At 64.1% G+C, this 56687-nt stretch carries 53 protein-coding genes (2 of these 53 running past the window's edge); 21 read left to right on the top strand and 32 right to left on the bottom strand.

Annotation, left to right across the window (positions count from 1 at the left end; genetic code table 11):
- Positions 1-63 carry the 5' portion of a LysR family transcriptional regulator gene (locus AC6LJW_RS00795; protein ID WP_498086193.1) on the bottom strand. The gene continues 858 nt to the left of window position 1, outside the view, so only the first 63 of its 921 coding nucleotides appear in the window; it begins with the start codon at positions 61-63; its stop codon lies off the left edge, out of view.
- Positions 64-235: 172 nt separating this feature from the next.
- Here AC6LJW_RS00795 and msuE point away from each other — a divergent pair, with 172 nt between their 5' ends.
- The 4 genes from msuE (at position 236) to AC6LJW_RS00775 (ending at position 4192) form a co-directional block, all read left to right on the top strand.
- Complete coding sequence (gene msuE / locus AC6LJW_RS00790; protein ID WP_056566962.1) at positions 236-817, top strand: FMN reductase; 582 nt, start codon at positions 236-238, stop codon at positions 815-817.
- A 38-nt stretch (positions 818-855) separates the two neighbouring features.
- Positions 856-1842: a DUF1852 domain-containing protein gene (locus AC6LJW_RS00785; RefSeq protein ID WP_498086192.1), complete on the top strand. Its 987-nt coding sequence runs from the start codon at positions 856-858 to the stop codon at positions 1840-1842.
- Positions 1843-1867: 25 nt separating this feature from the next.
- The gene (locus AC6LJW_RS00780) at positions 1868-2896 is read left to right on the top strand and encodes a methionine synthase (RefSeq protein WP_056565404.1); all 1029 of its coding nucleotides are present in this window, start codon (positions 1868-1870) and stop codon (positions 2894-2896) included.
- A 297-nt stretch (positions 2897-3193) separates the two neighbouring features.
- A complete protein-coding gene (locus AC6LJW_RS00775) occupies positions 3194-4192 on the top strand; it encodes a Bug family tripartite tricarboxylate transporter substrate binding protein (protein WP_498086191.1) in 999 nt (332 codons plus the stop codon).
- 83 nt (positions 4193-4275) lie between these two features.
- Here the strand turns inward: AC6LJW_RS00775 and AC6LJW_RS00770 are convergent, their stop codons facing one another.
- Positions 4276-5208 carry a LysR family transcriptional regulator gene (locus AC6LJW_RS00770; protein WP_427984323.1) on the bottom strand — a complete coding sequence of 311 codons (933 nt, stop codon included), beginning with the start codon at positions 5206-5208 and terminating at the stop codon, positions 4276-4278.
- Between the two features lie 115 nt (positions 5209-5323).
- On the opposite strand from AC6LJW_RS00770, the gene AC6LJW_RS00765 reads away from it, so the two are divergent.
- Genes AC6LJW_RS00765 through AC6LJW_RS00745 form a run of 5 tightly spaced genes read left to right on the top strand, consistent with a single transcriptional unit; the run spans position 5324 to position 10420 of the window.
- The gene (locus AC6LJW_RS00765) at positions 5324-6007 is read left to right on the top strand and encodes an RraA family protein (RefSeq protein ID WP_498086190.1); all 684 of its coding nucleotides are present in this window, start codon (positions 5324-5326) and stop codon (positions 6005-6007) included.
- Positions 6004-7386: an amidase gene (locus AC6LJW_RS00760; RefSeq protein ID WP_498086189.1), complete on the top strand. Its 1383-nt coding sequence runs from the start codon at positions 6004-6006 to the stop codon at positions 7384-7386. The genes AC6LJW_RS00765 and AC6LJW_RS00760 overlap by 4 nt, the downstream gene beginning before the upstream one ends.
- 57 nt (positions 7387-7443) lie before the next feature.
- A complete protein-coding gene (locus AC6LJW_RS00755; protein WP_056565419.1) occupies positions 7444-8502 on the top strand; it encodes a TRAP transporter substrate-binding protein in 1059 nt (352 codons plus the stop codon).
- A gap of 16 nt (positions 8503-8518) precedes the next feature.
- Entirely contained in the window at positions 8519-9127 is a 609-nt protein-coding gene (locus AC6LJW_RS00750; protein WP_056565422.1) for a TRAP transporter small permease subunit, read from the top strand.
- Between the two features lie 3 nt (positions 9128-9130).
- Positions 9131-10420, top strand: a complete 1290-nt coding sequence (locus AC6LJW_RS00745; protein ID WP_498086188.1) for a TRAP transporter large permease — start codon at positions 9131-9133, stop codon at positions 10418-10420.
- Positions 10421-10456: 36 nt separating this feature from the next.
- On the opposite strand, the gene AC6LJW_RS00740 is transcribed toward AC6LJW_RS00745, so the two are convergent.
- From AC6LJW_RS00740 to urtA, 7 genes are read right to left on the bottom strand one after another with little or no spacing between them, the layout of a single operon-like run.
- Positions 10457-10789: a zinc ribbon domain-containing protein gene (locus tag AC6LJW_RS00740; protein ID WP_082578904.1), complete on the bottom strand. Its 333-nt coding sequence runs from the start codon at positions 10787-10789 to the stop codon at positions 10457-10459.
- A gap of 10 nt (positions 10790-10799) precedes the next feature.
- Positions 10800-12029, bottom strand: coding sequence for a formamidase (gene fmdA, locus AC6LJW_RS00735; protein ID WP_056565426.1), 1230 nt, complete (start codon positions 12027-12029; stop codon positions 10800-10802).
- A 28-nt stretch (positions 12030-12057) separates the two neighbouring features.
- Positions 12058-12750, bottom strand: coding sequence for an urea ABC transporter ATP-binding subunit UrtE (gene urtE / locus AC6LJW_RS00730; RefSeq protein ID WP_056565429.1), 693 nt, complete (start codon positions 12748-12750; stop codon positions 12058-12060).
- Positions 12751-12764: 14 nt separating this feature from the next.
- Positions 12765-13508, bottom strand: coding sequence for an urea ABC transporter ATP-binding protein UrtD (urtD, locus tag AC6LJW_RS00725; protein WP_498086187.1), 744 nt, complete (start codon positions 13506-13508; stop codon positions 12765-12767).
- Complete coding sequence (urtC, locus tag AC6LJW_RS00720; RefSeq protein WP_498086186.1) at positions 13505-14626, bottom strand: urea ABC transporter permease subunit UrtC; 1122 nt, start codon at positions 14624-14626, stop codon at positions 13505-13507. The genes urtD and urtC overlap by 4 nt, the downstream gene beginning before the upstream one ends.
- A gap of 10 nt (positions 14627-14636) precedes the next feature.
- On the bottom strand, positions 14637-15554 hold the full coding sequence (gene urtB / locus AC6LJW_RS00715) for an urea ABC transporter permease subunit UrtB (protein ID WP_056565439.1): 918 nt from the start codon (positions 15552-15554) through the stop codon (positions 14637-14639).
- A gap of 53 nt (positions 15555-15607) precedes the next feature.
- Entirely contained in the window at positions 15608-16870 is a 1263-nt protein-coding gene (urtA, locus tag AC6LJW_RS00710) for an urea ABC transporter substrate-binding protein (protein ID WP_498086185.1), read from the bottom strand.
- 196 nt (positions 16871-17066) lie between these two features.
- Between urtA and AC6LJW_RS00705 the strand changes: the two genes are divergently transcribed.
- Both AC6LJW_RS00705 and AC6LJW_RS00700 read left to right on the top strand, forming a co-directional pair.
- Positions 17067-20459, top strand: coding sequence for a hybrid sensor histidine kinase/response regulator (locus tag AC6LJW_RS00705; RefSeq protein WP_427987331.1), 3393 nt, complete (start codon positions 17067-17069; stop codon positions 20457-20459).
- The gene (locus AC6LJW_RS00700; RefSeq protein ID WP_427987333.1) at positions 20443-21336 is read left to right on the top strand and encodes a response regulator; all 894 of its coding nucleotides are present in this window, start codon (positions 20443-20445) and stop codon (positions 21334-21336) included. The genes AC6LJW_RS00705 and AC6LJW_RS00700 overlap by 17 nt, the downstream gene beginning before the upstream one ends.
- A gap of 67 nt (positions 21337-21403) precedes the next feature.
- Here the strand turns inward: AC6LJW_RS00700 and AC6LJW_RS00695 are convergent, their stop codons facing one another.
- Positions 21404-22813 (bottom strand): aminotransferase-like domain-containing protein, encoded by a 1410-nt coding sequence (locus AC6LJW_RS00695; protein ID WP_498086184.1) that lies wholly within the window; start codon positions 22811-22813, stop codon positions 21404-21406.
- A gap of 38 nt (positions 22814-22851) precedes the next feature.
- Between AC6LJW_RS00695 and AC6LJW_RS00690 the strand changes: the two genes are divergently transcribed.
- Positions 22852-23178, top strand: a complete 327-nt coding sequence (locus AC6LJW_RS00690; protein ID WP_427987336.1) for a hypothetical protein — start codon at positions 22852-22854, stop codon at positions 23176-23178.
- A gap of 92 nt (positions 23179-23270) precedes the next feature.
- Here AC6LJW_RS00690 and AC6LJW_RS00685 read toward each other — a convergent pair whose 3' ends face one another.
- Both AC6LJW_RS00685 and AC6LJW_RS00680 read right to left on the bottom strand, forming a co-directional pair.
- Complete coding sequence (locus AC6LJW_RS00685) at positions 23271-24875, bottom strand: MFS transporter (RefSeq protein WP_498086183.1); 1605 nt, start codon at positions 24873-24875, stop codon at positions 23271-23273.
- Between the two features lie 67 nt (positions 24876-24942).
- The gene (locus AC6LJW_RS00680; protein WP_498086182.1) at positions 24943-25647 is read right to left on the bottom strand and encodes a hydrolase; all 705 of its coding nucleotides are present in this window, start codon (positions 25645-25647) and stop codon (positions 24943-24945) included.
- Positions 25648-26121: 474 nt separating this feature from the next.
- On the opposite strand from AC6LJW_RS00680, the gene AC6LJW_RS00675 reads away from it, so the two are divergent.
- The 3 genes from AC6LJW_RS00675 (at position 26122) to AC6LJW_RS00665 (ending at position 29629) form a co-directional block, all read left to right on the top strand.
- A complete protein-coding gene (locus AC6LJW_RS00675; RefSeq protein WP_498086181.1) occupies positions 26122-26733 on the top strand; it encodes a hypothetical protein in 612 nt (203 codons plus the stop codon).
- 266 nt (positions 26734-26999) lie between these two features.
- Complete coding sequence (locus tag AC6LJW_RS00670; protein ID WP_498086179.1) at positions 27000-28064, top strand: RDD family protein; 1065 nt, start codon at positions 27000-27002, stop codon at positions 28062-28064.
- Between the two features lie 29 nt (positions 28065-28093).
- On the top strand, positions 28094-29629 hold the full coding sequence (locus AC6LJW_RS00665; protein ID WP_498086178.1) for a tetratricopeptide repeat protein: 1536 nt from the start codon (positions 28094-28096) through the stop codon (positions 29627-29629).
- A gap of 412 nt (positions 29630-30041) precedes the next feature.
- Here AC6LJW_RS00665 and AC6LJW_RS00660 read toward each other — a convergent pair whose 3' ends face one another.
- Complete coding sequence (locus tag AC6LJW_RS00660; RefSeq protein ID WP_498086177.1) at positions 30042-31262, bottom strand: MFS transporter; 1221 nt, start codon at positions 31260-31262, stop codon at positions 30042-30044.
- A gap of 59 nt (positions 31263-31321) precedes the next feature.
- Between AC6LJW_RS00660 and AC6LJW_RS00655 the strand changes: the two genes are divergently transcribed.
- The gene (locus tag AC6LJW_RS00655; protein WP_427984270.1) at positions 31322-32320 is read left to right on the top strand and encodes an AraC family transcriptional regulator; all 999 of its coding nucleotides are present in this window, start codon (positions 31322-31324) and stop codon (positions 32318-32320) included.
- 190 nt (positions 32321-32510) lie between these two features.
- On the opposite strand, the gene glmS is transcribed toward AC6LJW_RS00655, so the two are convergent.
- Positions 32511-34343: a glutamine--fructose-6-phosphate transaminase (isomerizing) gene (gene glmS, locus AC6LJW_RS00650; RefSeq protein WP_427985275.1), complete on the bottom strand. Its 1833-nt coding sequence runs from the start codon at positions 34341-34343 to the stop codon at positions 32511-32513.
- Positions 34344-34493: 150 nt separating this feature from the next.
- Here glmS and AC6LJW_RS00645 point away from each other — a divergent pair, with 150 nt between their 5' ends.
- On the top strand, positions 34494-34982 hold the full coding sequence (locus AC6LJW_RS00645) for an Lrp/AsnC family transcriptional regulator (RefSeq protein WP_498086176.1): 489 nt from the start codon (positions 34494-34496) through the stop codon (positions 34980-34982).
- Between the two features lie 31 nt (positions 34983-35013).
- Here the strand turns inward: AC6LJW_RS00645 and AC6LJW_RS00640 are convergent, their stop codons facing one another.
- The 6 genes from AC6LJW_RS00640 to AC6LJW_RS00615 form a co-directional block, all read right to left on the bottom strand.
- The gene (locus AC6LJW_RS00640; RefSeq protein ID WP_498086175.1) at positions 35014-36072 is read right to left on the bottom strand and encodes a glycosyltransferase family 4 protein; all 1059 of its coding nucleotides are present in this window, start codon (positions 36070-36072) and stop codon (positions 35014-35016) included.
- Positions 36069-37391 carry a UDP-glucose dehydrogenase family protein gene (locus tag AC6LJW_RS00635; RefSeq protein ID WP_056565505.1) on the bottom strand — a complete coding sequence of 441 codons (1323 nt, stop codon included), beginning with the start codon at positions 37389-37391 and terminating at the stop codon, positions 36069-36071. The genes AC6LJW_RS00640 and AC6LJW_RS00635 overlap by 4 nt, the downstream gene beginning before the upstream one ends.
- Positions 37392-37512: 121 nt before the next feature.
- Positions 37513-38901 carry an MFS transporter gene (locus AC6LJW_RS00630; protein WP_235512147.1) on the bottom strand — a complete coding sequence of 463 codons (1389 nt, stop codon included), beginning with the start codon at positions 38899-38901 and terminating at the stop codon, positions 37513-37515.
- On the bottom strand, positions 38898-40271 hold the full coding sequence (gene glmU, locus AC6LJW_RS00625) for a bifunctional UDP-N-acetylglucosamine diphosphorylase/glucosamine-1-phosphate N-acetyltransferase GlmU (protein WP_498086174.1): 1374 nt from the start codon (positions 40269-40271) through the stop codon (positions 38898-38900). Before glmU ends, AC6LJW_RS00630 begins: the two co-directional genes overlap by 4 nt.
- Positions 40272-40340: 69 nt before the next feature.
- A complete protein-coding gene (locus tag AC6LJW_RS00620) occupies positions 40341-41174 on the bottom strand; it encodes a PhaM family polyhydroxyalkanoate granule multifunctional regulatory protein (protein ID WP_056565515.1) in 834 nt (277 codons plus the stop codon).
- Positions 41175-41218: 44 nt separating this feature from the next.
- Positions 41219-41914: an outer membrane lipoprotein gene (locus tag AC6LJW_RS00615; RefSeq protein ID WP_498086173.1), complete on the bottom strand. Its 696-nt coding sequence runs from the start codon at positions 41912-41914 to the stop codon at positions 41219-41221.
- Positions 41915-42046: 132 nt separating this feature from the next.
- Here AC6LJW_RS00615 and AC6LJW_RS00610 point away from each other — a divergent pair, with 132 nt between their 5' ends.
- Entirely contained in the window at positions 42047-42265 is a 219-nt protein-coding gene (locus AC6LJW_RS00610; RefSeq protein ID WP_105236951.1) for a DUF3717 domain-containing protein, read from the top strand.
- 47 nt (positions 42266-42312) lie between these two features.
- Here the strand turns inward: AC6LJW_RS00610 and AC6LJW_RS00605 are convergent, their stop codons facing one another.
- From AC6LJW_RS00605 to AC6LJW_RS00585, 5 genes are all read right to left on the bottom strand, one after another.
- Positions 42313-42918: an SCO family protein gene (locus tag AC6LJW_RS00605; RefSeq protein WP_498086172.1), complete on the bottom strand. Its 606-nt coding sequence runs from the start codon at positions 42916-42918 to the stop codon at positions 42313-42315.
- A 17-nt stretch (positions 42919-42935) separates the two neighbouring features.
- Positions 42936-43829, bottom strand: a complete 894-nt coding sequence (gene cyoE / locus AC6LJW_RS00600; protein WP_063954065.1) for a heme o synthase — start codon at positions 43827-43829, stop codon at positions 42936-42938.
- A 13-nt stretch (positions 43830-43842) separates the two neighbouring features.
- Positions 43843-44880, bottom strand: coding sequence for a COX15/CtaA family protein (locus AC6LJW_RS00595; RefSeq protein WP_056565528.1), 1038 nt, complete (start codon positions 44878-44880; stop codon positions 43843-43845).
- A 21-nt stretch (positions 44881-44901) separates the two neighbouring features.
- Positions 44902-45477 (bottom strand): SCO family protein, encoded by a 576-nt coding sequence (locus AC6LJW_RS00590; RefSeq protein ID WP_498086221.1) that lies wholly within the window; start codon positions 45475-45477, stop codon positions 44902-44904.
- A gap of 77 nt (positions 45478-45554) precedes the next feature.
- Positions 45555-46358, bottom strand: a complete 804-nt coding sequence (locus AC6LJW_RS00585) for an SURF1 family protein (RefSeq protein WP_498086171.1) — start codon at positions 46356-46358, stop codon at positions 45555-45557.
- A 36-nt stretch (positions 46359-46394) separates the two neighbouring features.
- Between AC6LJW_RS00585 and AC6LJW_RS00580 the strand changes: the two genes are divergently transcribed.
- Positions 46395-46595: a twin transmembrane helix small protein gene (locus tag AC6LJW_RS00580; protein WP_056320319.1), complete on the top strand. Its 201-nt coding sequence runs from the start codon at positions 46395-46397 to the stop codon at positions 46593-46595.
- A gap of 165 nt (positions 46596-46760) precedes the next feature.
- On the opposite strand, the gene AC6LJW_RS00575 is transcribed toward AC6LJW_RS00580, so the two are convergent.
- The 5 genes from AC6LJW_RS00575 to coxB form a co-directional block, all read right to left on the bottom strand.
- Positions 46761-47636: a cytochrome c oxidase subunit 3 gene (locus AC6LJW_RS00575; protein WP_056565536.1), complete on the bottom strand. Its 876-nt coding sequence runs from the start codon at positions 47634-47636 to the stop codon at positions 46761-46763.
- Between the two features lie 36 nt (positions 47637-47672).
- Positions 47673-47897: a DUF2970 domain-containing protein gene (locus AC6LJW_RS00570; protein WP_056565538.1), complete on the bottom strand. Its 225-nt coding sequence runs from the start codon at positions 47895-47897 to the stop codon at positions 47673-47675.
- A 10-nt stretch (positions 47898-47907) separates the two neighbouring features.
- Complete coding sequence (locus tag AC6LJW_RS00565; RefSeq protein ID WP_217467855.1) at positions 47908-48033, bottom strand: cytochrome oxidase small assembly protein; 126 nt, start codon at positions 48031-48033, stop codon at positions 47908-47910.
- A 30-nt stretch (positions 48034-48063) separates the two neighbouring features.
- Complete coding sequence (ctaD, locus tag AC6LJW_RS00560; RefSeq protein WP_056565541.1) at positions 48064-49671, bottom strand: cytochrome c oxidase subunit I; 1608 nt, start codon at positions 49669-49671, stop codon at positions 48064-48066.
- A 103-nt stretch (positions 49672-49774) separates the two neighbouring features.
- Positions 49775-50932: a cytochrome c oxidase subunit II gene (coxB, locus tag AC6LJW_RS00555; protein WP_056565543.1), complete on the bottom strand. Its 1158-nt coding sequence runs from the start codon at positions 50930-50932 to the stop codon at positions 49775-49777.
- Between the two features lie 288 nt (positions 50933-51220).
- On the opposite strand from coxB, the gene AC6LJW_RS00550 reads away from it, so the two are divergent.
- Positions 51221-52033 (top strand): NUDIX hydrolase, encoded by an 813-nt coding sequence (locus tag AC6LJW_RS00550; protein WP_056565546.1) that lies wholly within the window; start codon positions 51221-51223, stop codon positions 52031-52033.
- A gap of 93 nt (positions 52034-52126) precedes the next feature.
- Here AC6LJW_RS00550 and AC6LJW_RS00545 read toward each other — a convergent pair whose 3' ends face one another.
- Positions 52127-54868: a cation:proton antiporter gene (locus AC6LJW_RS00545; RefSeq protein ID WP_498086170.1), complete on the bottom strand. Its 2742-nt coding sequence runs from the start codon at positions 54866-54868 to the stop codon at positions 52127-52129.
- 197 nt (positions 54869-55065) lie between these two features.
- Between AC6LJW_RS00545 and cpdA the strand changes: the two genes are divergently transcribed.
- The gene (gene cpdA, locus AC6LJW_RS00540; RefSeq protein WP_056565547.1) at positions 55066-55905 is read left to right on the top strand and encodes a 3',5'-cyclic-AMP phosphodiesterase; all 840 of its coding nucleotides are present in this window, start codon (positions 55066-55068) and stop codon (positions 55903-55905) included.
- Between the two features lie 394 nt (positions 55906-56299).
- Here cpdA and rpoH read toward each other — a convergent pair whose 3' ends face one another.
- Positions 56300-56687 carry the 3' end of an RNA polymerase sigma factor RpoH gene (gene rpoH / locus AC6LJW_RS00535; protein WP_056565550.1) on the bottom strand. It continues 497 nt past the right edge of the window, so only the last 388 of its 885 coding nucleotides appear in the window; its start codon lies off the right edge, out of view; the stop codon is at positions 56300-56302.

Below are 56687 nucleotides of genomic sequence, written 5' to 3'. Positions count from 1 at the left end.
AGCCGTCAGGGAACCTTGTTTTTCGACCTGCTGGACGATGCTCAGATGGATACGTTCAAGCATTCTTATGATCTAGATTCATGGATTTGTGAAATAAAACCATTTTACGTCATGGATATTGATATTTAGCATTGCGTTCTTGTTTGCCGCTGTGTTCCGCACGTTGACCTGATCAACACGCATGTTCCATGGCAAGTCGACTCCCTCCGTGCCGATTGGCTCCATGGAAGCAAAGATGACACACCCCCTTCGCCTGGTCGCCGTTTCCGGCGGCATGCAACGCCCCTCCAGGACCACCGCCCTGGCAGAGGAACTGCTGGCGCTGATCGCCAACGAAATCCCCTGCGAACCCCGCTTGGTCGAGATGGGCCGGATCGCCCCGCAGCTTGCCGGCGCGACGTGGCGATCGAACTTGCCCGACACGGTCGAGCGCGAGTTGGCAGCGGTCGAGCAAGCCGATGTTCTGGTGGTGGCAACGCCCGTCTACCGCGGCTCCTACACCGGCCTGTTCAAGCACTTCTTCGACTTCATCCATCAGGACGCCTTGATCGACAAGCCCGTCCTCTTGGCCGCCACCGGCGGCAGCCAGCGCCACGCGCTGGTCATCGACCACCAGTTGCGGCCATTGTTCAGCTTCTTCCAGGCGCGCACCTTGCCGCTGGGCATCTACGCCACCGACGAGGACTTCGTCGACTACCGGCTTAAGAACGACGCGCTGATCGAGCGTGCCGGACTGGCCGTCCAACGCGCACTGCCGCTGGTCGAACTGACCCGTCAGATGCGAGCCGCCGCGGCCGCAGAAGCCATCGCGGCCTGAAATCCCCGTTTATCGCAGCACTTTCGCATCCGACCATCATGAACAAAGACTTCACCTTCAGCATCAAGAGCCTTCGCTTTGATGAAAACTATCAGCCGTCGGACAGCACGCGCATCACGACCAACTTCGCCAACCTGGCCCGAGGCGAAAGCCGCGAGCAGAATCTGCGCAACACGCTGAAGATGATCGACAGCCGTTTCAACGACCTGGCGCATTGGGACAACCCCACGGGCGATCGTTACGCCGTCGAGCTCGACATCATCACCGCCGAGATGACGCTGGGCGCAAACGGCAATGCCAATGCGTTTCCGCTGATCGAAGTGTTGAAGACCAACATCGTCGACAAGAAGACCGGCAACCGCATCGACGGCATCGTCGGCAACAACTTCTCGTCCTACGTGCGTGACTACGACTTCAGCGTGTTGCTGCCCGAATACAACGACAACAAATCCACGTTCAGCACGCCGGCCGATTTCGGCGACCTGCACGGAAAGCTGTTCAAGCACTTCGTTGAATCCGAGGCCTACAAGGCGAACTTCGAGAAGCCGCCGGTCATCTGCATCAGCGTCTCCAGCAGCAAAACCTATCACCGCACCGACAACCACCACCCGATCCTGGGCGTGGAGTATCAGCAAAGCGAGTTCTCCCCGACCGACCAGTACTTCGAGAAGATGGGACTGCAGGTGCGCTACTTCATGCCGCCGAACAGCGTTGCGCCGTTGGCGTTCTATTTCCAGGACGACCTGCTGGGCGCCTACACCAATCTGGAGCTCATCGGCACCATCAGCACGATGGAAGCGTTCCAGCGCATCTACCGGCCTGAAATCTACAACGCCAACTCCGCGGCCGGTAAGCGCTATCAACCGAGCCTGAAGAACCAGGACTACTCGCTGACGCAGATCGTCTACGACCGCGTCGAACGCAGCCAGCTCGCCGTCAAGCAAGGCAAATTTGCCGAGGCGCACTTCATCAAGCCGTACAAGCACGTGCTCGATCAATGGGCCGCCAGCCACTCCCACCCATAAACCGAACACAGACGGACACCCCGCAATGAAAAAACTTTTGCCCACCTCGACCGCCGGCAGCCTGCCCAAACCCTCCTGGCTCGCCCAGCCCGAAAAGCTCTGGTCGCCCTGGAGCCTGCAAGACGAACAACTGATCGAGGGTAAGCAGGACGCCTTGATCCTGGCCCTGAAAGAACAGGAACTGGCGGGCATCGATATCGTCAGCGATGGCGAACAAACGCGTCAGCACTTCGTCACCACGTTCATCGAGCATCTGGACGGCGTTGATTTCGAAAAGCGCGAAACCGTCCGCATCCGCGACCGCTATGACGCCAGCGTGCCCACCGTCGTCGGCGCCGTCAGCCGCCAGAAGCCCGTCTTCGTCGAAGACGCCAAGTTCCTGCGCCAGCAGACCAAGCAGCCGATCAAATGGGCGTTGCCCGGTCCCATGACCATGATCGACACGCTGTACGACGCCCACTACAAGAGCCGCGAAAAGCTGGCCTGGGAATTCGCCAAGATCCTGAATCAGGAAGCGCGCGAACTCGAAGCCGCCGGCGTCGACATCATCCAGTTCGACGAGCCCGCCTTCAACGTCTTCTTCGACGAAGTGAACGACTGGGGCGTCGCGACGCTGGAACGCGCCATCGAAGGCCTCAAGTGCGAAACCGCCGTGCACATCTGCTACGGCTACGGCATCAAGGCCAACACCGACTGGAAGAAGACGCTGGGTTCGGAATGGCGCCAGTACGAGGAATCGTTCCCCAAGCTGCAGAAGTCCAGCATCGACATCGTCTCGCTGGAATGCCATAACTCGCACGTGCCCATCGACCTGATCGAACTGATTCGCGGCAAGAAGGTCATGGTCGGCGCCATCGACGTGGCCAACCACACCGTCGAAACGCCGGAGGAAGTCGCCAACACGCTGCGCACGGCGCTCAAGTTCGTGGATGCCGACAAGCTGTATCCGTGCACCAACTGCGGCATGGCGCCGCTGCCGCGTGCGGTGGCCAAGGGCAAGCTGAACGCGCTGAGCGCGGGTGCGGAGATTATCCGCCGCGAACTGGCGCGTTGATGATGCAGGCAGCAAGCGGCGCGGCGGGATAGCGTCGCTGCGCACAATGAAAAAGGGGTTCGCTCATTGTTGAGCGAACCCCTTTTTTGCGCCGGGCGACCATGGATCCCAAGCCAACCCGCCAACCCACGCCGGGATTACCCGTAATAAGAAAAATCTCTCAAATCAGCGGCCAATTGTGATTACTTGCCGCCCAAACCCGCGTGCTAATTTTTCCCTGCGTTTCGAAGATCGATTCATAACACTCAAGGGAATCACACCATGCACGCCGTGGGAAAAGCAGGCCGCAAGGCAGGGATGGCATCGTCCGTTCGCAGCACGTTTCTGAAGTTGTTGGCGCCAGCGCTGATCGCCGGCATGGTCCTGACCGGAGCCGCCGCGCCCGCTCAGGCCGCGGACTTCCCGGGTGACAAGCCCATCAGCCTGGTCGTGCCTTTCCCCGCTGGCGGCGGCACCGACTTCATCGGGCGCCTGCTCGCCTCCGAGATGGGCAAGGCGCTCAAGACCACCATCGTGGTTGAGAACAAGGGCGGCGCCAACAGCAACATCGGAACCGCCTATGTGACCCAGGCGCGGCCCGACGGTCACACGCTGCTGGTGTCGGGCGTGGGCATCGCCACCAACCAGGGCCTTTACAGCAAGCTGCCCTACAAGCTCGATCAGCTCGACCAGATCGCGATCCTCGCCTTCGGCGCGGACGTACTTGTGACCGCGCCCGGCTTTCCGGCCAAGACGCTGGCCGAGTTCGTGGCACTGGTGCACAAGGAGCCCGGCAAGTACTCCTACGCCTCATCGGGCAACGGCACCACCGGCCATCTAGGCATGGAAATGCTTAAGCAGCGCGCCAAGCTCGACATCATGCATGTGCCGTACAACGGAGGCTCGGCCGCCATCAACGACGTGCTCGCGGGCCGCGTCGACGTGCTGTTCGTCAATCAGGACACGGCGCTGCCGCACGTGCGCGCCGGAAAGCTGCGCGCGCTTGCCATCGGCAGCGCCAAGCGCAATCCCACCTATCCCGACACGCCCACGGTGGCCGAAACCGGCTATCCGGGCTTTTCCTCCGAATACTGGTTTGGCCTGTCCGCCCCGGCCGGCGTGCCGGCGCCGGTGTTCCAGCAACTGTTCGAGGCCACCCGCACCGCCATGCAGTCGCCCGCCATTCAGGAAAAGCTTGGCGCCGTGGGTCTGGTGATTCCGCAACTCACGGATCGCAAGCAATTCGTGACGCTGGTGGATGCCGAAGTAGAGAAGTGGGGCGAGGTAGTACGGGTGTCGGGCGCACGTATCGATTGATATCTGACGCCACACGGTCCGGGCTAGCCGAGCCGCGTGCGAAGACCTGACGCCAGATCGGGGCCGCTTGCGCGGCCCCGTTGTCATTCCCTGCCGGCGTGCCCCGGCGCGGCGTCGATCGGCGCCAGGAAGTTAAGCCGCGTGAGCGTGTCGCGCGTGATGTCCACGATGGAATCGATATGCGCGCCGTGCGACGCGGTGAGATACGAGATATAGAAGCGTGCCGGCGGGATCGGCGGATCCGCGGGCAGGGCGCGCAACACGCCCATCGTGAGCATGTCCTGCAGCAACGGCACCGGCAGGATGCCGATGGCGTGGCCAGCCGCGATCAGGCGCGAGATCAGCGCCAGCGAATTGGTGGTGCTCGGCCCCGACATATCGACGCCGCCCGAGGCCAGCCAATTTTCAACCACGGTGTACAGCGTGGAAGGCGGCGAGTGCGTGGCGATGTGATGGCCGCGCGCATGCTCGGCGCGAAACGGATCGGCCGTGATGTGCAGCGTGGGCGAGGCCACCCAGTGAAACGTCATCCAGCCGATGAACACGTCGGTAATGGTGTCGCCAGTGGCCGGATTCGTCAGCAGCGCCATGTCCAGCTCGCCCGCGTTGAGCTTGCTGTTGAGCACCGATCCCACGTCCACCGTCATCTCCAGCGCGAGCGAGGGATAGTGTTCCTTGAGCTGCGCGATCACGGCGGTCAGGCCCACATTGGCCGAGCACTCGTCCGCGCCCAGCCGCAGCTTGCCGCCCAGGCTGCGGTCCTTGCCAAAATGTTCGAGCTGGCGCGTGCTGTGCAGCGCGCTCTCGGCGTGGCGCAGCGCCGATTGGCCCACGTCGGTCAGCGTCACCCGCTGGCGCGAGCGATCAAAGAGCTGCACCTCGAGCGCGCCTTCGAGTTCGCGGAGGCGTGCCGAGACGGCCGGCTGCGTCACGTGCAGATGGCGCGCGGCCGCGTGGATGCTGCCCAGCTTGGCGGTCCAGTAAAAGGCCTCAAGCTGGCTTAGGGTAATCCGCATGATAAGAACTCTTTTTCAAACTGCGCCGAAACTTTGATTATTGGCCCGGAAAGCCCGCGTGATACCTTTTTTTCACCGGCTTCCGAGCCTTTTTCATTGTAGTGAAGACGACACGATGTATCTGATTCATCCCATGCCCGCGCCGTTGCCGCCCGAGGATCTGGCACTGCTGCTGAAGGCGGAGCCGGCCACCATCGGCCACTTCCAGACCACCGGTTTCATGCGTGGCGACATCCGTGCGCATCAGCAGGACGTGCGCATCGCCGGGCCGGCCGTGACGGTGCGCATGCCCGGCAACGATGGCGGCATTCTGCACCATGCGATGGCCTGCGTGCGCCCCGGCGACGTGCTGGTGATCGACCGGGCCGGCGAGGCCGTGACGGCGGCCTTTGGCGGCGCGATGGCCTACGCCGCCAAGCAGGCCGGCGTGGCCGGCATCATCGTGGACGGCCTGGTGACCGACCTGGGCGAATTGCGCCAGCACGGCATGCCGGTGTGGTCGCGCGGACCTTCTCCCATCACCACGCGCCTCTTGGGTCACGAGGGCGAGTTCTGCGGCACGATTCATTGCGGCGGCGTGTCGGTATGGCCTGGCGCGGCCGTGCTGGCCGACGAGAACGGCGTGCTGGTGCTTGATCGCGCAGCGGTGCGCGCCGCCGCACAGCAAGCCATCGACTTTCAGACTCAGGAACAGACCACCCTGGCGCGCCTGCGCGCCGGCGAGAAATTCCCCGACATCGTGGGCTCGCGCGCGCTGATTGAACGCGCCATCGCAGCGGCCCAAGGAGCAAACACATGAGCATCGACCTCGACGTCACCGACCTCGCACAGCGCCTGCGCCGCCGCGAGCTGCGATCCGAAGCGCTGGTGAGCGACTACCTTGCACGCATCGCCGCGCTCGACGGCTGGCTGCACGCCTATGTGGCCGTGTTCGCCGACGAGGCGCTGGCCGCCGCGCGCGCAGCCGACCTGCAATTGGACCAGGGCATCTGGCTCGGCCCGCTGCACGGCGTGCCGATCGCGCTGAAGGACCTGATCGACATCGCAGGCCATCCGACCACCATCGGCTCGCCGATCCACGCCAATACCATCGCCTCGCGCACGGCCGACCTGGTGCAGCAGTTGCAGCGCGCCGGCGCCATCATCCTGGGCAAGACCCACATGGTGCAGTTCGCCATGGGCGCGTGGGGTCCGAATCAGCACATGGGCACGCCCCGCAATCCCTGGGATGACCGCGTGCACCGCATTCCCGGCGGATCGAGCAGTGGCTCGGCCGTCGCGGTGGCCGGACGCCTGGCTCCGGCCGCCATTGGCACCGACACCGGAGGCTCGGTGCGCGTGCCCGCCAGCTACTGCGGCATCACAGGCTTCAAGCCGACCGTGGGCCGCATTTCCGCACGCGGCGTGGTCACGCTGAGCCAGACCCTCGACAGCGTCGGCATTTTCGCGCACAGCGCCGCGGACGCGCGCGTGGTGTTCGACGCGCTGACGCCGGCCGCACCGGGCGAGTGGCGCGAGCCCCTCGACGCGTCGCGCTTCGGCATCGCCGGCGTCACGCTCGGCCGTCTGCCAGAGGCCTTCCTGACCGACGTCACGCCCGCCGTGCGACGCGCCTATGAAGAATCCATCGCGCTGTATCAGAGCCTTGGCGCGCAGATCGTGGAAATCACGCCGCCCGCCACGCTGTCCGAGTTCAAGGCCGTGACGGGCGACATCATGATGACCGAAGGCGTGGCCTCGTTCGAGCGCGAGATGACCGACCTCGACCTTCCCGTCGACGACTCAGTGCGGCCGCGCCTGCTTGCTGCCCTCGGCGTGCCGGCGCTGCGTTACCTCGCTGCGCTGCGCGAGCGCGACCGTCTGCAGGCGGCGATGGAAGCGCGGCTGCAGGGCGTGGCGGGGCTGCTCACGCCCACCACGCTTACCACCGCGCTGCCGCTCGACGAGGTCGATCACGGCAACGCGCCGGTGCACTACACACGCATCGGCAATCTGTTGCAGATGTGCGGCGTATCGGTGCCCAACGGCCGCGACGACGCGGATCTGCCCACCGGCCTGCAGATTCTCTGCCCGGGCGGCGAAGACCGGCTGGCGCTGTTCTTGGCCGAGGTGTTCCAGCGTCATTCCGATTGGCATCGCGTGCGCGCCGACACCCGCGCACCGGCGACCGCGGCATAACCCGATGCCGTGGCAGGGCGCGCGCGGCGCGCGCCCATACACAAACAGGGGGAAAACATGAAACGAAGCATTCTGGCGGCGCTGCTGGCGGCCGTCGCAACCTCGTTCGCCGCGGCCGGATCCGCCCGCGCCCAGACCGCTGCCTTGCCCGAGACCCACTTTGCGGTCGTCGGCGGCGGCAGCCACAACTACACCTTCGGCGCGGTTGAAAAGCCGTTCTGGGAAAAGACGCTACCCGAGGCCTCCGGCGGCCAGGTCACAGCCGAACTGATCGGCCTGTCCGAGAGCGGCCTGAAAGGCCCCGAGATCGTGCGCCTCATGCGCGCCGGCGCGCTCGACGTCGGCATGGGCGTGTTCGCCTTCGTCAGCGGCGACGACCCCACCTTCGAGGGGGTGGACCTGCCCGGCATGGCGACCGACTACGCCACGGCGCGCAAGATGGTGGCGGCCTACCGGCCGGTGCTGGAACAGCGCATGCTCAAGCGCCACGGCGTGCGGCTGCTGGCCACCGTGCCGTACACCGCGCAGGTGTTTTTCTGCCGCGCGCCGGTAAAGACCCTAGCCGATCTGAAGGGACGCAAGGTGCGCACCCGCGGCAGCAACATGGCCGAATACGTGCGCGCGTTGGGCGCCTCGCCGGTGACCATACCGTTTGCCGAGGTCATTCCCGCGCTGCAGACCGGTGTGGTCGATTGCGCGGTGACCGGCATCGGCTCGGGCAACGCCGCGAAGTGGTACGACGTCGCCAAGAATCTGTATCTGCTCCCCATCGACTGGTCTATCGGCTTCTACGCCATCGCCGAACGCCGCTGGCAGAAGCTGGATCCCGCCGTGCAGCAGTTCATGCTCAAGGAGGCGCAGGTGCTGGAAGAGCGCCTGTGGGACGAGACCGGCCGCGAGGGCGACTATGCGCTCGCCTGCAACACCGGACAGGGCGAATGCCGCATCCACACGCAGGCCGACATGCAAGCCACCGCGCCCTCCGAAGCCGAGCGCGACACATTGCGCGAGGTGGCCACCGAGATGGCGAGCCGCTGGGCGCGGCGCTGCGGCGAGGAATGCGCCGCCAACTGGAGCGCGTCCGTGGGCCAGGCCCTGGGCGTGACGCTGCGCTGAACTTCAAGGAACTCTCATGACGACAGAAACGCATGCTTCGTTACGCCTCATCGAGCGCGTGTCCCGCATAGGCGCATGGCTAGGCGGCCTCGGGCTGCTGCTGGTGTCCTGGCTCATCGTGGCCGACCTGATCGCACGCAAGGTCGCGGGCGTCTCGCTCGGCGGCGCCGACGAGCTGGCCGGCTACACGCTGGCGGTGGCCAGCGCCTGGGCCTTTCCCATCACCTTGCTACGCCGCTCGCACATCCGGGTCGACGTGGTCTACACGCATCTTCCCGCCAAGACGCGCGTCGTGCTCGACCTGTTCGCGCTGGCTTGCCTGGGCCTGTTCGTGGGCACGCTGACGTGGCACGCATGGTTCGTGCTGGCCGACTCCATCGCCTTCCAGTCGGTGTCCAACACGCCGCTGCAGGTGCCGCAATGGATCCCGCAATCGCTCTGGTTCGCCGGCTACGCGTTCTTCCTGCTCACCATCGTGGTGCTCGGCGCCAGCGCGCTGGGCCGCGTGATGCGCGGCCGCTGGCAGGCGGTCAATGCGCTGATCGGCATCCACTCGGTGGAAGAGGGCATCGAAGAAGAAACCGCCGACGCACCCGTACCCGCGCGCACGCAACCCCAGGAGTGAGCCATGCTGATAATGACGATTTCCATGCTGCTCGGCCTCCTGGCGCTGAGCGTGACCGCGGCCGCCACCGTGGGCCTCCTGGGCATGAGCCTGGCCGGCGTCTATTCCCCGCTGAAACTGACCAACGCCATCGGTGAACTGGCCTGGGGCACCAGCGCCGAATTCCTGCTGGTGGCGATTCCGCTTTATGTCCTGATGGGCGAGTTGCTGGTGCATTCCGGCGTGGCCGGCCGCATGTACGGCGCCGTGTCCAAGTGGGTGTCGTGGCTGCCGGGCGGACTGATGAACGCCAACATCGGCGCCTCGGCCCTGTTCTCGGCCACCAGCGGCTCAAGCGTCGCCACCGCCGCCACCATCGCTACGCTGGCGCTGCCCGAACAGCGCAAGTCGGGCTACAACGCGCCGCTGTTCCTGGGCTCGATCGCGGCCGGGGGCACGCTCGGCATCCTGATCCCGCCGTCGATCAACATGATCGTGTACGCGCTGATCGCCAACGTATCGGTGCCCAAGCTCTACCTGGCCGCCACACTGCCCGGCATCCTGCTCACCGCGCTCTTCATCGCACTGATCGTGGGCCTGTGCCTGTGGCGTCCGGGCCTCGCCGGCAAACGCCCCACGGTGAGCTGGGCCGAACGCATCGCCGCCCTGCCGCACCTGGTGCCGCCGCTCGCGATCTTCGCGCTGGTGATTGGCGTGATCTACGGCGGCATCGCCACCGCCAGCGAGTCGGCCGCGCTCGGCGTGGTGGCCGCCACCCTGCTGTGCGCCTACAAGCGCGTGCTGACGTGGGAAATGCTGGGCCGCGCATTCGAAGCCACACTGCGCACCACCGGCATGATCATCCTGATCACGCTGGCCGCGTTCTTCCTGAACTTCGTGCTGTCCTCAATCGGCCTGACCACCTTGCTGGTCAATGCCGTGACCAGCCTGGACCTGCCGCCGCTGGGCATGATGCTGGCCATCATCCTGTTCTACATCCTGCTCGGCTGCTTCATGGACACGCTTGCCATGCTGGTCACCACCGCGCCGCTCACCGTGCCCATCGTCATGGCGCTGGGCTACGACCCGGTGTGGTTCGGCGTGCTGCTGATCGTGCTGTGCGAAATGGGCCAGCTCACGCCGCCGTTCGGCATGAATCTGTTCGTCGTGCACAGCGTGCGCGGGCAGGGCAAATTCATGGATGTGGTGGTGGGCGTGCTGCCGTTCCTGGCGATGCTGTTGCTGATGATCGTGCTGTTGCTGGCAGTGCCGCAACTGGCGCTGTGGTTGCCGGGAAAGATGGCTACGCTTTGAGGGCGGGGCTTTGCCCCGCCCAGGGCATGCCCACCTTCAGTGACTGATCATCCATGGCCGCGCGCCAGCGAAGGTTTTTCCGCCGTCAGCGGTCTGGCGCGTTCGGCCCGCGGCATTCGCGCCTGAGCAACAACCGCACCCCATGCCGTGGCCCGCACGGGTGCTGCGGGGTTCGTGGGCCGCGCGTTCGTTGACGGCGCGGGCGCGGTTCATTGCTGACGACAGCGCCGAGACTGCTGGCGCCCCGCTGACACAACGCTCGCAGGCGACACCGCATTCGGGGCAGGACGCAAGGTCACGCCATTGCGACAAAGGCCTCAGCACAGAGAACTCGCCGCAGTCCTGGCAGCGATAGTCATAGAGCGGCATGCGGGGCTCCTCAAAGGTCTTTGGCGATGGGCATGTCCATGCCACGCTTGATCTGCGGCACGTCGCCCAGCGCATTGGGCTGGATGTCGATGTCGAAGATCTCGGTCGGCAGCCACAACGTCGCGCAGGCATTGGGAATGTCCACCACGCCGCTGATGTGGCCCTGCACGGGGGCCGTACCCAGGATCGAGTACGCCTGCGCGCCCGAATAGCCAAACTTCTTCAGGTATTCGATCGCGTTCAGGCAAGCCTGGCGATAGGCAATGTGCACGTCCAGATAATGCTGCTTGCCGCCTTCATCGACCGAAATGCCTTCGAAGATCAGGTAGTCCTTGTAGTTGGGCGTGATGGGGCTGGGCTTGAAGATGGGATTGCGAATGCCGTACTTGGCCATGCCGCCCTTGATGAGCGACACCCGCATATGGACCCAACCCGCCATTTCGATGGCGCCGCAGAAGGTGATCTCGCCATCGCCCTGCGAGAAGTGCAGGTCACCGACCGACAGACCGCCGCCTTTGACGTAGACCGGGAAGAACACCCGGGAACCGCGCGACAGATCCTTGATGTCGCAGTTGCCGCCGTGCTCGCGCGGCGGCACGGTACGTGCGCCGGTGGCGGCGGCGCGATCCCGCTCGGCGCCCTTGAGCTTGCCCATGTGCGCCGTCTTGGGCGCCGGCGGATTGGCCAGGGGCGGAACGCGCTCCGGATCGCTGTCTATCAGCTTCTGTTCACGCTCATTCCACTTATCCAGAAGTGCCTGGTCCGGCAGGCAACCGATCAAGCCCGGGTGGATCAGGCCAGCGAAGCGCACACCAGGGATATGGCGCGAGGTCGTGAACATGCCTTCGAAATCCCAGATCGATTTCTGCGCGGAGGGGAAGTGTTCGGTCAGAAAACCGCCGCCATTGTTCTTGCTGAAAAAGCCGTTGAAGCCCCACAGGCTTTCCTGCTTGGCGCCGATATCCAGCAAGTCCACCACCAGCAAGTCGCCGGGCTCGGCGCCTTCGACGCCGACCGGGCCGGACAGGAAGTGCACCGTGGACAGGTCCACGTCGCGCACATCGGAGGCATCGTCATCATTCTTGATCGCCCCGCCGGTCCAGTCGTAGGTTTCCAGCACGAAATCATCGCCTGGCCTGACCCACGTCGCCATGGGGATATCCGGATGCCAGCGATTGTGCACGCCTTCGTTTTCGTAGGGGGATTGGGCCAGGTCGACCTTGATCAGGGTTTCAGGCATGTCATGCTCCTTTGAGTGGAAAACGGCTTCAGACAGACAGGTATTTGCTGATCGTCTTCTCGTCAACGCGCTCGCGCGGGTCTTCGTGCACGAAGCGCCCCTTGTCGATCACGATGAGCCGATCGGCGATCTGCATGGTGAAACTCAATACTTGTTCGGACACCACAATGGCCAGATTGCGCAGTTTGCGGATTTCCAGCAGGCTGCGGGCGATGTCCTTGATGATGGACGGCTGTATGCCCTCGGTGGGCTCGTCCAGCAGCAGCACACGCGGGTTCGTGACCAAAGCGCGGGCGATGGCAAGCTGCTGCTGCTGCCCGCCCGACAGGTCGCCGCCACGCCGGGCACGCATGTCGTGCAACACCGGAAACAGGGCGTAGATGTCTTCCGGTATGGTGTTGCGCAGTGCCCGCCCGCGCATCCCGGTGCGGATGTTTTCCTCGACGGTCAACGTCGGAAAGATCATGCGGCCCTGCGGCACGTAAGCCACCCCGCTGCGCACGCGCTGGTGGCTCTCCAGGCGCTCCAGCGCCTTACCGTCCAGCGAGATCGAGCCATGCAGGGTGGGCAGCATGCCCATCATGGTCTTGAACAGCGTGGTCTTGCCCATGCCGTTTCGGCCCATCACGGCGACGATTTCACCGGAAGCCACGGCAAGGTCGACGCCGTGGATGACTTTGCTTTGGCCATAGCCTGAAACCAGGCCAGCGATATTGAACATATTGCCTCCTGGCCTCAATGGCCGAGATAGACTTCAATGACGCGTGGATCGGACTGCACCTTTTCCATGCTGCCCTCGGCCAGCACCTGGCCTTGATGCAGCACCGTGACCTTGTGCGCGATGTTCTTGACGAACTCCATGTCATGCTCGATCACGATGAGCGATCGGTTGCGGCTGATTCGATTGAGCAGTTCGGCGGTGCGCTCGCGCTCGGACACGCTCATGCCGGCCACCGGTTCGTCCAGCATCATCAGCTCGGGCTCCTGCATCAGCAGCATGCCGATTTCCAGCCATTGCTTCTGACCGTGCGAGAGCAACTCAGCCGAGCGGTCGAGCTGGTCGGCCAGAAAAATCTCCTCCGCCACCTGCTCGACCCGCTCAAGCACGGCCGGACTGCGCCTGAAGGTCAACGCGCCCAGCACGCTGCGGCCGGCCGGGAACGACACCTCCAGGTTCTCGCGCACGGAAAGGGTTTCGTAGATGGAAGGGGTCTGGAACTTGCGGCCCACGCCGGCGCGCACGATTTCATATTCGGCCAGGCCGGTCAGCTCCGTGTCCTTGAAGCGGATGGAGCCGGCGGTGGCCTTGGTGCGGCCGCAGATCAGATCCAGCAGCGTGGTCTTGCCGGCGCCATTGGGACCGATGATCACGCGCAGCTCTCCCTGATCGACATAAAGATTGAGGTCATTGACGGCGACGAAGCCGTTGAACGAGACGGTCAGGCCCTCGATGTACAACGCGAACGCTGATGGGTTCATGCTGCCTCCGCGGCGCCATCCGCCTGCCGGCGCGATGCTTTGCGCGCCAGCCGCTTCTGGGTGTATTGGTGATACAGACCGGCCAGTCCATTGGGGAAGGCCATCACGACGGCAATGAAAAGGCCGCCCATCAGGAATAGCCATAGCTGCGGGAAACTCTCGGAGAAATAGCTTTTGCCGAAGTTGACCAGCAGCGTGCCGTAGACCGCCCCCAGCAGCGACAGGCGGCCGCCGACCGCGGCGAAGATGACCATCTCAATGGAAGGCACGATCCCCACGAAGGAAGGCGACATGAAACCGACCTGCAGGGTGAACATGGCCCCGCCTATGGCCGAGAACACGGCCGCCACGCAGAAGACAAAGACCTTGAAGCTGGCGACGTCATAGCCCGAGAAGCGCACGCGTTCTTCCTTGTCGCGCATGGCCATCAAGAGCTTGCCCAGTTTGGACGAGAGCAGGTAGCGGCCAAACAGGATGCAGGCAAACAACAGCACGCCGCTGATGAAGTACAGCGTCAGCCGGGCGCTGTCCGTGCGGATATCCCAGCCCAGCAGCGTCTTCAGATCCGTGATGCCATTGACGCCGCCGGTCCAGCCTTGCTGGCCAATGATGAGGACAGACAGGATCAGCGCCACAGCCTGCGTCACAATGGCGAAATAGGTGTCGCCCACGCGGCGTTTGAACATGGCCACGCCCAGGATCAACGCCAGCAGGCAGGGCAGCACCGGCACCGCCATCAATGTGAACCAGAAGCTTTTGAACGGCACCCAGAACCAGGGAAGCGAGGTCAGCTGGTTCCAGTCCATGAAGTCAGGGATGCCGGGCGTGGACTGGATCTTGGTGGCCTCCGGCGTCGAGGCTTCCAGCTTCAGGAACATGGCCATGCAATAGCCGCCCAGACCGAAAAACACGCCCTGGCCCAGGCTCAGGATGCCGCCATAGCCCCAGCACAGCACCAGGCCCAGCGCGACAAAGGCATAGGACAGGTATTTGCCGATCAGGTTGAGCCGGAAGACGTCCAGACCCAGCGGAAACACCACAAAGAGCAGCAGCGCCAGAATCGCCAGCCCGGCCAGCCCTTCGCGCCCACCCACGACATTGCGGAAGAATTTCTTCATGATGCGCTCCCTACTTGCGTACCTTGATGCTGAACAGGCCTTGCGGACGCAGCATCAGAATGATCACGATGGCCGACAGGGTCAGCACCTTTGCCATCGAACCCGTCATGAAGAACTCCGAGATCGATTGCGTCTGCGCGATGACGAAGGCCGACGCGATGGTGCCAAAAAGGCTGGCCGCGCCGCCGAACACCACTGTCAGGAAGGTGTCGACGATGTAGAGCGAACCGCTCGTGGGGCCGGTGGAACCGATGGTCGTGAAGGCCGCGCCGGCAATGCCTGCGATACCGCAACCGAGCGAGAACGTCACGCGGTCCACGCGCTTCGTATCGATGCCGACCGCGCCGCTCATGGCGCGGTTCTGCACCGTGGCGCGCACATGCAGGCCCCAGGTCGAGCGGAACAACGCCAGGAGCAGCGCGCCCGTCAGCACGATGCTGATGGACATGACGAACAGGCCGTTGATCGGGATGTCCACGCCGTCCAGCGGTTGCCAGGAACCCATCAGCCATTCAGGCAGCGTGGGGCTGACTTCACGTGGACCGAACAGCGAGCGCAGCGTTTGCTGCAGCACCAGCGACAAGCCCCAGGTCGCAAGCAGCGTGTCCAGCGGCCGGCGGTAGAGATGACGGATCATCAGCCACTCGACCAGCCACCCCAGGCTGAAGGTCACGGCAAAGGCCAACAGGATGGCGACGAAGAAGTAGGCCGGCATCAGGCCGGGCGCGTACTGCTGGACCAGTTCGGAACAGAGATAGGTGCAATAGGCGCCCACCGCCAGGAACTCGCCATGGGCCATGTTGATGACGCCCATCTGGCCAAAGATGATCGCCAAGCCCAAGGCCATCAGCAAAAGCACACTGAAGACCGATAAACCGTTGAAGCCCTGCATCAGCAGGATGGCCCCGAGATCGGAGAAGGATTCCATGGATGGCTCCCGGCAGTGAAGAGGCGCCGAGCGGGGCGCCCGGATCGAGGTGATTACTGATAGCCCTTGGGGAAGGGATCGGGCTTGATCAGCTCCGGGGTCTCGAAGATCACGTCAAACTGGCCGTCCTTGCGGATCTGGGCGATCCGGGTCTTGCTCCACAGGTGGTGGTTGGGGTCGATCTTGACGTAGCCTTCGGGCGCCTCCTTGAATTCCAGGCCGGCCGAGGCGGCGACCACCTTGTCGACATCAAAGCTGCCGGCCTTTTCCACGGCCATCTTCCACAGCCAGGGTCCCAGATAGGCTGCCTGGGTCACATCGCCGATCACGGCGTTGGCGCCGTACCTGGCCTTGAAGGCTTCAACGAATTTCTTGTTGTTGGCATTGTCCAGGCTCTGGAAGTACTTCATGCACGACCAGAAACCCTCGGCGTTCTCACCGCCGATCCCCAGCAATTCATCTTCGGTCACCGAGATCGTCAGGAGCTTTTGTTTGCCGCTCGTGACGCCAGCCGCCTTGAGCTGTTTGTAGAAGGACACATTGCTGCCGCCTACCACCACGGCAAACACGACATCGGGCTTTTTCAGCTTGATCTTGTTGATCAGCGAGCCGAATTGCGTGTGACCCAGCGGGTAGTATTCCTCGCCGACCACTTCGCCCTTGAGCACGTTCTCGATATGCTTGCGCGCAATCTTGTTTGAGGTGCGCGGCCAGATGTAATCGGAGCCGATCAGGTAGAACGAGCGCGCCTTCTGCTCGCGCGCCAGCCAGTCCAGACTGGACAGAATCTGTTGCGTGGCCTCCTGGCCGGTATAAAAAACGTTCTTGGACTGCTCCAGGCCTTCATAGAAGGTCGGGTAGTAGAGCAGGCCATTTTCTTTCTCGAACACCGGCAGGACCGCCTTGCGCGAGGCCGAGGTCCAGCAGCCGAACACGGTGGCGACCTTGTCGCTGACCAGCAGTTTGCGGGCCTTCTCGGCAAAGGTCGGCCAGTCGGAGGCGCCGTCTTCCTGAACGATCTTGATCTTGCGGCCCAGGATGCCGCCCATGGCATTGATCTGCTCGATCGCCAGGCGTTCGGATTGAATCGACCCCGTTTCGCTGATGGCCATGGTGCCGGTCGCCGAGTGCAACTGGCCTACCGTGACCTCGGTGTCGGTAATGGCCAGCCCGGTGGTGTTGATGGCCGAGGTGGCCGGGGCCGCCGCGCGCGACAGCGCCGGTATGGTCAATAGCGGCAGGGAGGCAAGGGCCAGGGCCAGACGCCGGCGCGAAGGCAGCTCCGGAGCGTTATCAAAACGGGTTTTGCCAGACATCGATGACTCCTCAATGGATCACGACCAGGGAAACCGAGCATGCGCGGCACATGCCGCAGCCCGGAGGGTGAGGGCATACTAGGAGCCGATGACGCAGTGCAACATACGTTGATTGACGTAGAGGCAGGCGCGCCCCCGGGCGTTACAACGGCAACTACGTTCAATGACGTATCCCCAACGCCCCCCGGAGCCCGATTTGTCTGCCAGCGCGCCTCAACGCATCGTCAAGATCCGCCGCGACTACAACACCTGGGTCGCCAATGAGACGCTGGAAGACTATGCGCTGCGCTTCACCCCGGTGTCGTTTCGCAAATGGTCGGAGTTCCGCGTTGCCAATACCGCTCTGGGCGCCGTGTCTTTCCTGGCGCTGGAAGCCATCGGCGGTGCGCTGGCGCTGAACTATGGCTTCATCAATGCCTTCTGGGCCATCGTTGCCGTGGCCCTGGTCACCTTTCTGACCGGTTTGCCGATTGCCTATTACGCGGCGCGCCACGGCCTGGACATGGATCTGCTGACGCGAGGAGCTGGCTTCGGCTATATCGGCTCGACCATTACCTCGCTGATCTACGCCTCCTTTACCTTTATCTTTTTTGCGCTGGAGGCGGCCATCATGGCGCTGGCCATCGAACTGGCCACCGGCTTGCCGCTGTCGATCGGCTATCTCCTGTGCGCCGTGGTCATCCTGCCCATGGTGGCCTATGGCATTACCTTCATCAGCCGGCTGCAGTCCTGGACGCAGCCGATATGGCTGGTGCTGCTGCTCTTGCCCTATGCCTTCATCGCCTTCCGTGATCCTGGGGCGTTGCAGGAGTTCCTGCGATTTCCGGGCTATGACGGCCGGGGCGGCAGCTTCAATCTGCTGATGTTCGGCTCGGCGGTGGCGGTGGCCGCCTCGCTGGTGACGCAGATCGGCGAACAGGTCGACTTTCTGCGCTTTCTGCCCGAACGCACGGCGGCCAACCGCAGACGCTGGTGGCTCGCCCTGATCTGCGCGGGTCCGGGCTGGATCCTGCCGGGCGCGGCCAAGATTCTGGGCGGCGCCTTTCTGGCCTGGCTGGCCCTGTCCCTGGGCGCGCCCGCCGACAAGGCAGGGGACCCCACCCACATGTATCTGGCGGCCTATACCTATGTCGTCAGCGATCCCGGTCTGGCGCTGGTTCTGGTGACGGCCTTTGTGGTGGTCTCGCAGGTCAAGATCAATGTGACCAATGCGTATGCCGGCTCGCTGGCCTGGTCCAACTTCTTTGCGCGCATCACGCACAGCCATCCGGGCCGGGTGGTGTGGCTGGTATTCAACGTGCTGATCGCCGTGGTGCTGATGGAAATGGGCGTGTTTGGCGCGTTGGAACACGTGCTGGCGGTGTTCTCGCACGTTGCGCTGGCCTGGATCGGGGCGTTGGTGGCGGACCTGGTGATCAACAAGCCGCTGGGTCTGTCGCCGAACCGGATCGAGTTTCGCCGCGCCTATCTGTATGACATCAACCCGGTCGGCGTGGGCAGCATGCTGATCGCCATGACACTGGGCTTGCTGGCCTTTGCCGGCGTGTTTCCGGGCACAGCAGGTGCGCTGGCGCAGGCGTTGTCGCCCTTTGTGGCATTGCTGGCGGCCTTTGTCTGCGCGCCGGTCATCGCCTGGCGCACGCGCGGTCGCTACAACCTGGCGCGCACGCCCGTCGATGTCGCGGGTTCGGATCACGTCTGCGTGATCTGCGCCAACCGTTTCGAGCAGCCCGATATGGCGCATTGTCCGGCCTATAACGGCGCCATCTGTTCCTTGTGCTGCACGCTGGATGCCCGCTGCCAGGATCGCTGCAAACAGCAGGGGCGCTTGAAGGATCAGGTGCAGGCGGTCCTGGGCCGGCTGCTGCCGGCGCGGGTTACGCCGCTGGTGCATAGCCGCCTGGGCCACTACCTCTTGATCGTGGCGGGGATGGGGACGCTGCTGGCCGGCATTCTGGGCCTGATCTACTACCAGGAGGTCGCCAGTCACATGCGGGCCGGCCTGGACCCCTCGGGTTTGCGGCCAACCTTCCTGAAGTTGTATGCCGCCTTGTTGCTGATCGGCGGCGTGGCGGCCTGGTGGCTGGTGCTGGCCCATGAAAGCCGGCGCGTGGCGCAAGAGGAATCGGATCGCCAGACCCACTTGCTGCTGCGCGAAATCGAGGCGCACAAACAGACTGACGCGCAGCTTCAACAGGCCAAGGAAGCCGCCGAAAGCGCCAATCTGGCCAAGAGCCGCTTCATGGGTGGCATGAGCCATGAATTGCGCGCGCCCTTGAACAGCATTCTGGGCTACGCGCAGATTCTGCTGCGCGACCCGGGCTTGCCACCCGCGCGGCGTGAGGCCATCGATGTAATTCATCGTAGCGGCAAGCATTTGATCGGCCTGATCGATGGCTTGCTGGACATCGCGCGCATCGAGGCGGGCAGGCTCAGGCTGGAGAACAGCGAACTGCGCCTGCCGGAATTTCTGGAGCAGATCGTGCAGATGTTCCGTCCACAGAGCACGCTCAAAGGGCTGACCTTCTGCTATGAAGCGGCGGAACTGCCATCCATTGTGCATATCGATGAAAAGCGGCTGCGGCAGATTCTGATCAACCTGTTGAGCAATGCGCTGAAGTTCACCTCGACAGGACTGGTGTCGATGCGCGTGAAATCGGCGGCGGACATGGTGCTGTTCGAAGTGGCGGACAGCGGCCGAGGCATACCGGCCGAGGACCTGGAGCGCATCTTCCTGCCTTTTGAGCGCAGCTGGGCGGCGGCCGAGCAGGCCGATTCCGGCACGGGCCTGGGCCTGACCATCTGCCGCATGCTGACCGGCATCATGGGCGGCGAGTTGACGGTGCGCAGCGCCGTCGGCCGCGGCAGCGTGTTCACGCTCAAGCTGTTCTTGCCGGAGGTGCGCTCGCCACGCAGCGATGCCCGGCCGTCGGGGCTGGTGGTGGGCTATCGCGGCGAGCGGCTGCGGATCCTGACAGTCGATGACCAGCCTTCGCAGCGGCGCCTGGTCTGCGACCTGCTGGAGCCGTTGGGCTTCGAGGTGCACGAAGCGCCGCATGGCGCGGCTTGCCTGGCCTGCGTGCATACGCTGCGGCCCGCCCTGATATTGATGGACGTCTCGATGCCGGAAATGACGGGATGGGAAGTCTTGCGGTGCTTGCGTGATGAAGGCGTGGCCGTGCCCATTGTGATGCTGTCGGCCAATATCCTGGGGCTGGATCCGAAAGACCCGGCGCAGCGCGGGCATAACGCGTTCATTGCCAAGCCCGTGATGTATGAGGATTTGCTGAGCCAGCTCGGCCGGTTGCTCAAGCTGGACTGGCAGGTGGCGCAGGTGGAGGCTGCGCGGCCCGCGGAGGATCTGCATCGAGTGGCGCTGGAGCGCGAAGATGCCGAGGCGCTGCTGGAACTGGGGGCCATGGGCTACATCAAGGGCATCCAGGCCAAGCTGGAAGAGATACAGGGCCGCCGAGCCGAAGCGCGAGAATTGACCGCGCATCTGCGCGCGCTGGCTGGCGAGTTTCAACTGAATGAATTCAATCAGGTGCTTAAACACCATGTGCAGCGTCACCATGCCCACGCCCGATAAGAACCTCGTCATGCTGGTCGATGACGCGCCGGACAACCTGAAAATGCTCTCCACCGCATTGGATGCGGCGGGTTATCAGGTGCTTGTGGCAATCGATGGCCAGTCGGCGATAGAACGCGTGGATTTCGTGGTCCCGGATATCGTGCTGCTCGATGCGGTGATGCCGGGGATGGATGGGTTCGAGACCTGCGCGCGCTTGAAAGCGCATCCGGCGGCGGGAGATGTCCCGGTGGTGTTCATGACGGGCCTGACCGAGCCCGAGCACGTATTGAAGGCGTTCCGAGTCGGCGGCGTCGATTACGTGACCAAGCCGTTGGACACCGACGTGGTGGTGGCCAGGCTGCGAACCCATTTGCGCAATGCGCGCAGCCTGACGGCGGCCTTCGATGCGATTGATGCGGCGGCGCGCGCAGTGGTGGCGCTCGACGCGCGCGGGCTGCCCATCTGGAAGACGGGCAAGGCTCGGATCTGGTTGGCGGCGTACTTTGGTTGCGCGGAGGATGCGACGGAGCTGCCGGCGCCCTTGGCAGAATGGGTGGCACGCAATCTGGCGGCCGGACCGGCGGCTGAACCCTTGGTGATGGTCAGCGCACGAGGGCGTTTGACCTTGAGTCTGTCGGCATCACGGCGCAGCGGCGAGACGTTGCTACTGTTGCAGGAGACGGCGCCGTTGGCAACGGCTTACGGTCTGACGCCGCGTGAGGCCGATGTTTTGCGCTGGCTGGCCAAGGGAAAAACAAATCGGGATATCGCCGAGATACTGGGCATGTCGCCACGAACGGTGAACAAACATCTGGAACACATCTACGTCAAACTGGGCGTGGAGACGCGCGCCGCGGCGGCGGCGCTGGCGGTGCGGCAGGGGGAGGCCTTTTAAAGCGCTTGGCGTTACCGCATCTCACGGAAATTCGACGTCGCCGCGAAAGATCGAACGTCCATGCAGCTCAGACAACTTGAGAAACCCGCCTGGCAAGATCCCCCTTGAGCAGCTCCGCCAACTGGATCAGACCATGCGTCAGGCGAGCTCGATCAATCGCCCCTCCCAACGACACACGAAGCGCCAAGGGACTGAACGACCCCGTGGAAAACGACGCCGAATCCGTGACACTCACGCCTTGTTCAAGCGCGGTTTGTATAAGCCGGTACAGATCGATATGGCCCGGCAACTGCAGCCAGAGGTGCAGCCCATTCGGGTCGGCCTGAATATCCCCCGGAAGGATCGATGCCGCGATAGCTTGCCGATGGTGCAGCTCACTCCTGACCTGCGCCATCCATTGAACCGCAGCGCCCGTCTCGATCCACGTCGATGCCATTTCCGTCATCCAGGGCGTGGGCATCAGCGCCAGCGAACGCAGGGCGTCAAGCACGGGCGTCAACGGCTCGCCGGCAGGTACGACCAGGTAAGCGGTTCGCAAGCCGGGCGCGATGCATTTCGATAGCGTCGACACGTAGTAAACGGGCGCCGACGCCGTGTTGGCAGCCAACGAATACATCGTGCTTGGCGGCCGCTCGGCCAACAGCCAGTACGGATCATCTTCAATGACGGGCAGCGCATACTTCTTTGCCACCTGCAGCAGCTCAGTTCGCCGCTCGGTGGACAGCGTCAGCGCGGTCGGGTTTTGAATCGTCGGATTCAAGTACAGCATTGCCGGGCGATGCTTTTGGCACACGCGCTCGAGGTCGGCGGGATCCATGCCGAATGCATCCGACTTCACCCCGACGGCCACCCGCTGCAGCAAGCGTGCGGCGGCCAGAAAGCCAGGGTAAGTCAGCACATCGCACGCAATCGCATCCCCGGCCTGGCTCCTGGCCAGAAGCAGGGCCGCAATGGCAGTTTGCGCGCCGGGGCAAACCACGATCCGATCCATGTCCGTGCTGCCCAGCACCGGCCGCAACCATTTCGCCCCGGCTGCACGATGTCGCGCGTCCCCCGCACCCACGTGATAGCTCATCAGATCCATCGCGCTTGCCGCGACCTGCGTCGCGCCACTGCCTTGCGCAAGCATGTCTGAAAACGCTGCGCTGCTGAGCAACGGCGGGATGTTCATCCCGAGATCGATCGTGCCGCCCGTTGCCGACCCGGAATAGGCCACGTAAGTCCCGCCCGCCCCCTGCGCCTCCAGAATCCCTTTCTGGCGAACTTCCGAGTAGGCCCGCGTGACGGTCGTGAGATCGACGCCCAATGCCTGGGCCAGCTCACGCTGCGTGGGCAGGCGGTCGCCGGGCCGAAGCACACCGTCCTCCACCGCGGTGACGATCTGCGTGGCGATTTGCTGATATCGGGAGCCCGCACCGGCAGTAAGGGGCCGCACCCACGACATGCTTGCTTTTTTCAGGCGACGCGAGAGAGCCATGTCTGATCTTCTTCCAGGGATTTTGGCCGCTTCCGCAGGTGGCAATCACCTACGGGCCGGGCAATTCAACTTCTTGTATGGATTTTGGCGGTAGAATTCGCAATCTTGTATGGATTTTAGCACTCGCTCCGCGTCCTCCTGACCCCGTTCAGCGTCCACGAGTAGCGATCAAGCTGCTGAAGCAGCGATTTGAGGCAATGATGAATTTCTGGGTTCCTTTAGTCTTCGGCATATTCAAACTCGGCGTGCTGGCCGTGTGCATGTTCCTCGCCATCAAGTCCCATCGAGAAGGCGCCAGAAAAGAGAAGGAGAAGAAGGAGCTGGAGCGCCTGGAAAGCCTCAAAGCGCTGGCTCAGGAACCTTGAGCACACCAGCCTCACCCTGAGAGGGATGCCCAGGATCGCATCCAGGCAAAAAAAATGCGGCTCGAGTGAGCCGCATTTGATATCAGGAAAACTTAGATTGGCTGTGGCGCGACGAAGTGAGACACCTTCGGCGGCGCATCGCCGATGTGGAAACCGCGCACTTCGGCCTGCTGGTCCGCGTCGGCATGGGTCACACGCTCATGCTGGCGCAGGTGCTCAAGCCACGACGTCACCAGGAAGTACTCAAGGTAGCGGCCAGGCTGCGCCGCGTCTTCGAAGATGCCCCATGCGTAGGCCCCATCGCGGCGGCGCTCGGCGCCGGCATGCTGCATGGCCTGCACGAAGTCCGCGCCGCGCGCCGGGTCGATCAGGTATTCCACCGTGATCATCACCGGACCGCGATCATGCGACACCTGCTGGTCGATCAGGGGTTCGGGCCAGTGCATCGACGGCGCAAGGTCCAGGTCGGCGCCAAGCTGCAGCTTGGCCTTGCGGGTCAGCAGCATCGCGATCACCGAGCCGGCGGCGGCGATCAGCATCGCGGCGGGAACGCCGGCATGCACTGCAGCTTGGCCCCAGATCATGCTGCCCGCGGACATCGAGCCGAAGAACACCGTCACGAAAATCGCCAGGCCACGGGCACGCACCCAGTCCGGCAGGGCAACCTGGGCGGACACGTTCAGCGAGGTCAGCACCATGATCCACGACGCGCCGGCCAGGAAGCTGAACGCACCGGCCACCACGGGATGCGGGATCACCGCAAACACCACCAGCGTGAGCGCCGTGCCCAGCGTGCCGGCCATGACGCTGCGGTCCGGACCCAGCTTCTTGCGCAGCGGCGGCAGCACCATCGCACCGATCACCGCACCGGCCCCGACGCAGCCCAGGATGATGCCGTAGAGCATGGCGCCACCCTGTAGCACCTGACGCACGATCACCGGCAGCAGCGCCCAGTAGGCGCTGGCAAACAGAAAGAACGCGACGGCACGGACCAGCGTCGATTTGAGCGGCTTGCTGTGCAGCGCAAAGCGCAGGCCGGCACGCATCGCATGAAACAGCTGCTCGCGCGGCAGACGCTTTTCGGCGGCAACCGGCGGCTTCCACCAGATCAGCGCCGCGACGACCACGATGAAGCTGACCGCGTTCACAAAAAACGGAATCGCCACGCCCAGGCTGGTGATCAGCACGCCGGCCAGCGCCGGGCCAATGGCGCGGCTGACGTTGATGCCCACGCTGTTCGTCGCGATGGCCTGCTGCAGCGACGGACGCGGCACGAGGCTGGGCACGATGGCCTGCCAAGCGGGCGCCGACAGCGCGGTGCCGATGCCCATCAGCAACGTAAAGCCCAGCAGCACCCACGGCGTCGTGAGGCCAAACCACACCACCAGGCCCAGCGCCAGGGCGATGAAGCCCATCGCGATCTGCACCATCAACAGCAGCTTGCGGCGGTCCATCGTGTCGGCCAACGCGCCGGCCAGGAGCGACAGCAGGAACACGGGCAACGCGCCCGCCGTCTGCACCAGCGCCACGAACATGGGCGAGGGCGACAACGACGTCATGAGCCATCCGGCGCCCACGTCATGCATCCAGGTTCCGATGTTGGACAGCACGGTGGCAACCCAGATCACGGAGAAGGCGGAGTAGGCGAAAGGCGAGGACGGCTGGGCGTCGGCGGGGCGGGTGTCGGCGGTCGTCATGGGAGGCTCCGGGGCTGCCGGTCGATACAAGAAAAAAAGCCCGCGGCATCGGCCGCGGGCCTGGGATTTAGCGAGCGATGACAGGCGCAGCGACGGGCGCGATAGCGTCGTGGGCGGTCTGCGTGCGCTGGCTGGCCTTGTGCACCATCGTGTAGGCATAGTCCACGCCCATGCCGTACGCGCCCGAGTGCTCCTTGACGATCTCCATCACGGCATCGTACGAATCGCGGCGGGCCCAGTCGCGCTGCCATTCCAGCAGCACTTGCTGCCACGTGACCGGCACGACGCCAGCCTGGATCATGCGTTGCATGGCCATGTCATGCGCTTCCTTCGACGTGCCGCCCGACGCGTCGGAGACCATGTAGATCTCGTACTCGCCTTCCAGCATGGCGCACAGCGCGAAGGTGGTGTTGCAGACCTCGGTCCACAGGCCGGCCACGATCACCTTCTTGCGGCCGTTGGCGGCGAGCTGGTCGCGCACCTTCTGGTCATCCCACGAGTTCATCGAGGTGCGTTCCAGCACTTTCTTTTCCGGGAAGACATCGAGCAGTTCGGGGTACGTGTATCCCGAGAACGATTCGGTTTCGACGGTGGTGATGATGGTCGGAATGTCGAACGCCTTGGCGCCCTTGGCCAGACCCACGACGTTGTTCTTCAGCGTCTGGCGATCGATCGACTGCACACCGAAGGCCATTTGCGGTTGATGATCGATGAAGATGATCTGGCTGTTTTCGGGGGTCAGCACTTCGAGCTTGGCGGTGGAGTTGGTCATGTCAGTGTCCTTGAAGAAGTAGGTTTGGGGTGTTGCTTGCAGCGCGTTGCTGCGATGAACAGAACTATATTCTTCGGGACAATCCGCCGGTAGATGGCTATTTTTGCCTTCATCGTTCTTTTTATGGAACGATGGATGTTTAAAAGAGATTAATCCCGAATGGCGCGTCCGCCAGATCAAGTCCTGCCAGATCGCGAGACGGCCCGCCCGCTTTCCGGGAGTTCGCGGCTGCGCACATGGGTGCCCCAATTGGGGCTTCCACTCCGACCGAATAGAAAAAGGACCGCACGAAAGCGGTCCTTTTCAGGATGACGGAGGATGTGAGAAATGAAGTCGGTCGCAGAATTCGGCACTTCGTCCCAATAGACATAATCTTTTTTGCTCTATAGGCTGGAGCACAGCTAGCGAACCATTCGAACCTGATCCAGCAACTGGGCGGGTCAGGCGTCACAGTTTCGTCGATAGGAGTTTCCCGTGCAGCTCTATCTTGAAACTAGTCATCCAGACTGTGCTGAAAACGCGCGGACGGCGCTGGGCTCCACAGACCTCGTAATAACACTGAATGCGGTCGACGAAGACGTCCTTAACTTCAATGGCATTCGCGAAGCTGTCTTTCTCTTTCTAGAGAATCAAAGCTGGGCAGCGGTTGGCGGAGCCGCCATGGGCGTCGTCGGCGCCGAAATCGTGAAAGATCTATACCGTAAGGTCAAATATCTTGCCGTATCCCTCTTTGAACGCTTCGAACCGCAGGATGAGCAATGCGGAATCGAGCTATACATCTCTCCAATAGGAAGACATAAAAAGGGCTTCGCTGACACTCCTGATGAGAGTGTGAGGTTCACATACTCAGGCCGGAAAGACGCTCGCAGCCACTACTACTTCAACGAAAAAGAAGTGGAAAACGCCTTCCTTATGTATGAAACCGTCGTCGCTCCTCTGATTTCGTATTGGAGACAGAACGCTTCGGTCGTTAGCATCACAGCACACGCCCAGATTGGCCCAGGCGAGGACGCTCCCCAATGGGATCTCCTCATCCTTGGAGAGACCAAACCCTTGGTTTACACGAGCATCAACATTAGGCGGTGACACCTAACTGGGCCGATCATAAGTTGCCAATGAAGTTCACCGCATCCTTGCTTTTCGAGTCTGCACTGATGAGGGCTGTGCCGTAAAACATCCGCTTTGAAGCACCAGCCGCGTCTAGCTCATCCGGTCGGCCGTACTTCAGGCCCCACCCCCTCCACCGCTTTTGATGCCCTTGTAAGGTCAATGGCACCACCAGATCGCAACGACATGGGTATCATCCGCAGTCCTGCCGCTCAGACCGGCTTCAGCACCCCGCCTCCGATCCCATGCAATGCCCTCGCTGCAATTGGCAGAACCCGGCCGCCAACAAGCTGTGCTTCAGCTGCAAAGCCGTACTACCGGTTACTGCCCAGGCGGCGCCCGCCCAGCGCCCCGGCCCGGGCGGCGACGCCCCCGTCTTTCCCAGCATCTGGGCCCGACTGGCCGCCACAGCGATTGATGCCGTCGTCATGGCGACCGCGATGGTCGGTCTGTCCATGGCCGCTTCATACACCTATCAGGGCCTCACGGGAGTGGACGGGCCCACGCTGCTGGCAATAGCCGGCGGGCTGCTGGGCTTGCTGCTGCCCGCCTTCATGGACGCCTGGGGCAATGGCTCCCCCGGCAAACGTCTCTTGAAGCAGCGGGTGGTGACGCGCAAGGGCAGCTCACCGGGACTGCTGCGCTCGATCTGGCGCCATATCCTGAAGTATTCGCTGAACCTGGCGTTACCCGGCATCTTCCACCACATACAGCAGGCGGTTTTTGGCGAGCGCGCCATGCACAACTCCCTCGCCGGCACTCATGTGGTGTCCAGCCAGGCCAATCCCCGGGCCGTGCTGCCCGCGCTGGCTCGGGTCCGCGCCGTCACGGGCGCCGGCCGTTTTCTGTTCATCGTGTTCGGCATGGTGGGGCTGGTCCTGGCCGGCATGGTGATCGCGGTCGTCGCCCTGGACAAGGATGACGCAGACAATCCGCTGCGCGCCGACGTCATACGCCTGGATCTCGTGTCGGATCCCGTGCGCCTGCTCGCGGAAAGCCACTATCAGCGCACCAAAACGTTTGCGCCCGACATGGCCGCGCTCGGCGTGACGCCTGAATCGCTGCGAACCAGCGGGTTCAGCAAGCTGGAGATGAATCCCGTCAACGGCGTGCTGCGCTTTACCATCGCGGGCGATCCGGGCACGGCGGATTCGCCGTCGCTGGGCGGCAAGCACCTGGTCTATCTGCCCGAGCTGAGGTCCGAAAAGAAGGGCGGCGGCGTGCGCCGATGGCAATGCGGCAGCGACGACATCCCGCGCGAAGACCGCCCCTACAGTTGCCGTCACGAAGCAGGCGCCCTGGCGCGCTAATCCGATCTTCCGAACAGAGAACCTTGCGCATGTCCAGCCTGATCGAATCCATTCACCGCGCCGATGACGGCGGCGACCTTGCCCAAATGCTTGCCTTGTGCGAACAAGGGCTGCGCGAACAGCCGGATCTCGCCGTCATGTGGGCACTGCGCGCCCGCTATCACGACCAGCGCCGCGCGTACGCACAGCGTGACGCAGACCTGGACCGCGCGTTGGCGCTTGATCTGCAATGCAGCGACGCCATTCGCTTGCGAGTCACCGCGCTCTACGACGCGGGCCAACAGCAGAACGCCTGGCGCCTCCTGCGCGAGGCCCTGACACGTGCGCCGTCGCACTTCGGATTGCTGATGGCCGAGGGCTATCTGTTGATCAACGACGGTCAACTGGACGACGCCATTGCAAGCTGGACCCGCGCCTCGCAAATACGCCCATTCGCCGCGGCGCCGCATTGCTACATCGGATCCAACCTGCATAACGCAGGCCGCTACCAGGACGCTTTGCCCTACCATCAGCGCGCCGTCGCGCTGGCGCCCAACAACGGTGGCTTTCTTTACGACGCCGGCAACAACTACCGCCGTCTCGGTGACCTGAACAACGCCATCGCGATGTTCGACCGCGCCCGCGCCATCCTGGGCGAGGAGAACGCGATCCAGCACAATCGCGCCTCGTGCCTCCAGGCGCTCGGACGCCATGAGGACGCGGTCGAGGAATGGACCAGCCTGCTGCGCCGCGAACCCGACTGGGACTGGCCCCTGGAGGGCAAGGCGCGCTCGCTGCATCGCCTGGGCCGAGGCGACGAGGCGGCGCCGCTATGGCGTCGCCTGGACGCGCTCTCGGACAGCGGCTGGGAAGGCCGCAAGGAGCAAGCCCGCGAGTATGTGCGCAGCGGCGACCCGGAGTTGGCTGAACAGGCATTGCAGGGCCTGGACCCGCTGTCCAGCGACGACGACCAGCTGCTGTTCGTCGCCGGCAATGCGCAGCGCGACCAGCGCCGCTGGGAGGCCGCGCTGACCTATTACCTGCGCGGCTACGAACTCGCGCCCGACAACGACTTCCTGCCCGGCAATGCAGCCGACATGCTGAACAGGCTGGAACGCCACGACGAAGCCTTGCCCTTGTCCGAGGTCGCGATCTCGCTGGATCCCGATTGGCTGAAGTGGCGCCGCGCACGCATCGAGGCGCTGACCCACTTGGGGCGCGCAACCGAGGCCGTGACCGACGCAGACCAGGCGATGGCGCGCTGGCCCGACAGCGGTCCCCTGCACGCCGAACGTGTCAATGCGCTGATCGCCGCCAGCCGGTATGAGGAGGCGCTTGCAGCTTGCGACCGCCTTATAGCGCTGGATCCCGACTACCGCAGCTGGGCGCTGTTCTCACGCGGAGAGATCTACGGCTACATGAAGCGGCATGCTGAATCGGCGCTGGCATTCCGCCAAGCATCCGCCTCGTACCAGCAGAACGGCAAGCCTCAGTTCCAGGAGCTGTCGATGCAGAATGCGCTGGCTGCCGAACAGGCCGCGGCCGCGCCACGTGGAATCCTCGGCCGACTGTTTGGCCGCAAATAGGTGTCGAGATTCATTGCTTCGCAGGTTGAATTCACGCGCCGCAAAGCTAAGAAATGAAATCCTAAAGGCAAGCGCCTGGGCGAAAAAAAGGGTCGCGGAACGCGACCCCCTCACGACTTAGCGGCAAAAAAAGATCAGCGACGATGAACGAACGTGGGGCGCGAAGGTTGAATGCTCGCGAAGTTCGAGTCGCCGAGCTGCCAAAAGCAAGAGCCGTCTGTCCCATGGGACAGACGACGTCAGGATGTCTCAATGTACCGATCCTGGAGGCAGTTAACTGGAGGGTGATGCCGCTCACGCTTTTTTATGCAGCGAGAGCACATCTACCCCTCAAAGTCCGCACGTTTATGGAGTGGGCAATTTCGCTTGCTTGGCAAGCTTGATCTGACCCTCAACTCCGACCCGCTGTCTTTCAGACGTGCACGGCATGCACGGCCTGACCGTGTGGCGGCATCGCCACGCGAACCCGTAGAGCGATGAAGAGCGCAGCGAGGATCATCACGCCTCCTGCCGTCACAAAGACGCCGATCACTCCGCCGAATCCGAACACCATGCCACCCAGCGCGGCCCCCGCTGCGATGGACGACTGCACGCATGCAACCACCATACCTCCAGCCGTTTCAGCCTGATCAGGAACCGCTCGCGCGACCCAGTTCGACCACGCCACTGGGACACCTCCGAAGGCGAGCCCCCAAAACGCGACCAACAGCATCAGCCCGGTCTTGTCCACAGGAAGCCAAATCATGGCCAGGGCCGCGACGCCGACCAGCGCAGGCATCCAGACGAGCGTGGCGCGCAGGCTGCGCTCCATTATCCAACCCGCAACCAAAGTCCCGACGAAGTTGGCGATACCGAAGCCAAGCAACATCAGAGACAGATCCTGCACGTGGATATGCGCAACGCTCTCGAGCGCGGGACGTATGTAGGTGAAAAGTGCAAACTGACCCGTGTGAGCCAACACGCATCCGGTCATGCCCGCTGCAATGCCAGGACGTCGAAGCAACTCCAGCACCGTCGCAGTCTGCAGCAATTTGCGCGGCGCCATACGGGGCAACGTGAGCACCTGGAAAAGGAGCGTAACGATGCCCACCGCGGCGGCCGCCAAAAAGGCGCTGCGCCAGCCGTAGAGTTCACCCAGGTAGCTGCCGAGCGGCACGGAAACAACCGTGCCCACTGCGATGCCACTGAAGATTATTGAAAGTGCGCGTGGGACAAGCCTGGCCGGAACCAGGCGCATCGCAACCGCAGCCGCCATTCCCCAGAAACCACCCAAGGCAAGGCCCAGAAGGACTCGCATCGCCAACAGCATCGGCAGGCTCAAGGAAATCGCCACCAGCAGATTGGAGGCGATCATCAATACGGTGAACCCAAGCAAGACCAGTCGGCGATCAAACCCGCGTGTCAGGCGCGGCACCAACAAACCGGCGAACAGCGCCACAACGGCAGTTACGGTGACGGCTTGGCCCGCAAGGGCCTCCGACACACCAAGATCCGCTGCCATCGGGGTCAGCAGGCTGGCGGGGAGGTACTCCGCAGTAAGCAACCCGAACACGCCCATCGCAAGAGAAAAAACGGCTACCCACGCCGGCGTGTTCACCTCCTGAGCCACTGCATCCTTCACATCACTTCTCATTTCAAACAACTCCTGAATATCTCAGGCAGGAAGTCTAGGGCCGCATTCCAGGATGATCTATGATAAAAAGTCCTGAGTTTTTAACCGAAACACCTGAAATGATAGAAGGCCGCTCCTTCGTTCTGTCATCCGACCTCATCAGTGAGCTGCTGACAGGCATGCGGTTGCGCGGGGTGCAGTACCGCCGCGTTCAAACCGGTCCATCGTTCGGCTTCGATTTCGACGCCAGGCCTGGATACAGTTATTTCCACTACCTCGCGGTCGGCAACGCAGTCCTGCGTACGCATGACGGTGCAGTTCATGAACTCACCGCCGGCAGCGCCGTGTTTTTGCCGCAAGGCGGCGGACATCAGCTCCTTTCGGATCCGAACGCCTCTTTCCAACCGATCGACACGTTCGACGTGGCGCCATTGGGCGAGGCTGTTAGTGGGGTCGATACTTGCCCCAGTACACATTCGACGCCCAGCGCCGTCCTCTTCTACGGCTGCATGGAGTTCGACCTAGGCGGTATGCAGGGACTGGCAAAGCTGATGCCGGATGCCATGTTGGCCGATACGGACGGGACGAGGTATCCCGGCTTGCGCGAGATCCTGGACGCCATGAAGCGTGAGATATGCTCTGGCCGCATCGGCTTCGCTGGCATCCTGGCGCGGCTTGCCGAGGTGGCGGCAGCGATGATCACGCGTGGGTGGATTGAATGCGGTTGCGAGAGCGCTTCCGGACTCGTAGCTGCCTTGCGCGACCCCCGTCTCGCCCGCGCCATCTTGGCGTTACATCGCTCGCCCGGTAAGGAGTGGACAGTCGCGGAGCTGGCTGCAGAATCGCATGTTTCTCGATCGGTCTTTGCCCAACGCTTTCAGGCGACCCTGGGGGTTCCGCCTCTGCGCTACGCGACAGAACTCAAGATGCGCCTCGCCAACCAATGGCTGACTCAGGACAGGCTGTCGATCGACGCAGTGGCGCATCGTCTGGGCTATACCTCGCAAGCTGCGTTCAGTCGGGCGTTCAAGCGCATCAGCGGCCAATCGCCTGGCGCGACGCGGCGAACGGCGGCATAACCAGCACACTCTTCTTTGCGTGCCCGATTAACAAATCGGCCGCGCGAGCGGCCGTTTCTACTTTCACGAGCGAGATTGCGACAAGGAACAGTAAATGGCGGGAGAACGATGCTGTTCACGCTGCGACCGACTTTATTCCGTGCGACCGACTTTATTCCCCGTTTTCACACCGCCGCCCCGCTCTCCCGCCTCACTCCACCGTCACACTCTTCGCCAGATTCCGCGGCTTATCCACATCCGTACCCCGCGCGCATGCCGTGTGATACGACAGCAACTGCAGCGGCACCGTGTGAAGAATCGGCGACAGCTTGCCGTAGTGTTCCGGCATGCGGATCACGTGCATGCCTTCGGCGCTTTGAATCTTGCTGTCGGCGTCTGCAAACACATACAACTCACCGCCACGCGCGCGCACTTCCTGCATGTTGGACTTCAGCTTTTCCAGCAGTTCGTCCTTGGGCGCGATGGTGACGACCGGCATGTGCTCGGTGACCAGCGCCAGCGGGCCGTGCTTGAGTTCGCCGGCCGGGTAGGCTTCGGCGTGGATGTAGCTGATTTCCTTGAGCTTGAGCGCGCCTTCCAGGGCGATCGGGTAGTGCATGCCGCGGCCCAGGAACAGGGCGTTTTCTTTCGAGGCAAAACGGTCGGCCCAGGCCATGATCTGGGGTTCCAGCGCCAGCACCGAACCGATGGCGGACGGCAGGTGGCGCAGGGCCTTCAGGTGCTCGGCTTCCTGCTCTTCCGTGAGGTTGCCGCGCGACTGCGCGAGCGTCAGGGTCAGGAGGAACAGCGCGGTGAGCTGGGTGGTGAAGGCCTTGGTCGAGGCCACGCCGATTTCGACGCCGGCGCGCGTGATGTACGACAGCTTGCACTCGCGCACCATGGCGCTGGTGGACACGTTGCAGATGGTCAGCGTGTTTTCCATGCCCAGCGATCGGGCGTGCTTCAGCGCGGCCAGCGTGTCGGCGGTTTCGCCGGACTGCGAGATCGTGACGACCAGCGAGCGCGGGTTCGGCACGCTGTCGCGGTAGCGGTATTCGCTGGCGATTTCGACGGCGACCGGGATCTTGGCGATGGATTCGATCCAGTACTTGGCGGTCAGGCCGGCGTAGTAGCTGGTGCCGCAGGCCAGGATCAGCAGCGAGTCGACTTCCTTGAAGATCTTGTAGGCGTCGTCGCCAAAGAGTTCAGGCGTGATGGACTCGATGTCTTGCAGGGTGTCGCCGACCGCGCGCGGCTGCTCGAAGATTTCCTTCTGCATGTAGTGGCGGTAGGGACCCAGTTCGGCGGCGCCGGTGTGCACGTGAACGGTGTGCACTTCACGGTCGACGTTCTTGCCGGCGGCGTCGACGATCCAGACGCGCGAGAGCTGCAGGTCGACGACATCGCCGTCTTCCAGGTAGATGATCTGGTCGGTCGTGCCGGCCAGCGCCAGCGCGTCGGACGCGAGGAAGTTTTCGTTCTGGCCCACGCCCACTACCAGCGGCGAGCCTTGGCGCGCGCCGACCACACGGTGCGGTTCGTCGCGGCAGAACACGGCAATCGCATACGCGCCATGCAGGCGGCGCACGGCGTTCTGCACCGTTTCGAAGAGGTCGCCGGAATACAGGTGATTCACCAGGTGCGCGATGACCTCGGTGTCGGTCTGGCTCTCGAAGACATAGCCGACGGCTTGCAGCTCGGCGCGCAGCTCGTCGTGGTTTTCGATGATGCCGTTGTGGACGAGCGCGATGCGCGGCTCGTCGTTGCCCAGGTGCGAAAAGTGCGGGTGGGCGTTGTGCGTGGCGGGCACGCCATGCGTGGCCCAGCGGGTGTGGGCGATGCCGGTGAAGCCTTGGACCTTGTCCTGCGCAACCTGATCGGCCAGCTCGGCCACGCGCTGCGTGCTGCGCGTGCGGCGCAGATGGCCGTCGGCGTAGACGGCGACGCCGCAAGAGTCATAGCCGCGGTATTCCAGGCGCTTCAGGCCTTCAACGAGGATCGGGGTGATGTCGCGCTGGGCGACGGCGCCAACAATGCCGCACATAGGAGTGACTCCGGGTAAGTTCAGTACGGACGCATTGTGCGCGCCCCTTCAAGAAATTTGATTTCTTTATGTTGGCCATTCTGGCATTTAATTCCCTTACATAAGTGTGATTAAATTATCTTTCGTCCAAGTGACAGTTTTGAATTAATCATGCAAAACACACCAAATCCGCTGCCCGAACTCGATGATCTGGACCGGCGCATTCTTGAAAAGTTACAAGAAGACAGCTCGCTGACCAACCAGGATCTGGCCGCGCGCGTGCACGCGTCGCCCCCGACCTGCCTGCGGCGGGTGCGGCGATTGGTGGAAGAAGGGGTGATCGATCGCCAGGTGGCGATCCTGTCGGCCGAGAAGCTGGGCAGCACGCTGACGGCGATCGTGGAGATCACGCTGGATGTGCAGGCCGCCGAAAGCCTGGACGCGTTCGAGCAAAGCATGCTGACCGAACCCGCGGTGCTGCAGTGCTACCGGGTGTCGCCGGGTCCGGATTTTGTGGTGATCGCGCAAGTGAAGGACATGCCGGCGTACCACGCGCTGGTGCACCGGGCGTTCACGGCGCAGGCCAACGTGCGCAATGTGCGCACGTTTTTTTCGGTGCATCGCGCCAAGTTCGAGACGCGGATCGATGTGCGGGGTTGAGGCGCGGCTTTAGAGCAGCCGCAGAGGCGGTTTACTTGCGACCCACCAACCGCTCAAACTGCGCCAGATAGCGATTCCCCATCTTCTGCACGTCATGCTCATTGCGCACGTACTCATACGCGCGCTCGGTGACCTCATGACGAAACCCCGCGTCATCCAGGCAACGCGCCATGCCGGCCGCCATCGCCTGATGATCACCCACGGCGCATAGCACGCCGCGGCCGTCGGCCAGGCTTTCCTTCAGGCCACCGGCGTCGGTGGAGACGACCGGCACGCGTTGCAGGAAGGCGTCCAGCACGCTGCTGCCCAGCGCTTCTTCCTCGGAGCTCATGACGAAGACATCGAGGATGCTGTAGAAGTCTTCCACGCCCTTCCTAAAGCCGGCAAAGCGGTAGACGTCTTCGATGCCCAGCTTGCGGGCCTCGTCCTTGGCCTGCTGTTCGCGATCGCCGCCGGCGCCGAAATGCAGGAAAACGAAGTCGCGGCGCGTCTTGGCCAGTTCACCGACGGCGCGCACGAGCGTGACCGGGTCCTTGTCGCGGATCAGGGCCGCGGAGGTCGCCATGACCTTCTTGCCCTGAAGGTCGAACTCGCGCACCAGGTTGGCGACGTTCTCGGCGTTGATCTGATGGGGTTCGACCGCGCTGCGGATGATGACGGGTTCGATGCCCAGGCGGCGCGGCTCGCCCGCGGCCATCTCGCTGATGGCAACAAACAGATCCGTGTGGCGCCACTTGTAGCCGGTCTTCCATTCGTCGCCCGGCTTGACCACGAACGACGTGCGGCGCGAGAACACCACCGGCCGGCGGTGCAGCCATTTGGTCAGCACGGCCCACGTGATGGTGTTGGCGGTCTGCGCGTGGATGATGTCGTAGCGGCCGGCGCCGGCCAGAAACGCAAGCTGTCCGGGCACGTTGCGCACGGTGTGGGCGACAAATCCTTCCTGGCGGGCGCGCTCGGCCAGCGGCGCGCCTTCACGGCACATCACTTCGACGTCATGGCCCGCCTTGCGGAAGGCGCGCATGCAGTACAGCGTCTGGCGTTCGCCGCCGCGCCAGCCTTTTTCGAAGTTCAGTTGCAGGATCCTCATGCGCGGCCGATGCCCGAGTATTCAAAGCCCAGGCCGCGCACGTCGGCCGGCGTGTACAGATTGCGGCCATCGATGATGAGCGGCGTCTTGAGCAGCGCCTTGACGCGATCGAAGTCGGGCGCGCGGAAGACCTTCCATTCGGTGGCGATGAGCAGCGCGTCCGCGCCGTCCAGCGCGTCGTACATGTCGGTGGCGAAGCTGACGCCTTGATGGCCGGCCAGCACGCGGCCGGCTTCGTGCATGGCCACGGGATCGTAGGCGCGCACTTCGGCGCCGCGGCGCGTGAGTTCGGCGATGACGGTCAGGCTGGGCGCCTCGCGCATGTCGTCGGTGTTGGGCTTGAAGGACAGGCCCCACAACGCGATCTTGCGGCCGCTCAGGTCTTCGCCAAAGCGCGCGACCAGCTTTTCGGAAAGGCGGAACTTCTGCGCGTGGTTCGCGGCTTCGGCGGCCTCGATGACGCGCATCGGCAGGCCGTGTTCGGACGCGGTGTTGGCGAGGGCTTGCACGTCCTTAGGAAAGCACGAGCCGCCGTAGCCCGCGCCGGGATACAGGAAGTGATAGCCGATGCGCGGATCCGCGCCAATGCCGCGGCGCACCTGTTCGACGTCGGCGCCCAGCACTTCGGCCAGGTTCGCCATTTCGTTCATGAACGAGATGCGCGTGGCCAGCATGGCGTTGGCGGCGTACTTGGTCAGCTCGGCGGAGCGCACGTCCATCACCATCAGGCGGTCGTGCGTGCGCTGGAAGGGCTCGTAGATGCGGCGCATGACGCCGATCGTGTAGTCGTCGTCCGCGCCGACGATGACGCGGTCCGGACTCATGAAGTCGTTGATGGCCGCGCCTTCCTTCAGGAATTCCGGATTGGACGCCACCGTGAACGGCAGATCCACACCGCGCTCGGCCAGTTCCTTGGCGACCGCGGCGCGTACCTTGTCGGCCGTGCCGACCGGCACCGTGGACTTGTCCACGATCAGCTTGCGCGAGGTCATGTGGCGCGCGATGTTCTGCGCGGCCGCCAGCACGTACTTGAGGTCGGCCGAACCGTCTTCGCCAGGCGGGGTGCCCACCGCGATGAACTGGACATCGCCGAATGCCACGCTCTGCGCGACGTCATCGGTGAAGTGCAGGCGCCCGGCCTGTACGTTGCGGCGCACCAGGTCTTCGAGGCCCGGCTCGTAAATGGGGATGCCGCCCTGGCGCAGCAGCGCGATCTTGGCCGCGTCCACGTCCAGGCACATGACATCGTTGCCCATGTCGGCCAGGCACGCTCCCGACACCAATCCTACGTAACCGGTACCCACGACCGTGATTTTCATGCCTGTGCGCCTTCAAATAGGTAATCTTTGCGCCCGGAAAGTGAAACCGGGCGCCGGCCGCCATTATAGAAGCGGCCCGCGCCCGGGGGTCCGAGCGGGTTTCAAGCGGCAGTAGCGGCCCCTAGGCCCGCAGTTTGTTGAAGCGGACGGTGTTGACCACCACGGCCAGCGCCGCGCACACCGTGCCCAGGACAAGAGCCAGCCCTGGTCCGTGGGCCGCGCTGACGCTGAAGGCGATGGCCACCAGCGCGGTGCCGAAGCTCTGCCCGAAAACCCGCGTCGTGGCCTGCAGGCCGCCAGCCGCACCGCTGCGCAGCCGGGGCGCGGCAGACAGCAGCGCGCGGTTGTTCGGCGTCTGGAAAAAGCCGAAGCCCACGCCGGCCACGAACATGCCGGCGATGACGGGCCAGTTCGACACCGTGGACGGCAAGAGCGCCAGCCAGAGCATGCCCGCAACCATCGTGGCCGCGCCAATGCCGCTGAGCGTGGCGGCGGAATAGCGGTCGGACAGACGTCCGGCCAGCGGCGCGATGATGGCCGTACCGACCGGCCACGCGCCCATCAGCAGGCCCACTTCCAGATAAGGCCGGCCAAGCACCTGCTGGAAGTAAAACGGCAGCGACACATAGGAAGCCATCTGCGCGGCAAAGGTGCAGGCCGACGCGCCCACCGCAAACGCCAGCGGCCGGATGCGCAGCAGGTCCACCGGCACCAGCGGCGCGGTCTGCTGGCTGGCGCGCCGCACCAGCACCAGACCCGCCACCGCCGAGATCGCGACCAGGCCGATGCCGCGCAGCAGGTCCTCGCCCATCATGTCCACGCCGGAGATGAACACGCCCAGCGTTGCCATGCAGAGCAGCGCGCTGACCCAATCCAGCTTGACGTTGTTGCGGGGCACTTCGGGCAGATGACGCAGGCCGAACATGGCAAGCGCGCAGATCGGCAGGTTGACGGCAAAGATCCACGGCCAAGGCGCCACGGACAGGATCGCCGAGCCGATGGTGGGGCCAAGCACCGACATCACTGCCACCGTGGTGGCGTTGATGCTGATGCCCCGCCCCAACATCTTGAGCGGATAGATGTTGCGCACCAGGCCACCGAACATGCACATGAGCGTGGCGGCGCCCAGCCCCTGGAACACGCGCGCGGCGGTCAACTGCCACAACGTGCCGGCCAGCGCGCAGCCCAGCGAGGCCAGCGTGAACAGCACCAGCCCGAACGTGAACATGCGGCGAAAGCCGATGCGCTCGGCCAGCGCGGACAGCGGCAAGAGCGCCATCACGACGGCCAGGTTGTAAGCGTTGACGATCCAGACCGCCTGCGCGGGCAGGGCGTCGAGATCCTTGGCGATCGTGGGCAGCGCCACGTTGGCGATGGTGGTGTCCAGCACCGACAGGCTGATGCCCGTCATCACGGTGGCCGCCGCCCAGTACCGGCGCGGCGCCGGCAAGCCGTCGGGCGGCGCGGGCTTGGCCCCGCCCCCCGCAGCCGCCTCCTGTTCCTGCGTCACGACTTCTTTACCGGGCGTTGCCATCCGTCAACGGTGATCTGCTTGGGACGCGACACCGTCAGCTTGTCGGCCGGTGCGTCGCGCGTGAGGGTGGTGCCGGCGCCCAGCGTGGCGCCGCGGCCGACGCGCACGGGCGCGACAAGCTGCGTGTCCGAGCCGATGAAGGCGTCGTCTTCGATGACGGTGCGGTGCTTGTTGACGCCGTCGTAGTTGCAGGTGATGGTGCCCGCGCCCACGTTCACGCGCGCGCCGATATCCGCATCGCCGATGTAGGCAAGGTGGTTCGCCTTGCTGTCCGCGCCCAGCACGCTTTTCTTGATCTCGACGAAGTTGCCGACGTGGCTGCGGTCGCCCAATTCGGCGCCGGGACGCAGGCGGGCGTAGGGACCCACGCGTGCATCGCGGCCCACTTCGGCCTGCTGCAGGTGGCTGAAGGCTTCGATCTGCGTGCCAGCGCCAACGCTGACATCGCGCAGCACGCAATGCGGGCCCACGCGCACGCCGTCGGCCAGCGACACCTGGCCTTCGAAGACGCAGCCCACGTCGATGAACACGTCGCGGCCGCAGGTAAGCGTGCCGCGCACGTCAAAGCGGGCGGGGTCGGCCAGCGTCACGCCGGCTTCGAGCTGGCGGCGGGCCTGCTCGGCTTGCCAGCGGCGCTCCAGTTCGGCCTGCTGCACGCGGCTGTTCACGCCCAGCGTTTCCCATCCAGCGCCCGGCTGGGCCGCGCCCACGGGCACTTCGTCGACCACGGCCAGCCCAACCACGTCGGTCAGGTAGTACTCGCCCTGGGCGTTGTTGTTGTCGATGCGGGTCAGCCAGTTCTTCAGCTTGGCGGTCGGCGCGCTGAGGATGCCGGTGTTCACTTCCTTGATCTCGCGCTCGGCTTCCGAAGCGTCCTTGTGTTCGACGATGCGGCACACGTTGCCGTTGGCGTCGCGCACGATGCGGCCATAGCCGGTGGAATCGGCCAGCACTTCGGTCAGCACGGCGGCGCCCTGGCCGCGTGCTTCCAGCAAACGCTGCAGCGTTTCCGGCTGCACCAGCGGCACGTCGCCGTACAGCACCAGCGTGACATCGTCCTTGCCATCGCCTTCCAGCAGCAGCGGCACGGCCTGTTGCACGGCGTGACCCGTGCCCTGTTGCGGTTGCTGCAACACGAAATGCAGGTCGGGTTGGCCTTCGAACGCCTGCTTGACGCGATCGGCGCCATGGCCGACCACCACGATGATGCGCGCGGGCTTCAACTGGCGCGCGCTGTCCAGCACGTGCGACAGCATGGGTTTGCCGGCCAGCGTGTGCAGCACTTTGGGAAGGTCGGACTGCATACGTTTACCCAGTCCGGCGGCAAGAATCACAACATTAAGCATAAGTTCCAGTAGGTTGAGAGACGGGCGGGCGGCCTTGCGGCCGACCCGCGTGTCGATTGAAGGATGGGTTCAGGGCTTGCCGTCGGCAGGCCCGTTTTTCTTGGTGGTCTTGGCCGTGCGCTTGGTGGCGGCCGGCTTGCGCGCGGCGGCGGGTTTGGCGGACGGCTTTCCGGTCGTGGCGCGCGGCTCGGCCGACGCCTTGGGACTCGCGGGCTCGGCCTTGGCCTTTGCGGCGCCGGCAGCACCCGGTGCCTCCGGCGTGCCGGCGGGCATGGACGCGGCGGTGGCGGCGGCGATCTGATTGAACTGCTGTTGCAGCAGGTCCCACCATGCCTTGGAAGCCGACTGCGCCGCGGCGCCCATCTGCTCGCTCATGGCGGCGGCCGATTCGGGTCCCGCGCCGGCGGATGCGCCCGTGCCTTCCGGGTTGATGCCGGACTGCGCGCCGGCGTTTTCCTTTTCCTTGGCAGCGGTCGCGCTGCTGGACGGCGCAGACCCTGCCGGCTTCGCAGCGGGCTTCAACCCCAGCGCGACTTCCAGCGGCGACGGCGCGGCGCCGTCCTGGCTTGCGCCCATATCCATGCGCGATGCGCTGTCCACGAAGGCGCGCAAGGTGCTGATGGTGGAGCGCTGCACCTCCATGCCCTGGATGGTGCTGGAGAGCATGCTGAGATTCATGCGCAGCCAGTTTTCCACCGAGCGGAGCTCGGCGATGCGGCGGTCCAGGTCTTCAAGATTCATCGGCGGCGCCATGGGCAGGCTGCTGGCGAGGCCGCCGGGTCCGGTCAACCCGGCCCACGCCTGGCGCATCATCTCCATGCTGGCCAGCAGCGGATTGCCCGACAGATCAGAGCTCTGGCCCATGCCGGGCAGGACGAACGGGTTGTTGTATTGGTCGCTCATTCCAGGTCTCTCCATAGTCGGGTGCTTGCTGCCGGCGGCCGGGCTCACCCGGGCAGCAGTTGATTGTTCTCCACGCGCACGTGGTCGCCGGAGGCGAACGCGAACGGCTGCGCGCTGCGGAACTGGCGCGTGCTGCCGTCATTCATGCGCACTGTGAGCTCATAGTGCGTCACTGTTTGTTGCTGTCTGATATTACGCTCAACTTCACGGCCTGCCAAAGCACCGCCGACCGCGCCCAGCACCGTCAGCGCCGTCTTGCCGTTGCCTCCGCCAAACTGATTACCCACAACGCCGCCAGCCACGCCGCCGGCGATGGTGCCGACCAGATGGTTGCTGTCGTCCTTGGTGGGCACCTGCACCTGGCGGATGGTCTGGACCACGCCGCAGGTCGCGCAGGCGGGCTGCGCGGGCGCCGCCGCCGGGCGGGGCGCCTGAGCGGGCTGCGATTGCTGCGCCTGATGCATCTGACCGGCGGGCCTGCCCGCGCCCGGCGGCGCGGTGTTTGCGGCCGTGTTCATGGCGGTGGCGGGTTCAGCTGCCGGCGCCGGCGCCAGGTTGGCGTCCTCGGGCCCGGCCTCGGCGACGGCGGCCTCCGCGTGCGGATTGGCCGACGGCGACGGCAGCCAGCCCAGCACGGCGGCCACGCCCACCGAGCACATGACGATGACGGCGATCGCCGCGGCGGCAAGCAGCGGATGCAAGCCGCGGCGCGGCGGCGCGGAAGAGGTCGAAGTATTCATGACGATGCTCCATCGTAACTAACCGGCAGTGGTATAGCACCCGCGCGCGGTTTCGGCATGTTGCGATGGTGACCCTTCATTGCAGGGCAGATGGAGGGTGGACAGGGTGGGGCATTCGTGGACAATAGGCCCATGGATTCGATCACGCTGACCCAACTGGAACAGGCAATCAACTACTGGCGCAACACGTCGCCCTCGGTGGGAGAAGAGTCGCGCCTGTGCCCCGAGGCAGCCGCGTTGGCCACCCCCTACGCGCTGATGATCATCAGCCATCAGCGCGAAATCGCCGCCACGGAACTCGGCGAAAAAGCGCGCGCCGCGCTGGCCGCGTGGGCGGCTGCAAAGGTCTGAGCAGGCTGGCGGCCAATGTCGCATCAACCCCGCAGCTATCCCCGCAGTTATCCCTTCAGCAGCGCCTGGATGTCATGCGTCAGGGCATCGACCCCGACATTGTTGTTGGCCAGCACGCGCGATTCGCCCTTGCCGTCCAGCAGGTAGAACGCGGCCGTGTGGTCCATCGTGTAGTTGCCGTCCTTGGTGGGCGCCTTGGCGTAGTACGCCTTGAACGACGCCGCCGCCTTCTTCACCTGGTCGGGCGTGCCGGTCAGCCCCAGGAATCGCGGGTCGAATGCCGTGACGTACTGCTTGAGGACCTCGGGCGTATCGCGCTCCGGGTCCACCGAGATCAGCAGCACCTGCACGCGATCGGCGTCCGGACCCAGCTTCTTCATGACTTCGGTCAGTTCGGCCAGCGACGTGGGGCACACGTCTGGACACTGCGTGAAACCGAAGAACACGACCACGACCTTGCCGGAAAAGTCCGACAGCTGGCGCATCTTGCCGTTGTGATCGGGCAGCTCCATGGCGCGGCCCAGTTGCGTGCCACTGATGTCGCTGCCCTTGAAAACGGGTTTGCTATCGCCGCAGGCAGCCAGGGCGGCGGCGACAGCAGCAGCTGCGCCCAGTCGCAGGGCCAGCCGGCGGCTGGCGGAAAACACGGACATCAACAACCTCCAGGGGATCAGCGCAGCAGGCCGACCCAGTGGTCCACCAGCAGCGCGCCAAACAGCAGCGCCAGGTAGAGAATGGAAAAACGGAACATGCTGCGGGCCAGCTCGTCGCTATACGCGCGGTAAAGCCGCCAGGCGTACGACACGAACATGCCGCCCAGCACCAGGGCCGACAGCAGGTAGAGTTCGCCGCTCATGCGGATGGCGTAGGGCAACAGCGTGGTCGCCATCAGCGCCAGGCTATACAACAGGATGTGCAGGCGGGTGAACTGGTTGCCGTGCGTCACCGGCAGCATGGGCAGGCCGGCCTTGGCGTAATCGTGATTGCGGTAGAGCGCCAGCGCCCAGAAGTGCGGTGGCGTCCAGATGAAGATGATGAGGACCAGCACCCAGGCTTCGGCCGGCACCGAGTCCGCGACCGCAGCCCAGCCCAGCGCGGGCGGCATCGCGCCCGACAGGCCGCCGATCACGATGTTCTGCGGCGTGCGCGGCTTGAGGATGATGGTGTAGATGATGGCGTAGCCCACGAACGTGGCGAACGTCAGCCACATGGTGAGCGGGTTGACCATGTGGTACAGCACGAACATGCCCGCGCCGCCCAGCAGACCGGACAGGCTCAGCACCTGGAAGGCGGAAATGGTGCCGCGCGCCGTGGCCCGGCGCGCGGTGCGCAGCATGCGGGCGTCGACTTCCTGTTCGATCAGGCAGTTGATGGCGAAAGCGGCGGCGGCCAGCAGCCAGATGCCGATCGTGCCAAACAGCACACGGCGCATGTCGGGGATGCCGGGCGCCGCGAGGAACATGCCGATCACGGCGCAAAACACCGCCAGCTGCGTAACGCGCGGCTTGGTGAGAACGAGGTACTGGCGGAGCAATCCGGATTGAGGAGCGGCAAGACTGGTCATAGTGGACCTCATTTTAAACGCGCACCAAATTGGGGTCGTACCGCCCCACCGGCTCGCGGCCGGCCGACGCCAGCCGCACCATCAATACCACCGCCGCCAGCGTCAGGCCAGCGGCGCCCCCATTGTGCAGGACGGCGATCAGCAGCGGCCACTGGAAGAAGATGGTGGTCAGTCCCGTGAAGAGCTGAGCGGCCAAGAGGGCCAGCATCAGCGTGGCCGGGCCGCGCAGGCCGGGCTCGGCCGCGCGCAGCCGCCACGCCAGAATGCCTAGATAGACGAACACCACGAAGGCGAAGTTGCGGTGCACCCAGTGGATCGCCGTCAGCGCGGGCTGCGAGATCATTTCGCCGGAAGGCAGTTCGCCCAGGCCCCGGATTACGGAATAGCCGCCATGGAAGTCCATTTCCGGCACCCATTGCCCGTGGCAGGTGGGAAAGTCCATGCAGGCCAGCGCCGCATAGTTGGTGCTGACCCAGCCGCCTAACGTCACCTGCACCAGCAGCAACCCGAAGCCGACCGCCACCCAGGGTTTCCAGCGCGCCGCCTGGGCGCTTACCGGCAGGTGCGGACGCTCGCGCGAAGACAGCCAGGTCATCAGCGCCAGCACCGACAGGCCGAAGACCAGGTGCGCGGTCACGACGGCGGGCATGAGCTTGTGGGTCACGGTCCAGGCGCCGAACGCGCCCTGCACGCACACGGCGACCAGCGTCGTGATGGCCAGCGCGGGCGAACGGCCCAGTTCGCGGCGATAACGCCACGCCATGTAGACGATGCCGATGATGAGCATGCCCAGGATGGCGCCGACATAGCGGTGGATCATCTCGATCCAGGCCTTGGACAGCGTCACCGGCCCGAAGGGCATGGCCTGCGAGGCCTCATGGATGTCGCCCATCGCGCCGATCGGCGTGACGCTGCCGTAGCAGCCGGGCCAGTCCGGACAGCCCAGGCCGGAATCCGTCAGGCGCACGAAGGCGCCGAACATGATGAGGTCCAGCGTCAGGAACCAGGTAAAGAAGACGAGCTTGCGATAACGCGCTTTGATGCGTTCCATATTCAAATCAAAAACCTACATTCAACCAATGCGCGAGTTATAGACGAGCTTGCTGATGTCCTTGCGCACCCGCACGCCATCCGCCTCGGCGGGATACTGCATCATCAGGTTGCCCAGCGGATCGATCACCCAGATCGGATCCTGCAGGCCGGGCTGGCCGGCGGCCGTATCGCGCGCCAAGAGGAACCGCGCCAGCTGATCCGGATCCACGCGCACCATCACCGTGCCCTTGTAGGCCTCCAGCACCTTGTCCGGCACCACGGCATCGTCCGTGATGAACCAGACGCGCGCCAGGCGATCCACGTTCTTGCCCTGGCTGGCGTGGCTGTTGCGCGTGATGAAAAGCTTGCGCGCGCAGCTTTCGGGGCAGGCCGCGCCGTCGGCGGCCACCAGCAGCCATTTGCCCTTCAGGCTTTCCAGATCGAAGGGCTTGCCGTCCAGCGTGGTCAGGCGCAGTTCCGTCGCCGCGGGCATGGGCCGCTGCGGCGACAGCAGCGTACCGTAATTGCTGGAATCGCTGGGCCACCACTGCGGGTTCATGTAGACCACGAACGCCGCGACGATAGGCGCCAGCGAGCACAGGAACACCAGCACCATGGGTGTCAGCGAACGCTTGACTGCAGGCTTGTTGGTTGGAATGTCGCGAGCCACTTTTTATCCTGGAATAGCGTTGGTCATCTGCGCGCACGCATGCGCGCCTGGGCCTGCTGGTCCACGCGCTGGCGTGAGCGGCGGATGGCGCCCCCCAGCACCACCAGCCATGCAATGGCGGCAATCGCGCCAAAAGCGAACCACTGTACCGCGTACGACGTGTTCTGCTGGAAATCGACAGAGGGCTGGGGCCAGTCGCGCACCAGGCCGTCGTCGACCTGGCCGCCCTGGCTCAGCACCGTGGGCAAAAGATTCAGGCCGGTCGCGCGGGCATAGGCGTCCAGCGGCAGATTCTGCACCTGCGGCACCGCGGCGCTGCCGGTGGCGGGCAGGGTGGAGGTTTCCGTGCCGCTCAGCGACCACAGCTCGAACATGCGCGGCACGCGAACGGACAACTCGCCTTGCACGGTCTGCACGCCCTCGGGCGTGGCCGGCAGTTGCGGTTCGCCCTGGCCCTGGATGACGCGCGGCAGCCAGCCCCGCAGCACCAGCACCGCGCGATTCGTGGCCGCATCCAGCAACAGCGGCGTGGCCAGCCAGTAGCCCGGCCGGCCGTCATGGTTGCGATTGTCCAGCAGTACACTGAATTGCGGCAGCCACGTGCCGCTTGCCTGTGCCACGCGCCACGCCGTCATGTCGGCGGGCGGCGTGGACGGCGTCAGCATCAGCGGCGCTTGCTTGCGGCCCGCTTCGATCGCGGCCAGAATGGCGCGTCGCTCATCGCTGCGGCGCAATTGCCATTGCCCCAGCGACACCAGAACCATCACGGTCAGGCCAAGCAGCAGTAAGGCGGCTACCGTGTAGCGGGTGGAATGCGGTCGGGACATCTGTCGTTGCTAAATCTGAATAGTCGGGAGACCACAATGCGCGTTTTCGTCGTTCTGGCCTTCATCGGGATACTGGCCAGCCTGGCATCCGCCCTGGTCTACCTGATGCGGGACAAAGGTACCACCAACCGCACGGTCAACGCGCTGACGGTCCGCATCGGCCTGTCGGTCGCCCTGTTCCTGTTCGTGCTGTTCGCCCATTACATGGGCTGGATCGAAAGCACCGGTTTTAGATAGGCTGCGCGGGTCCCGGTTCCCCGGACCCTGCGCCGCGCCCGCTGGCGCGTCCCGCCAGATGGCCCGAAAGCGCGACGGACGCCGGCTTGCCGCCCGGTCATCCCTTCGCGCTTTCCCGTGCCGCTGCCGCAGCCGGCGCCGCCGGCCACAGCTTGAACCACGCAGTTAGAACCAATACACGAACAGGTAAAGGCCCAGCCACACCACGTCGACAAAGTGCCAATACCAGGCCGCGCCTTCGAAGCCGAAGTGATGGTCCGCCGTGAAATGGCCTCGGATCAGGCGAATCAGGATGACCGTGAGCATCGTGGCGCCCAGGATCACGTGGAACCCGTGAAAGCCGGTCAGCATGTAGAACAGCGACCCGTACGCGCCCGAGTTGAACTTGAGGTTCAGGTCCTGGTAGGCGTGGATGTACTCAAACGCCTGACAGGCCACGAAGACAAAGCCCAGGATGACGGTGGCCGCCAGCCAGAACTTCGTCTTGCCGCGGTGGTTTTCACGCAGCGCATGGTGGGCGATGGTCAGCGTGACGCCGGAGCTCAGCAGCAGGGCCGTGTTGATCGTGGGCAGCCAGAAGGGGCCCACGGTCTGGAAGGGTTCCACCACGCCAGCCGGGCCGAAGTTCGGCCACGCTGCCTGGAAGTCCGGCCACAGCATCAGGCGGTGATCGATGTCGCCCAGCCACGGCGTCGTGATCGTGCGCGTGTACCAGAGCGCGCCAAAGAACGCTGCGAAGAACATCACCTCGGAGAAGATGAACCAGCTCATGCTCCAGCGGTACGAACCGTCGATGCGCTTGCTGTTCAGGCCCGTCTCGGATTCGTGGATGGCGTCGCCAAACCAGTAATACATGACGATGATGACGCCGATGAACCCCACCAGCACGGACCACTTGCCCCAGTCCACGCCGTTGACCCAGGCCGCGGCCCCCAGGCCCATGAAGAGCAGTGCCACGGCCATGCGCACGGGATGGCCCGAGTCGGCGGGGACAAAGTAGTACGGTGCCTCTTTACCTTGAACCGAGTGGCTTGCACTCATGGCTTTCTCCCTGGTACAGATTTAGATTTAGGTAATTCAAGTCAGGCTGGAAACGGCCCAACGAACAATTAAAACCAGCACAGTCACAAAGATTGCCGCTGCCAGCAGCCCGGCCACGATGACGTGGACCGGATTGAGCTTGGCGCTGTCCTCACGGTAGCCCGCGCCCTTGCGCACGCCGAAGAACCCCCACGCCACCGCCTTCATCGTCTGAAGGAAACTCAGCTTGCGCTGAGACGTTTCGCGAAGGTCGTCGCTCATGACCAGGCCTCTAGCCGACGGCCTTGCCGGTCAGCAAGGCCGAACCGCGGATCACCGTCCAGGCAAACACAGCAACGACAAAAACCAGAAGAACCAGTCCTGCGATCTTGTTACGGCGGCGCTGCTCGGGTGTCATTGCTGTGCTACCTGAAACATGGATAGGGATTTACTTCACTTCGGGCGGCGTTTCGAAGGTATGGAACGGCGCGGGCGACGGCACCGTCCATTCCAGTCCTTCGGCGCCTTCCCACGGCTTGGCCGGGGCCGGTTCGCCCTTGCCCATGTAGCAGCGCACGATCGCCCACAGGAAAATCAGCTGCGACAGGCCGAACCAGAACGCGCCGATGGTGGCGAGCTGATGGAACGTCGTGAATTGCGCGGCATAGTCGGCGTAGCGGCGAGGCATGCCGGCCAGACCCAGGAAGTGCATCGGGAAGAAGGTCACGTTGAACGAGATCAGCGTGGACCAGAAGTGCAGCTTGCCCAGCTTTTCGCTGTACATGCGGCCCGTCCACTTCGGCACCCAGTAATAGGCGCCGGCAAACAGCGCGAACAGCGAGCCGGCCACCAGCACGTAGTGGAAGTGAGCCACCACGTAATAGGTGTCGTGGACCTGGATGTCGATGGGCGCCACCGACAGGATCAGGCCGGTGAAGCCGCCCATCGTGAACACGAAGATGAAGCCGATGGAGAACAGCATCGGCGTCTCGAACGTCATGGACCCGCGCCACATCGTCGCGACCCAGTTGAACACCTTCACCCCGGTCGGGATGGAGATGAGCATCGTGGCGTACATGAAGTAGAGCTGGCCGGTCACCGGCATGCCCGTCGTAAACATGTGGTGCGCCCACACGATGAACGACAGCACGGCGATGGAGGCGGTGGCGTACACCATCGAGGCGTAGCCGAAGAGCTTCTTGCGGGCGAACGCGGGCACGATGGCCGACACGATACCGAACGCCGGCAAGATCATGATGTAGACCTCGGGGTGCCCGAAGAACCAGAACACGTGCTGGTACAGGACCGGGTCACCGCCGGCGGCGGCATTGAAGAAGCCCGTGCCGAAGTGGCGGTCGGTCAGCACCATGGTGATGGCGGCAGCCAGCACCGGCATCACGGCCAGCAGCAGGAACGCGGTGATCAGCCAGGTCCAGCAGAACAGCGGCATCTTCATCAGCGTCAGGCCGGGTGCCCGCATGTTCAGGATGGTCACGATGATGTTGATCGCGCCCATGATGGACGACGCGCCCATGATGTGAATGGCGAAGATGGCCAGGTCCATGCCGGGGCCCATCTGCAGCGACAGCGGCGCGTACAGCGTCCAGCCCGCGGCGGTGGCGCCGCCCGGCACGAAGAACGAGGCGGTCAGCATGATCGCGGCAACCGGCAGCAGCCAGAAGCTGAAGTTGTTCATCCGCGCGAACGCCATGTCCGACGCGCCGATCTGCATCGGGATCATCCAGTTCGCGAAGCCCACGAAGGCCGGCATGATGGCGCCGAACACCATGATCAGGCCGTGCATCGTGGTGAACTGGTTGAACAGCTCGGGGCGGAAGAACTGCAGGCCGGGCTCGAACAGCTCGGTGCGCAGCAGGAGGGCCAGCGTGCCGCCCTCAAGAAGCATGACGAACGAGAAGATGAGATACATCGTCCCGATGTCTTTGTGGTTCGTGGCAAAAAGCCAGCGGCGCCAGCCCGTGGGCACGCCGTGGTGGTGGTCATCGTGACCGTGGCCGTGGCCCGGCGACACGTGGTCTACAGTGACGCTGCTCATGATGGACTCCTTCCTGCTGAGTGCCAGCCCCGTCCAACGGGGCGGCAGGGTATCTCTGACTAAACGGAACCGGTTCTACGGTGAAGGAACGGCGCGCGCGCAATCAGCGCGCGGGCGTGATGTCCTTCGGAAGAACCGTCGGGTCCTGCCCCTTGCCGGCATTGCTCCAGGCATGGCGCGTATAGCTGATGACCGCTGCGATCTCGACATCGTTGAGCTGCCCGCCAAACGCCGCCATGGCGGTGCCGGGCTTGCCCTTCAGCACGGTGTTGATCTGCTCCCCCTTGGGGCCCAGAACAACCTTGTCTCCGTCGAGCGGCGGGAAGGAACCGGGAATGCCCTTGCCGTTGGCCTGGTGGCAGGCCACGCAATTCGCCGCGAAGACCTTTTCGCCGCGGGCAACCAGTTCAGCTTCCGTCCACTCTTTATTGGGATCGTCGGCGTTTGCCGCCATCTTCTTCTTTTGGTCTTCAACCCACTTATCGTAGTCGGGCTGCGCCAGGACTTCCACGACGATGGGCATGAAGGCGTGGTCCTTGCCGCACAGTTCCGCGCACTGGCCGCGATAGATGCCAGGCTTTTCGGCGTTGAACCAGGTGTCACGCAGGAAGCCGGGGATGGCGTCCTGCTTCACGCCGAAGTCCGGAACCATCCACGAGTGGATGACGTCGGCTGCCGTGAGGACGATGCGGACCTTCTTGTTGGCGGGGACGACCAGGTGGTTGTCCACTTCCATCAGATAGAACTCGCCCTTGGGCTCGCGGTTCTCGATCTGAGCGCGCGGCGTGGAAAGCGTGGAGAGGAACTTGATGCCGGCGGCCGAGCCGTCCAGATATTCGTAGCCCCACTTCCATTGATAGCCGGTGACCTTGACGGTCAGATCCGCGCTGGAAGTGTCCTTCATGGCGACGACCGTCTTGGTGGCCGGCAGCGCCATGGCGATGACGATGATGAAGGGGATGACGGTCCAGGCGACTTCGACGCCCAGGTGTTCGTGGAAGGTCGCCGCCTTGTGGCCGCGGGACTTCCGGTGCGCCCAGATGGAGTAGAACATCACTCCGAAGACGCCGATGAAAATCACAATACAGATCGTGAGCAGCAACCAATGCAGCCACATGATGTCGCGCGAAATCGCGGTGACGCCTTCATGCAGGTTCAGCTGATTGACCTTCGGACCGCCGGGCATGTTTTGCACCTGGGCACCGGCCACGCCGCCAATCAGCATCGCACAAGCCCCCAGTATCCCTCTCCACTTCTTCATGCTTACCTCGAAATACGGCGCGAAGGCCCATTTGCTGGTGGCGGAAGTCACCGGAATACGGGCAACACGCAATTATTAGATGGCAGGGCGATGCAGGGAGATAGAGCGGCCCTGTCGTTCCCTCTCGAAATCACAAAGAAACTGGCGGATTATAGCGGACGCGCAAACAGATGTAATTTAGTGCTCTTGAATTCATGCGGCCCGCCCCCATGTGCGCTCGCCCCTTGACTGCGGGCCGTAAACCGGGTGGCTTAAAATCGCCAGCAACCTCATCTCCTTGGCGCCACAATGCAAAAGCAGTTGCCCGATTTGTATGCCGCCCTGTGCGCCCGCGCGCAGGAGCCCGCCCCGGAAGGCGCGCGCGCTCTATATATAGCGGGGCGCCGCTGCGGCTGGGCCACGCACGCGGCCTGCGACGCGCTGCGCGATGCGCCGCAAATGCGCGCGGACGACGCCGCACTTCGCATCGGCGAGGGCCTTGCCCCCGGCAATGCGCTGAACACCGTGCTGGAACAGGCCGCGGAACTGTTGCGCCAAGCCAACTGCCTGCGCGGCTGGCGCGATGAATTGCTGGACGTTCTGGATGGCGACGAGGCGCTGGGCGTCATCGAACGCGCGGCCGTACGGCCGCTGGGTCTGTTGACCAAGGCCGTGCATCTGAACGCGTGGACGCCCGACGGCAAGCTGTGGGTCGCCCGGCGCTCGCTCAGCAAGTCAACCGATCCCGGTATGTGGGACACACTGGTCGGCGGACTGGCGGGAAGGGGCGAGGACTTGGAACTGGCGCTGGTGCGCGAATGCGGCGAAGAAGCTGGCCTGGACGAACCCGACCTTGCGCGCCGCACGCCGCTGCGCACGATCCTGCGCATCCACCGCCGGCTGCCCGAGGGCTATCAAGTTGAAGACGTGCTGACCAGCACGTGCATCCTGGCGCCTGACGCGCGGCCCGCCAACCGTGATGGCGAGGTCATGGAAATCGCGACCGTCGACATCGCGACGGCCTTGCACCATATCGCCGAAGGCGAGTTCACGCTGGAAGCCGCCCTCGTGCTGGTCGAGGACATCATGCGGCGCCAGGCCGCCGGCGACATCTCGATCTGAATCGCTGAACCGGGCTGTGCCCGCGGGGCGGGCCCAGCCACTTCCAATGACATTTGCCGGCACGCGCGCGATGGCGCCCCCGGCAGACTACGTCTAACGGGACGCCGGTTCCGGCGCTCCCAGCACGGGACCGCTTGGCGCGGCCGGGCCCGACGCGTCGGCGCCCGACGCAGCGGCGCCCGACACATCATCGCCGTCCGCAGGCTCGCCGCGCAGCTCACGCGCCGCCCGCAGATCCTCGGCTTGCGGCGGACCGCCGGCGCCCGCCGCTTCTGCGGCTTCGGCCGCCTGCGCCGGACTAGGTCCTGCGACCGGCGCGGGCGTGGCCGCCGCCGCCGCGGAGGCCTGCGAAAACTGCTTCCAGACTTCAATCGCGCGCAACCGCTGTTTGGCCACCACCTGGATGCGGTCGCGCAGGTTTTCGTCGCGGGCCAGCAGCGCATGGAAGTCGCGCGAAGACAGCATCAAAAGCTTGCTGTACCCCAGCGACGTCACGTCCGGCGTCAGTTGCTCTTCGCCCAGCAGGCCCAGCTCGCCAAAGAACTCGCCGCTGCCCAGTTCGATCATGGTGTTGTCGGGCAGATGGACCGCCACCGCGCCTGATGCCACAAAGCACATCTCCTCGCCGTGCCGCCCCTTGGTGAGGACCCGCTGGTCCGGCAGGGCCAGGCGCGGCTTGAGCAGCTTGCTGATGGCACGCAGCGAATCGGGCGACAGGCCTTCAAAGAGCGGCACGCGCTTGATGAGTTCGGCCGCGCTCATTTCGATGTCCAGCGGCGGATGCTTGTCGATGTGCGCCCAGCGGCTTTTCAGTTGCTCGGTCAGGTCGGCATAGACTTCGCCGCTGATCAGGAACTGCTCAAGCATGTCGCGGTAGCGGATGCGTTCGAGCTCGCGGGCTACTCGGCCCAGATAGCTTTCCTGCAGCCATTGGGCGTACGACGGATATTGCAGGTTCAGCGCCTGCATGGCGTTTTCGATCAGGTCCAGGCGGCGCTGATGCAGAGACACGATGCGCTGCGTGGCCTCTTCGCCAAGCAGCGGCGTGATCTGTTCGCGGGCAAAGCCGATCAAGCGCTGCGCGACCGACCGCTTGCTCATCAGGTTGGCAAAGCGTTGGCCAAGCTCGCGCGCCAGCCAGCCTTGAAATCCGAATACGTAATGCAGCCGCAGCGCCAGCCGGAAGCCCGTCGAATAGCGGACGTCGGCGGCAATGGCGCGCTCGAAGCCCTCCACGCCGCCCAGCCGGATCGCGTCTTCCAGCCGCTCGGCCCGCGCCAGCAGCGTTTCGGCCATGCGCCAGTCCACGATCTGCGCCTTCAGGATGTCGAAGAACATTTCCTCTTCGCGCTGCGCCACGATGGCCAAGCCAACGGCCACGCGCTGCTCGTCGGTCATCTGGCTGACCCGGCCGTCGTGCACGCTGGCCAGGCTGGCGTCGAACACCGCACGGATGCGGTCGCGCACTTCGTTGCCGATATGCTCGGCCTTGGCGACTTCCTCGGTCTTGCCCTGCAGGTCTTCCAGCGCCACGGCCAGCACCTGGTTGCGGATGGTGCGCTCCACGGGCGACAGCTGGTTCAGCCCGAGCATCCGGATCAGCGGCCGCAAGCTGATGCCGTTGACGAACAAGGTCATCAGCACGAACCCGGTCGTGGCTACGGCAATGAACTGGCGCGCCTCTTCGGGCACGCCGGTCTGTTCGGTCACCGCTAGCGCCAGCGCCAGCGACACGGCGCCGCGCAGTCCGCCCCACAGCATCACCACCTTGTAGGGATTGCTGACCTTGGTGCCCAACCGCGTCAGGCCCAACAACGGCAGCAGTCCGAACACCACGATCCCGCGCGCCACCAGCGTCACGACGAACACCACGCCCACCAGCACCAGTTCCTGCCAATCGGCCGCGGCCATCAGCTTGGGGATCAGCATGGCGGCAAACAGGAAGATGAGGGAATTGGCCCAGAAGCCAAACTGCTCCCACGCGCTGGACAGATGCTCGAAGGTGGTGGGGGACATGCGCGTGCGGCCGGTGGACCCCACCACGAGACCCGCGATCACGGTGGCGACCACGCCCGAGACATTCAGGTAGTGCTCGGAAATGAAGAAGGACAGATAGGCCAGCGTCAGGGTCAGCGTGATCTCGGCCGTGGGAAAGCCGCGCAGCCAGGCAAACAGGAAACAGGCCAGGCGCCCCATCGCAAAGCCGGCCACGCCGCCGCCGATGAAGTGCACGATGAAGTCGTTGAAGATGCCGCTGACGGACAGCTCGCCCTTCCCGCTCAGCACCGCCAGCAGCACGGAATACAGCGCGATGGACGCCGCGTCGTTGAACAGGCTTTCGCCCTCGACCAGCGTGGTCAGTCGCTTGGGCGCGCCCACTTCGCGAAAGATGCCGACCACCGCCACCGGATCGGTCGTGGCCACAATGGCGCCGAGCAGCAGGCACACCACCAGCCCGTAGGGCGAGATGGCGTCCAGCGTTACGCCGACCACGACGGTGCAGACAACCACGGCCACGATGGCCATCATCAGGATCGGACCGATGTCGTCCATCAGCCGCCGCACGTTCATCGACAGTGCCGTCTCAAAGAGCAGCACCGGCAGGAACACCATCAGGAAGGTCTCTGACGAGATCTCAAAGCGCTCCAGCGAATCGAGAAAGTCGCCGATCCAGGCGGGCGCCCAGCCGTGCACGTGAATGACGATCCCGAGCAGACAGCCAACGATAGCGAGCAGCACCGAATAAGGCAGCTTGACGCGGCCGGCCAGGGGCGGCATGAAGCAGACCAGCGTGAGCAGGCCCGCAAGACCAAATACGAGAAAACCAACATCCATGGGTAGCGCCGCGTCCCGATCGTAGTGCGTATGAGAAGTTCCACAAGAATAGCGGCTTTTTTCCGGCGCTCGCGGGCGGGACGTGACGGGAATCGTGGAGAATGCACGTTTCGTTACCCCAATGGACGCTTGCGATACGTGCCGCGCCATGTTTTTTGGGTAATGTGGCATCACGCGAACTTTTGCAGGAGCGGCACGTGGCACGCATCCACACCTTGACCCGGCGCCACGACGCGCCCGCGATGCTCGTCCAGTTGACCGATAGCCATCTTTTCGGCGAGCCCGAAACGTCGATGCTGGGCGTCAATACCGACGCGAGCCTGCGCGCCGTACTGCGCCAGATCGAGGCCGACGGCAAGCATCCCGACCTGCTGCTCGCCACGGGCGACCTGTCGCAGGATGGCGAGGCCGCAGGCTACCAGCGCTTTGCGCGCATCCTGTCCGAATCGGCCGCGCTGGATCGCGCGACCATCCGCTGCCTGCCGGGCAACCACGATCAACCGTCCGTTCTGCGCCAGGAATTGTCCGACTGGTCGATGCCGGTGACGGACGTGGGCGCATGGCGCATCGTCACGCTGGACACGACGGTGCCCGGATCGAACGCAGGCCATCTGTGCAACAGCGAACTCGACATGCTGGAAGCGGCGCTGGCCCAGGCGCCCAACCGCCACACGCTGGTGGCGATGCATCACAACCCGATGCAGATCGACAGCCACTGGCATGACTCGATGATGATCGACAACCCGCAGGCGCTCTTCAAGCTGCTGGCGCGGTTTCCGCAGGTGCGCGTGCTGCTGTGGGGCCATGTGCACCACGAGTTCGACCGCCGCCGCCACAATCTGCGCATGCTGGCCACGCCGTCAACGTGCTTTCAGTTCAGCATCCGCGACGGCAAGCACATCGTCGACAACATGGCGCCGGGCTACCGGTGGATCAAGCTGTATCAGGATGGGTCGATGGCAACCGGCGTGCGCCGCGTGCAGGACGCGCTGTGGCACACCGCGCTGCAAGCGCCAGACAGCGCGCGCGCAGCTTGATCTGTTTGGGGGCTGCGTGCGATATGCGCGCTGCGTTCCAAATGGGGCTGCGTTTTATATATGGAGGCTGCGTTTTAGATGGGCGCTGCGTTCCGAGCGCGCATAAAAAACGGGGCACCGATATGCTAGGTGCCCCGCAAGCATCCGTCTCATAGGGGAGGGGAAAGAGGAGAAGCCGAGACGGATGACAAGACTGCTAACCGAAGTTCGCGGTCTACATGAAGTTAGGCGGCGCCTTCCTCATTAAGTTTCTGCGAACGCAGAAAATTTGCCCCGAATTTGTATCAATTTATTGGCCACCTGCCGCCAGGGATACCCGCTGCAAGAAGCGCGGATGTCATGCGCCAAAGAAAAAGGCCGCAATATGCGGCCTTTTTCGTGCGCGGAGCAGAAATCACGAAGCGAGGTTGCCGCGCATCTTCTTGAGCGCCGCCGCTTCGATCTGGCGGATGCGTTCGGCCGACACGCCGAACTCTTGCGCAAGCTCGTGCAGCGTGGCGCCGCCGTCGTCCTGCAGCCAGCGGGCTTCGACGATGCGGCGCGAGCGCGGATCCAGCGCTTCGAGCGCAGTGGTCAGGCCGGCGCTTTGCAGATGATCGCGCGCGGCGCGCTCCAGCACGCGCGTGGGTTCCTGGCGGCCCTCGTCGGACAGGTAGGCGATCGGCGCGTAGCTGTCGTCGTCATCGTCCTGGTTTTCCAGCGACATGTCGCGGCCGGACATGCGGACTTCCATTTCGCTCACGTCTTCGTGGCGCACGTTCAGCTCGCGAGCGATGTGGTCG

Source organism: Achromobacter sp. 1012554356 (assembly GCF_059760815.1).
Note: the sequence above shows the minus strand (reverse complement) of the source record. Positions and strands in the feature narration are given on the sequence as shown.

Coding starts and splice junctions, on each gene's coding strand:
- msuE (WP_056566962.1), top strand. CDS start 236: ATGACACACCCCCTTCGCCTGGTCGCCGTTTCCGGCGGCATGCAACGC.
- AC6LJW_RS00785 (WP_498086192.1), top strand. CDS start 856: ATGAACAAAGACTTCACCTTCAGCATCAAGAGCCTTCGCTTTGATGAA.
- AC6LJW_RS00780 (WP_056565404.1), top strand. CDS start 1,868: ATGAAAAAACTTTTGCCCACCTCGACCGCCGGCAGCCTGCCCAAACCC.
- AC6LJW_RS00775 (WP_498086191.1), top strand. CDS start 3,194: ATGGCATCGTCCGTTCGCAGCACGTTTCTGAAGTTGTTGGCGCCAGCG.
- AC6LJW_RS00770 (WP_427984323.1), bottom strand. CDS start 5,208: ATGCGGATTACCCTAAGCCAGCTTGAGGCCTTTTACTGGACCGCCAAG.
- AC6LJW_RS00765 (WP_498086190.1), top strand. CDS start 5,324: ATGTATCTGATTCATCCCATGCCCGCGCCGTTGCCGCCCGAGGATCTG.
- AC6LJW_RS00760 (WP_498086189.1), top strand. CDS start 6,004: ATGAGCATCGACCTCGACGTCACCGACCTCGCACAGCGCCTGCGCCGC.
- AC6LJW_RS00755 (WP_056565419.1), top strand. CDS start 7,444: ATGAAACGAAGCATTCTGGCGGCGCTGCTGGCGGCCGTCGCAACCTCG.
- AC6LJW_RS00750 (WP_056565422.1), top strand. CDS start 8,519: ATGACGACAGAAACGCATGCTTCGTTACGCCTCATCGAGCGCGTGTCC.
- AC6LJW_RS00745 (WP_498086188.1), top strand. CDS start 9,131: ATGCTGATAATGACGATTTCCATGCTGCTCGGCCTCCTGGCGCTGAGC.
- AC6LJW_RS00740 (WP_082578904.1), bottom strand. CDS start 10,789: ATGCCGCTCTATGACTATCGCTGCCAGGACTGCGGCGAGTTCTCTGTG.
- fmdA (WP_056565426.1), bottom strand. CDS start 12,029: ATGCCTGAAACCCTGATCAAGGTCGACCTGGCCCAATCCCCCTACGAA.
- urtE (WP_056565429.1), bottom strand. CDS start 12,750: ATGTTCAATATCGCTGGCCTGGTTTCAGGCTATGGCCAAAGCAAAGTC.
- urtD (WP_498086187.1), bottom strand. CDS start 13,508: ATGAACCCATCAGCGTTCGCGTTGTACATCGAGGGCCTGACCGTCTCG.
- urtC (WP_498086186.1), bottom strand. CDS start 14,626: ATGAAGAAATTCTTCCGCAATGTCGTGGGTGGGCGCGAAGGGCTGGCC.
- urtB (WP_056565439.1), bottom strand. CDS start 15,554: ATGGAATCCTTCTCCGATCTCGGGGCCATCCTGCTGATGCAGGGCTTC.
- urtA (WP_498086185.1), bottom strand. CDS start 16,870: ATGTCTGGCAAAACCCGTTTTGATAACGCTCCGGAGCTGCCTTCGCGC.
- AC6LJW_RS00700 (WP_427987333.1), top strand. CDS start 20,443: ATGCCCACGCCCGATAAGAACCTCGTCATGCTGGTCGATGACGCGCCG.
- AC6LJW_RS00695 (WP_498086184.1), bottom strand. CDS start 22,813: ATGGCTCTCTCGCGTCGCCTGAAAAAAGCAAGCATGTCGTGGGTGCGG.
- AC6LJW_RS00685 (WP_498086183.1), bottom strand. CDS start 24,875: ATGACGACCGCCGACACCCGCCCCGCCGACGCCCAGCCGTCCTCGCCT.
- AC6LJW_RS00680 (WP_498086182.1), bottom strand. CDS start 25,647: ATGACCAACTCCACCGCCAAGCTCGAAGTGCTGACCCCCGAAAACAGC.
- AC6LJW_RS00670 (WP_498086179.1), top strand. CDS start 27,000: ATGCAATGCCCTCGCTGCAATTGGCAGAACCCGGCCGCCAACAAGCTG.
- AC6LJW_RS00665 (WP_498086178.1), top strand. CDS start 28,094: ATGTCCAGCCTGATCGAATCCATTCACCGCGCCGATGACGGCGGCGAC.
- AC6LJW_RS00660 (WP_498086177.1), bottom strand. CDS start 31,262: ATGAGAAGTGATGTGAAGGATGCAGTGGCTCAGGAGGTGAACACGCCG.
- AC6LJW_RS00655 (WP_427984270.1), top strand. CDS start 31,322: ATGATAAAAAGTCCTGAGTTTTTAACCGAAACACCTGAAATGATAGAA.
- glmS (WP_427985275.1), bottom strand. CDS start 34,343: ATGTGCGGCATTGTTGGCGCCGTCGCCCAGCGCGACATCACCCCGATC.
- AC6LJW_RS00645 (WP_498086176.1), top strand. CDS start 34,494: ATGCAAAACACACCAAATCCGCTGCCCGAACTCGATGATCTGGACCGG.
- AC6LJW_RS00640 (WP_498086175.1), bottom strand. CDS start 36,072: ATGAGGATCCTGCAACTGAACTTCGAAAAAGGCTGGCGCGGCGGCGAA.
- AC6LJW_RS00635 (WP_056565505.1), bottom strand. CDS start 37,391: ATGAAAATCACGGTCGTGGGTACCGGTTACGTAGGATTGGTGTCGGGA.
- glmU (WP_498086174.1), bottom strand. CDS start 40,271: ATGCTTAATGTTGTGATTCTTGCCGCCGGACTGGGTAAACGTATGCAG.
- AC6LJW_RS00620 (WP_056565515.1), bottom strand. CDS start 41,174: ATGAGCGACCAATACAACAACCCGTTCGTCCTGCCCGGCATGGGCCAG.
- AC6LJW_RS00615 (WP_498086173.1), bottom strand. CDS start 41,914: ATGAATACTTCGACCTCTTCCGCGCCGCCGCGCCGCGGCTTGCATCCG.
- AC6LJW_RS00610 (WP_105236951.1), top strand. CDS start 42,047: ATGGATTCGATCACGCTGACCCAACTGGAACAGGCAATCAACTACTGG.
- AC6LJW_RS00605 (WP_498086172.1), bottom strand. CDS start 42,918: ATGTCCGTGTTTTCCGCCAGCCGCCGGCTGGCCCTGCGACTGGGCGCA.
- cyoE (WP_063954065.1), bottom strand. CDS start 43,829: ATGACCAGTCTTGCCGCTCCTCAATCCGGATTGCTCCGCCAGTACCTC.
- AC6LJW_RS00595 (WP_056565528.1), bottom strand. CDS start 44,880: ATGGAACGCATCAAAGCGCGTTATCGCAAGCTCGTCTTCTTTACCTGG.
- AC6LJW_RS00590 (WP_498086221.1), bottom strand. CDS start 45,477: ATGGTGCTGGTGTTCCTGTGCTCGCTGGCGCCTATCGTCGCGGCGTTC.
- AC6LJW_RS00585 (WP_498086171.1), bottom strand. CDS start 46,358: ATGTCCCGACCGCATTCCACCCGCTACACGGTAGCCGCCTTACTGCTG.
- AC6LJW_RS00580 (WP_056320319.1), top strand. CDS start 46,395: ATGCGCGTTTTCGTCGTTCTGGCCTTCATCGGGATACTGGCCAGCCTG.
- AC6LJW_RS00575 (WP_056565536.1), bottom strand. CDS start 47,636: ATGAGTGCAAGCCACTCGGTTCAAGGTAAAGAGGCACCGTACTACTTT.
- AC6LJW_RS00570 (WP_056565538.1), bottom strand. CDS start 47,897: ATGAGCGACGACCTTCGCGAAACGTCTCAGCGCAAGCTGAGTTTCCTT.
- AC6LJW_RS00565 (WP_217467855.1), bottom strand. CDS start 48,033: ATGACACCCGAGCAGCGCCGCCGTAACAAGATCGCAGGACTGGTTCTT.
- ctaD (WP_056565541.1), bottom strand. CDS start 49,671: ATGAGCAGCGTCACTGTAGACCACGTGTCGCCGGGCCACGGCCACGGT.
- coxB (WP_056565543.1), bottom strand. CDS start 50,932: ATGAAGAAGTGGAGAGGGATACTGGGGGCTTGTGCGATGCTGATTGGC.
- AC6LJW_RS00550 (WP_056565546.1), top strand. CDS start 51,221: ATGCAAAAGCAGTTGCCCGATTTGTATGCCGCCCTGTGCGCCCGCGCG.
- AC6LJW_RS00545 (WP_498086170.1), bottom strand. CDS start 54,868: ATGGATGTTGGTTTTCTCGTATTTGGTCTTGCGGGCCTGCTCACGCTG.